The organism is Kamptonema sp. PCC 6506, assembly GCF_000180455.1.
Classification (GTDB): Bacteria; Cyanobacteriota; Cyanobacteriia; order Cyanobacteriales; family Microcoleaceae; genus Kamptonema; species Kamptonema formosum.
Genome location: NZ_CACA01000373.1, coordinates 1 through 57,671, shown reverse-complemented (window position 1 = coordinate 57,671; position 57,671 = coordinate 1). Strand labels below are relative to the sequence as shown.

The window sequence follows — 57,671 nt, the reverse complement described above, 5'->3', positions numbered from 1 at the left end:
CCGTCTCTGAGAAAGCGTTTGCAACCGTATTTTCCTTGGAGTTTGCTGATAATTTTGTTTTTTGTCCGCTCGATTAATTCCCGATCTTCAACGGCAAAGGCAGGAAAACTAATTACGCTCAACAAGGCTGCATCTACTTCTTTTGAACTTGATTCTCTGGGTAAAAGGGATTCCAATGTCACTCGCGTTCTGGCAATTTCATCTGGCAAAACGTGAATTACTGAGGCTTGAGAACCGTTAACTCCGAATAAATCTAAGCCGTTCATGGCTTCTAAAGCTGCTTTTGCCATACCTACGGAACTGGCGTTTAATTCTGCACTGCCATGATTGATTTTATTTCCTCGCTCCCAAATTCCGTAGTCGGGAGTGCGATAAGCTCTGCCAATATAATAGACTAAGTTTTGCACAAAGTTCACTTCATCAATTGTAAAAACAATGTGTAAGCCTGAAGCCGTCATTTGTGCTAATATTAATAGAAATAAGGAGGTAGCATCTAATTGTAAATGTCCCCAAGCGTCATCGCCGACGACAATATCTCCAGTCTGAGTATTATACTTAGCGTGTAGGGCATTTAGGGGCAATTGACTATTTTTAAAGTTTTCTACTTTATGAGCTTGTCGCATCATGGCGAAGAGTAATCCTCGCATTAGTTTGACGACACTATGTTCTAGCTCAAATGTTCTACCTTGGTCGTCATCAAGTTTGCGGTAAGCTAAAGCTAAACCCCAGACGGCGAGGATGCTGTAAACATTATCTCGCACCCAAGCATCGGTATAGTCGCCGTGAGCGTTAATTGCTGTGCTGGCTGGTAGTAAACCCGCGATCGGGTTTTGACGTTTGAGGATGACGGTTTTGATTTGGTGATAGTAGCTATCTAACCTTTCTCGCCGTTTTGCTATTGCGATCGTCATCTTGTGGTTCCTTTTTTTGATTCCTGCCTAGTTGTGGTCAATAGTTCTTAAATATAAAGACACTATTTTTTTCTCCATTCAAAACCTTGTTTAAGGGTTTAACATAAATGGAATCTTTTTTACAGTAACTTTGATAACATAAGGAGGGTGTTAAATGCAGAAGTGGAAATTATCTGATTTTGCCGTTTCCCCTCCTCCTACTTCCGCTAAACTGTACTCAGCCCCAACATGGCACGGAGGGTAAAAGTTACAAACATAAATGCGGCGATGATGAAACTAATGAGAGCGATCGCACTCACGGGGTTCTTCAGCAGCGGCCTCAGTTGCTCAAACAGGAAAAAGAAGATTCCCAGAGTGATTGTGATGAAGTAGCGGGGATAGCGAGAGATATTCTCAAAAAATTCTTGCATTGTTTTAGTTGGTTATATTTACAGTTTCATCTTTAATTGGTATCACTTTGAGGTCAAAATGTCAATTTCCACTCAATCTCAAGTTTTGCCGCGTCCGTTTCTCAAATGGGCGGGGGGTAAAAGTAGGCTGATTCCGCAATATTTACCTTATTTTCCTAAGAAGTTTACGAATTATTATGAGCCTTTTTTGGGTGGTGGTGCTGTGTTTTTTCATTTGCAACCTAAATCGGCAGTTTTAACGGATATCAATGCTAATTTGATTAATACTTATTGCTGCGTTCGAGATCGGGTTGAGGAGCTAATTACCTATTTAAAGAAACATGAATTAAGGCATAATAAAGAGCATTATTATGATGTGCGATCTTATCCGGGAGGAACTGAGATAGAAAGGGCAGCGCGGTTGATTTATCTTAACAAGACTTGCTTTAATGGCTTATATCGAGAAAACTCGAAAGGTGAGTTTAATGTGCCGATGGGTAAATATAATAATCCAACGATTTGTAATGCCGATTTACTTCGTTCAGTATCAGTTGTGTTAAAATCAGTGACTATTGAACAAAGGCATTTTGAGGATGTGTTGAAGTATGCTCATAGTGCGGAAGACTTTGTTTATTTCGATCCGCCCTATTTTCCGATTAATGATACTAGCTATTTTACCTCTTATAGTCGCGATTCTTTTACTGAGAACGATCAAGTTAGATTGAGAGATGTTTTTGCAGAACTTGCTAATCGAGGGGTAAAAGTGTTGTTATCTAATTCTGATTGTAAGTTGATTCGAGACCTGTACAAAGAGTTTAAAATTAAACCTATATTAGCAGCAAGGGCGATTAATTCTAAGGCTAAGCTTCGAGGGAAAGTTGCTGAAGTTTTAATTACTTCATATTAAATCTTAAAGTAGTTTTTTATGTAGTAGGCGATTACAGTACAAAATGGTGTGTATTTACCTTCTGCATCCGGTTGAACATAACTTTGAGCTAATATTTGTATCTCTTCAATTGTCAGACCGTCCATAGCTTGCAATATTCCATCTATTGCCTGACTTCGCATATTCTTTAGCTTATCAATGTTGAGTCCAAGTTGGTCAATAGTTGTTAAAGCAGAGTCTTGTTTTCCTGGTTCATTAGTTGGCAAAATCTCTCCCGAACCAGAATATCTAAAAAAATCAGCACAACTGGGATCTAAAGGCGAAACCATGAGATTTTCATCGTACCACTCATCTTTTTTAACTCCACAGTGTTGAGGTTCTTTAGGTTCTCTTTCTCTTTGACAGGAAGCTAACAGATTTTTGTAATTTAGTGCTTCTTCGGGATAGGTTTTACGAGGCTTTAAATGTTCAATATGGCTTTTTTGTTTGCTGATTTCCATTCCGCAGTAGCAACAAATAAAACCCTGTTCTTGCAGTAATGATTGATGCAAATTTGATTTTTGTGGTGCTTGAAAGTTATCCCAGTTAGGTTTCCAGTCATCGCTTTCTAGAGCTTTCCAATCTGTAAAATCTTTTGGTTCCTCACCCTTTTTAATATACTTCATCGGTTAAGAATTTCCTTCCGTCTCATCAATATATCTGCTCTGACAAACTCTGACTCATCCTCGCCAATTTCATCTTCTATCTGTTGGCGTAATTCCTTCGCAGCATCAAGATTTCCCGCGTCTATCAGTCTAAAAAGTTGGCGAAGACTATCCTTGATTTCTTGTGGCCTTTCTGGGACACCCATCACGTCTTCAAGGATACGATTGCTATCTCTACCAAAAGAACTTTCTGGCTGTTTAGCTACTATACCTTCAGGTGTTGCCTCTAAAATGTAGATACCATCAGGTTTAATCTGACTAATGACTTGAGGTGAATGAGTGGTAATAATAAATTGGCAATTAGGAAATGTTCTAGTTAAAGCGGGAATAATTTCCCGTTGCCATTTCGGGTGCAGATGTAATTCGATTTCATCAATCAAAACAACGGCACTGCCTTCCAGTGGATTTTCTAAACCTGGGTTAGCAATTGCTAAGCGTCTGGCTAAATCTCCTACCATTGCTAGCAAGCATTTCTCCCCGTCAGATAGTTGATTTACGATCAGTTCTTGACCTTGTTTTTTTACAGTCATTCTTAGGATCGATCGTCTAACACGCAAGTTTGAAAAATTTGGTATTAATGAATAAATGGATTGTCTTACGGTTTCTAGATTTCTGTTTCGATGTTCGTGGTTATCCCGTATTTGTTCATTCTCCAAATCTTCCAAATCTGCAAACCATTGAAAGAAACTATCGAAGCTAATTTGTATTTGCTCTAGCGCTTGATTGTAGGCATCTGTCTGCTTAAAGGAATATCCATTCTGACTCTCCAAATGACGCTCAATAACACCACGATTAGTCGGGTAGTAAACTGCTAGTGGTATGTTGGCTAAAGGACTACCTTTCCACTGATTATGTATATTTTGGGCAACTTCTTTTAATTTTTCCATGCCTTCTAGTTTTTCATTTCCGCTATCTTCTTTCGTTACAGACCAACTGATTTCTTGTGACTGAGAGAGTTCGATTATAATTTGATTTCTTATCTCTTTATATCCGTTTTTGATATCTAGTACACGAAAAAAAGACGGGTTTAAACTGTCATTTTTATTAGGGAATTGAATCAAATAAAGAAAACGGGACAAAAGAATGGCAATACAGTCCAAAATACTAGATTTTCCCACGCCATTGTTCCCAATAATTACTATTGGCTCATCAGGGTTAAATTCCAGATTTAGATTATCTATTCCCCTAAACGCATTGATTTTCAATCGTTTAACTTTCATAACTTTTACCTAAACTGATTTCAACATAACCACACCCCGGTCAAACACCCGATCATCCGTCCCAATTCCACTCACAAATATTCTATCATCATAAACATCAAAGGCTGCAAAACTAAGCCGCGAAGCCGAATATGCCGTCCAGGGAGAACGCCCCACCTCACGAGTACCACCGCCACCGCCGCATATTAAATAAGTCGTTCCATTAATCGAACGAGTCCTTTCATAATGGTGATCGTGCCCGTTAATATAAACTTGCACTCCATACTTTTGAAAAAGCGGCGTTAAATTCTCAACAAATGGTTTATTTACACCATAAATTCCCGATGAATAAATCTGGTGATGACCAAATACTATTTTCCAAGGTGCATCGCTTTGACTCAATTCTTTATCCAGCCAAATTAGCTGATTTTTCCAATCTGCATTACTATTAGTATCTAAGGCAAAAAACTGTACTTTACCGCGCCGAAAAGTATAGTAACGTCCTTGCATATTAAAGCCGACATATTTAACTTGAGGGTCGCCATTAGCCGTGCGAATGTCATGATTTCCTAGACAAGCGTAAAACTTAACGTTCTGCTGCAATAAATCTTGATATGGCTTCTCAAATACGGCGTTAATTTTCTCAATTTCGCCGTTATTATAAATATTATCGCCAGCGAGAATTGCCAAATTAAAAGGATTTTGTTGATGATAGCGCGTCATCGCCCTGGCTACCCGATACTGACCTTCAGCACCAGTACCCGTGTCTGCGACGGAGATAAAACGCAAAATCGGCGGGGTGGTGGGTAACTGCGCGATCGCACCTTCTCCCTCCAAACTAGCAGCAGGACTAGCACCCTCAACAATTTGAGCCTTAAGTATTTTCCACATTCCCGTCAGACTTAATGCGCTCAGGCCACTTAAAATTAAAAATTGACGGCGTTTGATACTCATTTTGATTCAGTTAGAAGTAATGAAATGATAAATTAAGGCTGAGAGATATAGCTCACGTAAAAATCTATCGCATTTAAGCATATTTATACCGCCAGGAGGTTAAGAAAATGTCAGAAGACCAACCACAACAGCCACAGCCGGAACAGCCTCAGCCAGAGGTAAAGCCGATCGCCACTTCTCAAAACGCGGCTAAAACTCCCCAGGATTCCGCAAAACTCGATCGCAGCCTGTTGGAAAAACTCACTTCCGCTTGGCTGACTGTAGTCCAGTTGGTGCGATCGCTTCTACCCGCCTCAATCAATCAAAAGCTGTCCGATACAGTTTTAAGCAGCGCGATCGCAGCAACTCTGATCGTCGCGATCGGTACAACACTAACCCTGCTACCTGGAAAATCACCTGAAATAATAGTTATCCCCTCTTCAGAATCCCCCCAAATAGTAGTTATCCCCTCGCCAGAATCCTCGGAAATAGTAGTTATCCCCTCTTCAGAATCCACAGAAATAGTAGTTCTCTCATCTCCAGAAACAACAGCAACAAATTTACCCGACCTGGTAGCCCCTGAAGAAACAAAACCCGTAGAAATTGCTCCCCCATCGCCTCCAAAACTAACACCAGAACAGAATCTTATTGCCACAATTCAAAATCAAGTAGATGAACTAACCAATCAATTTAATAACAGCTTAATAGAATCCATTCAGGTTAATTTATTCAGCAATATTTTAGCTGTTAAAATCGGCGATGATTGGTATAATCTCCCTGAAAGCGAACAAAATCAGTTAGCCAATCAAATGTTTCAACAAGCCCAAAAACTTGAATTTAGAAAACTGGAAATAGCCAACTCCCAAGGCAAACTCATAGCTCGCAGCCCCGTAATTGGCTCTGAAATGATTATTTTAGAACGGAAGAAAGCAGAAAATATCGGTAATGGTTAGTTGTTAGTTGTTAGTGGTTAGTGGTTGTCATTGCATAGCCTGCGCGTAGTGCTTACGAAGCGAAGTATCAGCCCTTCAGTTAATCTTCGCCAACGCAATGACAACTAACAACTAACAACTAACTATTAACAACCAACAACTAACAAAATTACTTCTTAGGTTTAAAACCTTTCTTCTGGAAATAGGTTCTAAATACCTCTTGGGCAATAGGAGCGGCCGATACAGCACCATATCCCCCCCCTTCGACAACAACCGCGATCGCCACTTCCGGCTTATCAGCAGGCGCAAAACCCACATACATAGAATTATCCGGGTGCCCTGGAATTTCCACCGTCCCAGTCTTACCCCCACTCAGAGGAATAGAACCGTCATTCATAGCGCGACCAGTACCTTTAAGCACCACATCAATCAACCCCTGGCGAACCACATTCAAAGTTTCCGGCGCGATCGCAGTCTTAATCGGTTTAGCCCCATTAGCTTGAGAAGTCAACAAATGCGGCTGCACTCGCCAACCCCCATTCGCAACAGTTGACACCATCACCGCCAACTCTAAAGGCGTTACTAACACCAAACCCTGACCAATTGCCATCGTCACCGTATCGCCCACATACCAATCCTCCCCGTACATTTTCACTTTCTCTTTCGGCGTTGGAATTTGACCATGATTTGCCCCATCTAACCCCAATAACTTCAAATTAATTGTTCCGCCAATCCCCAATTCATGACCCCATTTAGACATTTGCTCCGGCCCTGCGGCCATCCCTACTTGATAAAAAAACGTATTACTACTGTAGGCCAAAGCATCGCGAAAACCAATAGTGCCATAACCAGCACCATGTTCGTTAAAAGATATACCACCAATAGTAATAGAAGCAGAACTAAACAAAGTTGAATCAGGAGAAAATTTCCCCGACTGCATCCCCGCCGTAGCCGTAACAATTTTAAAAGTGCTGCCAGCAGGATAGCCTTGCAGAGCGCGATTTAGAAAAGGTTTATCCTCACCTTGAAGGCGAGTCCACTCTTTTTTACTCACCTTGCTAGTAAAAATATTCGGGTTAAAATCCGGCCAACTAGCCATCGCTAAAACCGCCCCCGTTTTCACATCTAAAGCAACAACTGCTCCCAAGCGATCGCCTAGAGATTTTTCAGCAGTTTTCTGCATATCCAAGTCCAAAGTCAACCGCACCGACTTACCAGCAATAGGAGCATTAACTCCCAACTCCTGTATTTCCTGACCCTTTGCATTCACCTCAATCAAACGATTTCCCCAAACCCCCTCAAGCGAAGAATTAGCAATCCGTTCAACTCCCAGTTGACCGACGATCATCCCCATCGGATACTTTGGATTAGCTTTAAGCTGATCTAAACTAGCCTCGCCAATATATCCCAAAACGTGCGCTGCTAAATCTCCATAAGGATAGTCCCGACTCGATTCAGGACGAATTTCAATCCCCTGCAAATTACCTGCTTGCTCAGACAAAGAAATAAACGTAGCACGGCTAATATCCTGCCGAATTCGGATCGGCAAAGCAGATTTATAACCAACTTTCTCTAATTTCTTAAGAATTTCCTCTTTAGGTATCTTCAATATGGAACTCAGCAGAGAAGCTGTAGCAGGCCATTCCTTTGCCGCCTGTTCCTTTGGCCATAAATATACCGAACGCGAAACTCGATTTGCTGCCAATATTTTGCCATTACGGTCTAAAAGTTGACCTCTGTTAGAAGCAACAGGAAATAACCGAATGCGGTTGTGCTCTGCCCGCTGTCGATTGTATTCACCTTGAACCAGTTGCAGTTGAGCTAGACGAAAAATCGGCAGACCCATCAAACCAGTAATGCACAGCATTAATAATATCGCTCGGTGTAATCTACTGCGGCGAAGTACCGCATTTTCGAGAGCCGCTTTGTCAAAAAAGCCCGTTCCAGATTTAAAAATATAATTGCTAGCCATTTTCATACCCAAACCGCATTTCTTCTCTTTCCCTATCAAAGGTATTGCCATCCGGAAAAAATCCTAAACATAAATTATGCCGATTGGTAGAGGAAGCAAAGATATTTTTTGGTTAATGTATAGTTAAATATCAATTTTTCAAAGCTTCAGCTTTTAAGGAAGGAGTTTGTACTATGCAGCCACTTGACATTTTGATTGCTTGGTTAGTTACAGGTAGCAGCTTGCTACTGATTTCTCAATTGCCTATTGGCGTTCAAATTGACAGTACGCCAAAAGCAATAGTTTCAGCAGCAGTTTTGGGGATTTTGAATGTTTTAATCATGCCAATTTTCAGAGCGGTATTTTTTATACCCAATGTTTTAACTCTCGGCTTGCTGTCAGGGCTTTTTGCTTTTGTTATTAATGTGATTATTTTTGCCTTAGCAGCTAAAGTTGTTGAGGGTTTTAGTTTGCAGAAGGGTATGTGGAGTGCTGTATTAGGAGCCTTAGCTCTGGCTTTGGTTAGCAGTTTCATTAATGGCGTTCTGATCTAATATCAGTTCCCCAAAATCATGCAACAGTAAGTAAGGGCACATAAAGATAAATGTAGGGTGGCGCGAGCCGCAACAAGCCTATAAATCAAAGCAGAAGATCGTTGTAGGCTCGCGCCCACCTTACAATTTATAGCGTTTATTTATGTCCTACTAATTACCCCAAATAAGAATTGTAGCAATACTTTTCAGTAAGTATTTGATTACCTATTACCAATTACCTATTACCAATTACCTATTACCAATTACCTATTACCTATTACCAATTACCGAATTATAAGCTTTTACCTTAAGGTCAATCCCAGTAATATCAGCACCCACAACAACAGCAAAAGCTCCCAAATCTAAGGCCTGTTTTGCCATCTGTGGCCCAGCAATACCACCTTCGCAAATAATTGGAATATCTAATTTTTCTACCATTTTGGCAAGTAGTTCAAAACCGGGAGGAGATAGATGTTTCGTTTCAGCAGTGTAGCCATAAAGAGTAGTTCCCACCGCATCAGCTCCCGCTTCTGCTGCTTTAATTGCTGTTTCCAAAGTGTCTGCATCAGCCATTACGGGTTTGCCTAATTCATCGTGAATTCTAGCAATTAAACTCTTAACTGTTTCTCCATTTGGGCGGTTTCTGAGAGTAGCATCAATGGCAATGATATCTGCACCTGCGGCTGAGATCGCCGCCGCATCTTCAAATCTGGGAGTAATGTAAACTTCAAATCCTGGCAATACTTGTTTCCAAATCCCAATAATTGGCGAGGAAATGCGCGATCGCACTGCTGTAATATGAGCTGGAGTATCAATTCTAACACCTGCTGCTCCTTGATTGACAGCCGCTTCTGCCATTGCTGCAATAACGCTCGGCTCATGCAAAGGCGAGTCACTTGGTGCTTGACAAGATACTATTAGTTTACTGGGAAATTTGTACTGAATCATTGGTAATGGGTAATGGGTAATGGGTAATTGGTAATGAGTAATGGGTAATGGGTAATGGGTAATTGGTGATTGGTGATTGTGTTAGTATAGCAAACGACAAGGTTTTAGGAGATTCTAACTTTCTAAACCCCTTGATTATAAGCTATTCTTCCCATCACCTAGCTTTTATTCATGATTTTCTGGAAACCAAATTTGCTTTTAACATCCCTTTAAAACGCCTCCAGTTAGCACGGATAACCTTCCACTGTGCCATGATATGTAACACAATAAACGCCAGAAATGTATAAGCCAACCAAAAGTGCAAACTTCTACCTAAGTCCACTAAAGCAGAATTTTGGGGGAATATGTCGGGGAGAGTAAAACCCAGAAAATGGACATTGTTGTTTTTATATGAATTTGAAAAAAAGAAACCGCTCACTGGAAGTGCAAACATAAATAAATACAGCGCAGAATGTAATAAAAACTTCTGCATCCACTCCCGACTAAGCTTTGGCAAACTGCGAGTATATTTACGCCGCCATACCTGAAGTAAAATCAAGATTCTCCAGGTCAAAAGACCCATAACTAAGACACCCATTGCCTTATGAAAATCATACAATTCTCCCCGGAGTGGAGTCTCGCGGGACACATTCGCCATAAATGTACCTGTTGTAAACAGCAACAGGTAGCAACACCCCATTACCCAGTGTATAGACATTAATTGCTTAAAAGCCGAATTAAGTCTAGGTTTAATTGCCTCTTTGCTGAAAATCATCTTTTCTCTTATCTAGATTATTAAGGATAAATTACCGCAGACAACCTTTATCTGTCAAGTTATAGCAGCCCTCAAAAATCATGCAATATTCCCAGTAATCTTAGCCATTAGTTATTAGCAAATTCGCGATCTTATGTAATAATTCCTCTGGCTGCACAGGTTTATTCAAATAATCATCTGCACCTGCATTCATGGCTGCCTTTTGATCGGATAGCATTGTCTTATTTGTTAAAGCTAGAATTTTGAGACCTTGAGCATAATTGGCGCTGAGGTTTCTCAACTGATGGATAATTTCATAACCATCTATTCCAGGCAAGCGCATATCAACAATTACAACTATAGGCTGAAACAATTTAATTTGTTCTACCGCAGTAGAACCTTCAATCATCCACACTACTTGCAGTCCTGCTGCTGTCATAATATCGCAAATAAGCGCGGCAATTTCCTCGTTTTCTTCAATTACAACCAGACAACCTTGCAAAGCAGAAGATTGAGAGATAAATAATGAATCTGTCTGTTCCTCTTTCCTATTTGCAACTCGCTCAATTTTTTTGACATTTTGAACTGGAATAAATGCTGTAAAAATAGAGCCAACGCCGACAGTAGATTTAACTTCGATCGCGCCGCCATGTAATTCTACTAGGTGTTTAGTTAAGGCTAAACCTAAACCAATACCGCTATATTCGCGGCGGTAAGGTGAATCTAACTGCTTAAATTTCTGAAAGAGTAAAGATTGCTGCTCTTTAGCAATGCCAATGCCAGTATCTTCTACTTGGAAAACAGCAATATTTCCACCCGATTTAATGCTATTTTGACGCAATTCGGCTATAGATTTTTCACCTTTTACGGAAACCCGGAGGGTTACTCGCCCCCCTTTTGGGGTAAACTTAATGGCATTTGTCAATAGATTGAAGAGGATTTGTTTAATTCTACGCTGGTCGCCTACAAAGCGCTCGTGACCGGGTTCAATTTGCTGTTCAATCGCGATTGCTATGTGTTTAGCTGCTGCTTGTTCCTTGAGATCGGCTACAGTTAAATAAGCTACTTGAGATAGGGAAAATTCACTGATTTTTAATGCCGTATTCCCAGCTTCTACTTGGGATAAATCTAGAATATCTTCGATTAAATCCAACAACTTTTTGCCGCTATCATGAATAGTTTGTAAGTAATTTTTCTGCTTGGAAGGAGGAATCTTGGTATTAGCTTCATTGCCACAACACCAACGTAGGAGAGTAGCGGAAATACCAATTACGCAGGTGAGAGGAGTCCGTAATTCATGACTCATAGTTGCTAAGAATTCACTTTTGGCAAGACTCGCTGATTGGGCCGCAGCTAGTGCATCTTGGAGTTCCTGGGTGCGCTCAATTACCCGCTGTTCTAGGGTATGTTTTTGCTGCTGCAACTCTGCATAGAGTTCAGCTTGGCAAATTGCGATCGCCAAGTGTTCTGCAATTTGTCTCAGAAATGTTTTTTTACTTTCTTCCCACTCGCGTACCTCAAAACACTGGTGGGCAATCAGTAGCCCCCAAAGTTCTTCTTGAACTATAATCGGTACTACTAACTTAGCTCGTACCTGACACGAGCGCATAAACTCTAAAAAACAGGGGCGATCGCTGTAGGTAGTTTCGATATCTGCGACACCGATAGTAATTCCTTTGCGATATTTCTCTTGATAGTTGGGTACATCGGGAAAACAAGCCGATCCTTCAGATAAGTAAAGTACAGAAGCGATTTTTTCATTCGCCAAAGCTTCATAATTAACACGACCAAAGAGTGGCTGTGAAGCCTGTTTGACGGAGTTTTTAGTAGGAGGATTATTTTCAATATTTTCGGTAGTTTTTTGTCGGTGTTCAAATTGATAAATTAATAGACGATCGACTTGCAAAAATTGTCGCAACTGCTGGACTGCCGTTGACAAAATCACTGGCAATTCTAAACTATCCCGAATCTGAGTTGTTACCTGATTTAAAAGTCGTTCTTGTTCGAGTTGCGGGTGACAGGAATCTTCTATAGATTTGCACCCGGAAGGAGAGAGGGGAGAATTTACACAGCAATTTAAGGAAATAATTTCTAGCAATTGCAAGGTAAATTCACTCTGGACATTAGCATCATTAGATTTTATATTTTTTAGCGCCATTCTCATGGCATAAATGTCAATATTTCTTAGCAGTTTTGCCCCTGCTGCTATGTGAAGATCGCATAGTTTATAACCAAAAGCAGCGATTACTTCTGGAGCGAAAGTCAACCCGACATTTAACAAGGTATTGGAGACTATTGGATTTTTGATTTTTGATTTTTGATTGGGGAGATCGCAGACATCTCTCCCACTCTGCACCTCTTCCTTCACCCACAATAGGGCGCTAAATTTTTCCGAAATAAATATTGCAAAGTGTTGGGGGAACTCAGCGGTAAATTCAGTTGCGGCGATTGCATTTTCCCTAAGCAGTAATGTACCTGGAATTTGAGCCATTTGCTGTAATAGTTGGCAAATAGCATCAAAGGTTTCTACAGGTAAAGTCCGAGTTAATGTTGGATGTGTAAGAATAGACATTTATAGCAACCGCCAAGGCGGTTAGGGGCTAGGGGGCTAGGGGCTAGGGGCTAGGGTAAGAAGGGAATAGAATCAGCGAGTTTGGTGGAACTCAGACAGCATGATGAGTTTATTTAACCTTAAACCAGTATAATGCCAAGATATATGGTTTGTTGACTTTTACCTACGGTACTAGGGTGCATGAGCGACCTAACTCAGCTAACGCTGGATTCCACGCTAGGCCAATTGCCCTCCCATGACTTCCAAGTGAGTTCTACAACTCTCGGACAGGTTATCGCCCAAAAATTTGGGCAGCAACCCGATCTGCCTGGAGTAATTATTACTCAAGACTCACAAATGTTGGGCATGATTTCTCGTGTCAAATTTCGAGAACAAATGAGTCTCCCCGATCGAGTTGAGCTTTATTGGCAACGGCCGATTCGTTTGCTTTTAGATTTTATTAGAATTCCCCCTTTGGTGCTTTCTGAAAATTGGAAAATAGATGAAGCCGTGCAAACAGCTCTTAATCGACCTAAAGACCTGGTTTATGAACCAATTATTATCGTTTTAGAAGATCGAGGTCTCCACCTGCTCGATATCCAAACTCTAATTTTAGCTCAGTCTCAAATGTTAGCTCAAGCTAATAAGGCGATTCACCAGCAAAAGTTAGAAGCGCAGCAGTATATTGAAAAAATTCAGCAAGGACAGACAAAAGTTAAGGAATATAGCCAACTTCTACAAGCTACTCTGAAGAGAAAACAAAAGCCCAGCCAAAATTATAGTTCTGAACAAACAGAACTCTTGAAACAAGCCCAAGAAATTGCCCAGCTAAATCAACGATTTATTCGTATTGCTCAATTAATTTGCGTAGAAGGCAAGCAAGCTTTCCAAGCGACTTTTCAGGGTTCTAATTTTATTTGCAACAATACAGATAAAATTTTAGATCTTGGTAAGGTAATAGGCAAAGATTTAGAAGGAGTTAACAGTGCTTCTAAATTAATTGGAGAGATTATCCAACAAATTCGACACTTAGCAGTACAAGCTACAATTGTCTCCAACCAGCAGGGTAATCAATCTAATGGGCTGAGCCAAGTAAGTTTAGAAATTAGCCGACTGGTAAGCCAAGCTTTTGAGGTAGGCAATCAAATCGATCAAATCACTAGCCGTTTTAAAATTCGTATCCAAGAACTCACTGAGACTGCTAAAGCCAACGCTAACGCTGCTAGGAGTGTCAGTCAAAAGATAGAACGGGGAGAGATGGCATTGTTAGAATTAGAGGAATTTGCCAGGAATCAAAATCCCAATTTAATTCCAATTCTACAAGAGCATTTGAGAAACGTAGATACTACCAGTGTAGATTCTTTGGTTCAACAAATCGAGAGGTCTGAAGCGGCAGTCTCGCAGTTAGAAAAGTTGGTACAACAGGGAGATTCGCGATATCTAATTGAAAAAATTGAACAGGCACTTAGATATAGAAAACAGAATTGATGGTAATTGGGAATTGGTAATTGGTAATTGGTAATTGGTAATGGCTAATCGCTAATTTAGGACTTACTGTGGAGTTCCAGAAACCGGGTTTTTTACAGAATCTGTGGGTTCGGGCGAAGTATTTTTGTCAAAAAACCCGGTTTCTTTGGTTGGGTGCGTAAGTCATGTGTTAGTTGTCCACGAGATGAAAATATCCTCGGCGTAGAGCATAGAACAGCCGTTGTATTGCTATTTTCTCTTCTTTGTCTAGTGAACCATTGGACAAAGCAGATTCTAATGTTAATTTATCTGTACGAGTTAGTTGGCCCGTGCAAGAAACCTGAGCATATAACTCAAGGATTTGGTTGGAAAAAAAACTTGGGTTGTTTATCATTGCTGTACATCCATTAAATTCATATATAGCAGAAGGCTAAGGCAGAAGGCAGAAAAGAGCGATGCCGAAAAAGTTAGTTATCTACAAAGGCAGAAGTGAAAGGCAATCTTCAGCAAGAGTTTCAGAAATTAATAAGATTCTAACGAGCATGGCGACTACTATCTAAATAAACTGTTATCTAAATAAATAGTATTTGATTTAATATTTGAGCTGTATCTTCCCAATGGATGATTTTTATTGCTAGTACCAGTCACTAGAAAACTAATCCCTAACACAATTATTCTTTAGGGGATTGCGACGATCCCCGTCACTTCACCTTGTGATCTTTCTCACCTCTCACTAGAACCTATTTATCAGCAGACTGAAGGGAAAACACTTAGGTCACTAGCTTTTAGGGAATCGATATTTTCAGGCTAATTATGTTCCTTTACTTAACTCCAGTATTGGTTCCTCTTCGCGATCGAGCAAGCTGTTGGCTGCCTCTAACATATTCTCTGCTATCTCTTTGAGGTCTTCCCGACTGTCTAGATAAGTTTTCAGTGCTTCCAAGGGGTCGATGCTGTTGCTGGAATCCAGCTCTGGCAAGCGAGGTCTAGCAAGTTGACTGAGCAATTCTGGTTGAATGGTGTAGCTGTGAGCTTCCTTCAAAGCGCTGTGCAGTTCTGCATTTTCGATAGTGTTTAATTGATCCGATCGCAACTGGTAAATTAACCGCACTACCGCGTCTTTAATCTCCTTTTTCTCAATTGCTTTGAGTATTTCTACTTGAGGATTTTGTGCTTGGGATACATCAACTTTAATGGTGCAAAAATCCCGTACTGGCAAAGGGCAAAATTCCCAAGTGGCCCTTCCACGCTCTAGTTCAACTAAGACAAAACCTTTGTCTTCTTTTTCTTCGCTAAAATCAACTCGTTCTATGCTACCGGGATAGATTACGGGAGGGTCGTTAGATTTGTTAAGATTCTGATGTTTGTGGACGTGACCGAGGGCTACATAGTCGAAACAGGGACGAGTCAGCATTGACAGGGGGATGTTAAAGCCTTTTCCAACGGCTAAAAAACGTTCAGCGCCGAGATTGGCTCGATCTGCCATCAAGTGAGCGAGTAATATGGTTGGTACTTCTGAGTCGAGGCGGCGGATTTCACCTTCGATCGCAACTCTAAGGCGATCGGCTAGTAATTTGTTAACATCGTCGAGGGAAAAACCTTCGGTTTCCGATCGCGCCATTAAGGTAGAACGGGTAAGCCAGGGAAGGGTTATAACTTGTACTGGGCCGTTGCGGGTTTGGATGCGATGGAGTTCTAGGCGATCGCCTACAATAAATCCTGGCACTCCCAAAGTGCGGTAAATTCCTAAACTCGCGCCTCCCTGTCCTTGGGAATGTTGGTCGTGATTTCCTACTAGCAATACTGTCGGAATTTGAGCCTCGACTAAGCGGCTAAATTGGCGGGCAAAAGCTTCTTTTACAAATGGCGGCGGCGTAGCGTCAGGGAAAGCATCTCCGCCAAATATAACCAAATCAACTGGCTCAGAAATTGCCCTATCCATACAGCGCCCTAGAGTGCTAGTAAAATCTTCCAGCCGCGTATTTAAACCCGTTTCTGGATTAGTTTTTCCATGAGATAACCCGCTTCCCATGTGGATGTCTGAGACGTGAAGAATTTTAATCATTATTTCGTTCTCCTGTAATTGTTAAGTAGAAGGAAGAAGGATTTAGTTATCTAGGAGAGAAGGAAGAAGGATTTACTTAGTAGTGTAGAACTTCCCCAAAAGTGTAACGCCGCCAACAGGCGCGGTGAGTTAACCGCTAAGATGGCGGCGTTACGTAAAATAATTTTATTCATTATCTATTCCCGGAATTTTGCGATAAATTTCGCTCATCGGGCAGCTAAAATTTACACTAGCTAAGTGTAACTCATCTCCCTGTTCATAAGTCTGAGAAACCCAAAGTCCCTCAGCATTGAGACGAAAACACTCGATCCTAACCTGAGATTGATTGACTAGCACATATTCCTGTAAGCTGGATAAATTTTGATAGTCTGCAAATTTCTCATTTCTGTCAAAAATTGCCGTTGATGGAGACAGCACTTCAATAATTAGAGAAGGATAGAGAATAAAATCTTCCGTAGAATCTGTATCTCTTTCATCGCAAGTCACCGCTACATCAGGATAGTAATAGCAATCAGCTTCTTCAATTCTGACTTTTGTATCTGCCATGAAAACCTGACAATTAGTATCTAGTAGATGAATCCTTAGCAGACTTGCTAAGCTCAGAGAAAGGAGTACATGAGGATTCTTAGCACCAGTCATCGCATAGACGTGCCCGCACCGATACTCATGTTTAATCGGACTTTGCCGCTCACCTTCTAGATAGTCTTTGGGGGAAATGTAGAATTTTTTTTGATTAGCAAACATTTGGCTAAAGCTCCATAATTATAATTTGTGTCGCTGCCTTTACTAGCAAGTTTAGTCGGGAATTACACCCGGAATTTTGCGATAAATTTCGCTCATCGGGCAGCTAAAATTTACACTAGCTAAGTGTAACTCATCTCCCTGTTCATAAGTCTGAGAAACCCAAATTCCCTCAGCATTGAGACGAAAACACTCGATCCTAACCTGAGATTGATTGACTAGCACATATTCCTGCAAGCTTGATAAATTTTGATAGTCTGCAAATTTCTCATTTCTGTCAAAAATTGCCGTTGATGGAGACAGCACCTCAATAATTAGGGAAGGATAGAGAATAAAATCTTCCGTAGAATTTGTATCCCTTTCATCGCAAGTCACCGCTACATCAGGATAGTAATAGCAATCAGCTTCTTCAATTCTGACTTTCGTATCTGCCATGAAAACAAGGCAGTTCGTATCATCAAGATGATTTTCTAACAAACTTACTAATTTAACAGAGAGGCGTACATGGGGGTTCTTAGCGCCCGTCATCGCATAGACGTGGCCGCGTCGATACTCATGTTTAATCGGACTTTGCCGTTCACCTTCTAGATAGTCTTCGGGGGAAATGTAGAATTTTTTTTGATTAGCAAACATTTAAATTTTCTCCGCTAATTTTACATTGACTACCGCCAGGATGACGGCGTTATGGATATTGTCACAAGCACATTTATGGACTAAACTCAAGAAATCGAGCGTGCCAAAGTAGTCCACTTTCTGTCAAGCCTTGCGATCGCACTTTTATTTTAACACCGTGAGGATTGGCAGCATAGCGTCGGGAAATTTCCTCCATTTCTTCCATGCTAAAACCAGTCCCAACCGTTCCCACAGGGACTAATTTACCCTCAATTTCTCGTGCAACTTCAATTGCACTAAATGGTCGCCCTGCAACTTTTGTATTAGTCAGCCCTACGATTAATAAATCGAGTTCAAGACAGTATTTAGTTCTCACCATTGGGAAGGTGCGGACATCTTTTCCTCCCACATAGCGGCAGTTATGCAAAATCCAGATTTCTCCTTCTCTGTTCTCTGTTTCCTGCTGGCGTGCCAGTAAAGCTTTCTCTTCTAAGGTGCGAAATGTCGGTACAATTTCAAATTCTTGGGAATTAGCAGCAAGCAATTCACCAATGACAACACCTGCTGCAATTCTGTCTGACTCTGTAACCTGAGTTAGGTCATTTCCCTTAAAGAAAAGAGATTTGAAAATGCCATAAACTACGTGCGGATGAATAGTAGGAAAACCACTTTCAATATTAACAGTTGCAGCCTGAGAACCTGTTCGATGTTCGCTGCCAGTAACGCTTTTATAATATAATTCCCCATCTAAAACAAACGATCCTAGTTTAGTTGCTGCTTCAAGCAATCTAATCTCAATTTCAATTGATGGCTGTTGTCGCAATCGAGTCGAACGGGATTGATAGTAAATTTTATCTTTGGTGGCAATTACAACTACTCGATTGCCATCGCGTTTTGGCTGACCCCAATAGTCAGAATTTTCTATATAATAAGAGCGTTCGCTGGGTGCATCTACTGCCTGCATTGTGACGATTCTTCCTGGTTGTAAATGTGGCGGTAATTCGGGTATAATATCAATATTATTGACAAATTTTGGTTGCGTGCTAGATTTAGGTTTTTTAGTAATTTCGGAAGCAGAACTATTTTCCCAATTAGAAACAAGCGCCTTTTGTCCTGTCTCCAACTCAAATGCTTTCTGCCAAAATCCAGCCGCTATCTCTGGGTATCCTTCTGATTCCGCACATAGTGCAAAACTAACAACTTTCGCAGTACCTATTCCGCGTCCATAATCAGCTAAATACTGCAAAGCACCTTGTTCTCCTAATAGGTGTAATCCTCTAGTAACGATGCGGTTGTTCCACCTTTCTCGAATATCAGCACTGATTTTCTTTGCGGCTTTTCGCTTTGATTCGATATATTCGATGTATTCCATAGTTTAATAAATTGAGCTTAAGCTTACTAGATGTGATGCGAACTTAACTCACTATATCCATACTTGATTCATTAGTCAAGTTAAATTCTATAGCAACCGCCAAGGCGTTTAATAAATTGTAAGGTGGGCGATCGCCTAGACTATCTTCTGCTATGAGTTATAGGCTTTTTGCGGCGATCGCCCACCCTACGTTTAATTATATCTGACTACTTATATCAAACTTTTTACAATAATGATGTTGGGTTTCACTTCATTCTACCCAACATCATTATTGTTGCGGAAAGTCCTTTGCGATTCGACGCGATCGCAAAGGACTTTTGACCAAAGATTAATCAAAGGTTAAATGTGAATACCGCATTCAGTTTTGCCAGTACCACGCCAGCGGCCAGCGCGTTCATCTTCGCCTTCTGCTACAGGCGTTGTAATCGGTTCATCGCCAATGCTGAGATAGCCTTGGTCGTGCAAAGGATTATAAATTACCCCATGTTCCATCACATAAGCCCAAGTTTCCTTGCGCGTCCAAGAGGCTATAGGATTAACTTTGAGGCGATTTAGGGAGTCAACTTCAAACACAGGCATATCCGCACGAGTAACAGCCTGATCCCGCCTGCGGCCGGTAATCCAGGCGACAGTATTCAATTCATTGAGACCCCGTTGCAGAGGTTCAATTTTAGTGAGATGGTGGAATTGTGCAATATCGCTGTCCCAAAGAGCTTCGCCATATTTAGCAGCAAAAGCTTCGCGGGAGTCCACATCTAGATTCTGGTAAATTTGGAGATTCAGGTTGTAGAGTGCTTTGGCCTTTGCGACTAACTCCAAAGTTTGGGGAAAGTGATGCAAAGTCTCTAAAAACATGACCGGTACTGGAACTTGTGGCTTAAGTTCGCGGTAGAGAATATCCGTGATTACCATGTCATCGACATTGAAGGCGCTAGTTTGCACTAATCCTGTGGGGATATTCTCAACACACCAAGCCAGAATTTCTCTGGGATGGGCTAAGTTAAACTTTTGGTTCAGTTCGTCTAGGTCAATGTTGGCAACTGAGATTGGAGATGCTGTAGATTGAGTCATTATGTTGAAATTTAATCAGTCTGTATTTCTACAATATCGGAACTGCGACCCGTTGGTTTAGTAGTAAGTGCGGTTAAAAGGCGAATAAAAAGATGAAAGTAAAAATTCTAGCCGTTAATTCGCGATCGCGCAGCAGCCGAGAGCAGGAAATATCCCCATGCGATCGGGGCACAGCCTTCGGGGAGATAATTTATGGTTGCTACCCAAGGACTTTCTGTCCGCAGGCTTCGCCTCTACGAGTATATTTGCTCAAACCACTACTGATAACAATTGCTCTGCTTGCTCCTCTGACACTCCCAGTTCCAGCTAATGCTGATAGTAAATTAGCGATCGCACCTCTGTTACCAAATCGTCAACTCGCGGGAGAATTTCAGCAAGCCGCACGCAAAGATATAGAATTGCTAGATGTTAATGACTACCGAAGACAGGCAGTTGAGAAGTTATCTAACGAAGACTTTCAAGGTGCCCTTAAGGATTTAAACGAAGTAATTAGGCTCGACCCAACTGATGCCTATGCTTATTTCTTGCGGGGTACAATCCGCTACATACTCAAAGATTATCAAGGAACGATTGAGGATTACAATCAGGTGCTCAAACTCGATCCCAATAATATCCTAGTCTATGGATTTCGGGGGGATCTCTACTCTCAATTGGGAGAATATCAGGCAGCAATTGAGGATTATAGTCAGGTAATTAAGCTCGATCCGAACAATTCTAGCGTTTACTTGAACCGAGGCCTGATTCGCGACACCATCAAAGATTATCAGGGAGCAATTGAGGATTACAACCAGTTGCTTAAGCTCGATCCGAACAATTCTATGGCTTACAACAATCGATGCTACACTCGGGCTCGTGGACTGGGAGATTACCAAGGAGCGATCGCAGATTGCAACGAGTCAATTCGTCTCGATCCTGAAAATGCTTATGCCTACGCCAGTCGGTGCTATACTCGCGCTGGGCTGGGAGACACAAAAGCCATTGAGGATTGCGATCGCGCCCTAGAACTCAATTCTGAGTATGCTGGGGGCTATGAAGACAGAGCCCTTGCTCGTTCTATTCTAGAAGACAAATCGGGAGCGATCGCTGATTTGAAACAAGCCGCAAAACTCTACAAGGAACAAGAGAAAATGTTTGATTACAAACGAGTCCAAGAAATACTTAAACAGCTTCAACGTTAGTTTGATATCCCATCGATCGTTTGGCGATTGAAATCGCTACTACAAAAACGAAGTCCGCCTACGCGGACTAAACAATAAAGGGGTATTTAAGCTTGATTTGGTATAACTCAATCCTTTCTCCTTCCTTCTTATGCGATTAATTTTGTACAACAAACCTGGTTGCCATTTATGCGAAGGGTTGCAAGAAAAACTAGAACAGATTAAAAATCTGAAATTTGAACTAGAAATTCGGGATATCACTACGCGCGAAGATTGGTTTCAAGCTTACCAGTACGAAGTCCCACTCCTGTTTAAAGTTCAGCCTTCGCATACACATTCCACAGGCGACGCTGCATCTAGCCCAGAACAACTGTTACCCCGGCTTTCCCCCCGTTGCAGTGTCGCGCAATTGGAACAAATGTTACAGAAATATTTACAGATTCCCGATGCAGAATAAACGCAACATCCAGATGTGAGGAGTTTTTGACTTATGAAACTTAAAGAATTATTAGCAACAATTCCAAATATTTCCCTTTCTATCTCTCACCCCGCCCTCGACTCCCAGGTAAAGGGTTTGGCGACTAATTCCCATGCTTGTCAACCGGGAGATTTATTTTTAGGAATGCCAGGGACGCGGGTAGACGGAGGAGATTTTTGGCAAGGTGCGATCGCTTCTGGTGCGATCGCCGCCCTAGTTTCCACTCAAGCAGCAGAGAAAGCTCTTGAGCAGGGGAGCGGGGGAGCAGGGGAGCGGGGGAGCGGGGGAGCAGGGGAGCGGGGGAGCGAGGGGGAGGTTCCTTGTATTATCCCCGTCGTTGATATGACACAAGCTTGCGCCCACATCGCTACTGCTTTTTATGGCTACCCTGGAAATCAGCTCAAACTTGTTGGCGTTACGGGTACTAACGGCAAAACTACGACTACTCATTTAATCGAATTTTTGCTTAGCAAAGCTGAGTTACCGACTGCACTTTTCGGCACGCTTTACACCCGTTGGCCGGGATTTCAAGAAACAGCAATTCACACGACTCCCTTTGCAGTTGAACTGCAAAAACAGCTAGCAGCAGCAGTAGAAGCTGGCTCTAAGTTTGGGATTATGGAAGTTAGTTCTCACGCTTTAGCACAAAGTCGAGTGCTTGGTTGTCCCTTCGAGGTTGCGGTGTTTACGAATTTAACTCAAGATCACCTTGATTATCACCGCGACATGGAGGATTACTTTAATGCTAAAGCGCTTTTGTTTAGTTCCAATTATCTCAAAGGTCGCGCTATTGTCAACGCTGATGATGCCTACGGGCGGCGGATTATTGACAGCTTAAATTCTGAGCAAGTTTGGAGTTACAGCACTAACGATAGTAAAGCAGATTTATGGGCTTCTGACTTAAAATATGAGCCTAATGGTGTGAAAGGAATACTGCATACTCCCAAAGGTGAAGCTGATTTTTACTTGCCATTGGTAGGTCAGTATAACTTATCAAATTTGCTGGCTGCTGTTGGCGCGGGATTGCATTTAGGTTTAGAATTGAGCGCAATTGTACTCAATTTACCAGAATTTCCCGGAGTACCGGGGCGGGTAGAAAAGGTGCAAATTAGCCCCGTTCAAGATATTAGCGTGATTGTGGATTATGCCCATACTCCCGACAGCTTAGAAAACTTGCTAAAAGCGTCGCGGCCGTTTATTCCGGGGCGGATGATTTGCGTGTTTGGATGCGGTGGCGATCGCGATCGTACCAAGCGCCCGAAAATGGGTAAAATCGTGGCAGAATTGGCAGATGTAACTGTTGTCACCTCTGACAATCCCCGCACTGAAGACCCAGAGCGAATTTTGCAAGACGTTTTAACAGGAATAGCCCCTGAAGTTAAGCCGCTAGTTATTGGCGATCGCGCTCAAGCAATTCGCACAGCTATTCTCGAAGCCAAACCTGGAGATGGCGTATTAATTGCAGGAAAAGGTCACGAAGATTATCAAATTCTGGGCACTGAAAAAATCCACTTCGACGACAGAGAACAGGCGAGATTAGCCCTAAATGAAAGAATGAAATAATATTTTGACTCAAAGGCAAAGATTATATCATAATCTTTGCCTTTGAGTCAATTAATTATTAACCATTTTTTCTGCGGAAGTAATCGTGCAAAATCGGCAAACAGAACCCAAGAATTCTACTAATTTGTAATTAGCTACAAACATATAGCGATCGCGCCGCCAAATAGGAGAAGCCGGTTCTTGCGACCAACGATATCCGCGATAATTATATTGCCAAAGTTGCCTATCCCTTTCTAGACGAAGCATCAGCTCATTGAGTATATCATCATCCCAAAGTGCTGTAATTTCCTTACCTACAACCTCTCCAGCAGAACGGTTATTAGACAGCAAAGCCGCGCGATTTGCAAACAAAACCTTTTGGTCAGACATCTGGGTAATGTAAATCGGATTCTGGTGTCGATAGAGATCGTTCAAATCCAAATCTAGCTCGGAAGTTGCAATATTTGACATAGGCTGATTGTGACTACTTGTCATAAAACAATCCTTCACTAACTTTTCAGCATTAAGTTTGGGTATGAACTGCTGTCCAGCACATACAATTTCCAACTTGGGGATAAATCCCAGTTTCATAGTTTCCTTGAGCCCATAGATAGCTAAAGAAATCACTTTAGACATTTTGAAAATACGGGCGGCTACAATTGCCGAAGGACAATCAAAGCGCAAAGTTCTAGTATTAGTTATCAATTCGATATTCACCCCTTCTAAGACCTGATGGCTGGCAGTAGGAAGAAATTTACAGAGCAGAGAACCTACTAAATAATTAGAAGTTGCCTGAAATTCTCTTTCTAGTTGCAGTTCCTCACTGTTGTCACTTTGATATTCCCGCATAGAACACCCTGATATTTAATCTAACTTCAATCCAAACGCTTTCCATTTACCTCGCAATCGATCTCACCATGTCCTAAATGGTGAGTATGGTTCTCAGGAGAAATATGAGGTTCGATTTCCTCTGAGGAAGCTGATGACGAAATCCCATCCCGCAGTGCAATCAGTTCTTCGTGTTCGTAAAGACTTCCATCTGGTTTTTTGATGAAAATCCCCATCCACAAAAGTTCTCGATCGTCGGGTAATAATTTGCCCCTGACAATAGGAGAAATTCGGCTCGGATATAAGCCAGCTTCTCTTCCTTCCCTTAGCAGCCGCTCCTCAAATTGTTCATAGCTTAAACCCTGCTCAATTCTATATTGTTCCATTAAAAGGTAAAAAGGATTGTTTTGATATTTTTTCATTTCAAGTAAACCTAGCTCCTGAAGTTTGAAAAATATCAGGTCACGGAGCCGATTATCCACCTGCACCAATTTTTCCAACGGCAAATTTTCGGCAAGTTCAAAAATAATTTTGGCTACAGTTTCCCGATCGATCGGGTTTACTTGAAACCTTTGCAAATCCTTGGCACTACCCCCCCTAAGATTGAGCTGATTAACGTCAAAAGGCATCAGTGTTGTTTCTTGTTGCTTCCTACCAGATATTCCTCCCCTATTTTGCTCAGGCAAGTTTGCAGACAGTCCGCTTTTGGGCAGCCGCGACACCAAATCCCCTGCTTGTTCACCAGTATCTTTCAAAACCTGAATTAGTTCAGTTAAGGTAAGCTCCTGCAACCAGGCTCGGAATTTGGGGAACGTAATTACAGCTCTGGATCTCGGCAATAAACCCTCTAGGGCAGTTCCTTCAATTAAATCTGTTAGTTCATAATCTCCACGCAAATAGCGCTCTATTAATTCAGGAGTGAAACCAGACAACTCCGACAATTTAGGGAGAAGAAATTCCCACATTTCATCGCTGGGAAAAGCTCTAGCTGTTTCCCAAGCACTGTAAGTTGGCAATTTGATCTCTAAGCGAACCGCGAACTTCTTAACACCGTCGTTACCGCGAATGTACTTCAGGAGTTCGGAAAATCTTTGCTTTTTTTCTTGTGATATCACTTTGCCGACACTCCTAAATGAGTATGGTTTAAGTCTGCACGCCGGAGTTGGAGTACAGAGTCTCATCACCATTATCCTAATTTGCGGCGATGTACTGCGCGAGTTATAGCCGAAGGAGAAGGATTTAGTTATCTAGGAGAGAAGGAAGAAGGATTTTAGCGATCTAGGAGAGAAGGAAGAAGGATTTTAGTTATAGCAACCGCTAGCATTAGTGGACTTTTTTAATTGCTATAACTTTTACTTTTCTTCTATTTTCTTCTCTTTCCCTAGCAAGAAAGCCCTAGTCTCTAGCCCCTAACTGACAAAAGCGGTTGCTATCAGTAGCCATAGGCGATCGCACTTTAGATGAGGGGTATTTCCCCCCAGGTAACTCACCCGCTTTTCTCGACCTGTTTTAACAAAATGGTTCACCTCTGTTATTGACACAGCAGAAAAATGGTTGTACGTTATTTAAACATACAAATAACATATTATGCTATTTGTATGTCTCAAAGTAGGGCAACACCCCACACACAAAATCAATTTGGAGGTTGATTCATAAAAACGCGCGATCGCAGTGCCGCCCTCGACACTCGAACCCGGACAACCTTGATGCCATAAGTGTTGAATGTAGTTTAGTTCAGTAGAACTGCCGTGCAAAGCGATCGCACTTCGATCTGTCTGCATTTAAACACCCAAACTATTAGCAAGAGTAAAAACTACTCTTCACAAATTTGAGATTTTGGATGCAATTCAAAATCACGGATTTTTGCATCCAAAATCGGATTAACTTATTTTCCCGACTTCAGCGAGACGGCTAAATTTTTTATGCCAGAAATAAAACGATGTTCCGATCTCGAAGAAATTCGCTGGGGCGGTAAACCGCAATGTCCCTACTGCGGTTCCACCAATTCTACCCCCATTAAAAAAGAACTTCGATACCACTGTAATTCTTGCTTTACTTCCTACAGCGTTACCGTTGGCACCCTATTTCATAAAACTCACATCGATCTCCAAAAGTGGTATCAAGCTATTCAACTTGTCTTGACAACAGGAAATATCAGCGTTCGCAAATTAGCCCAGGAGATAGAAGTCAACAAAAATACAGCTTCCTATATGCTAGTACGGATTCGCAAAGCCATGATCGAAGAACAAGACCTCCTGTATTCTCTCGTAGGAATTAATAAAACTTAAGCATCTAAATATAGGAGTTTACTGTTCCAATACTTAAATCCTCCAACAAAAAGCAAGCAGATTTTTTTACTGTCCTAGTTAGCGGTAGTGACGTAACCATCTAACAATGAGTAGCATAAAAACTGCAATAGAAATATCTATCAGGAGGAATATAGGCAAAGCAAGATAGATAAAATTTTCCAAGTAGCTCTTGCCCCGGAAAATTAACACCAATTCAAGGCACAGGATCGCTTTCCCAGACTAAGCTTCCTCAGCCTCGATTTGTAGCATCAAACTAGCAGAAAACAGAAATCAATCCATTCAATAGGGATCGAATCAAATGTCTATTTCATTAATCAATGTTGCTAAATACTATAAAGGTAAACCTCACCAAACTAAAGCACTAGAGCGACTGCAAGAGCAAATTCTAGCCGTCCGGCCAGACTTGCTACAAGAGAACTCAGACTTCATCAAAGCCTGGAGGACACCTCTACCGGGCCAAGAACAAAAAGCGATCGCAGCCACCACCACCAAAAGCGGCGGTACAGTTAAACTGAACGTTCCTTACCTCAGCCAACTTGACAACGAAAACAATCCCTACGGGTCTTGTAACGTCACTTGTGTAGCAATGTGCATGGCCTACTTCGGTCATCCTTTAATGAATCCGAAAACAGGGGAACAGTTAGAAGACGAATTATACCGCTACTGTATCGACAACGGTCTCTCCCGGCATTCCCCCCAGGACTTAGACAAACTCATGACCATCTACGGCTATGAAGACGACTTTCAAGAAGCGGCAAAGTGGGGAGATGTCAAAAAGTGGTTAGAGTCTGGGAAACCTTGCATAGTACATGGATGGTTTACCCGTTCTGGACACATCATCCAAATTCGGGGTTACAACGAGAAAGGCTGGATCGTCAACGATCCTTATGGACAATGGTATAGCAGTGGTTACGACACCAGCGTTAGCGGTGCTGGCTTAACCTACTCTTATGAAATGATGAAGGATGTCTGCGGCACAGACGGCGATTTGTGGATTCACTATGTTTCTGGCAAAATCGGGCAAAACACCAGCAAACCAGGTCAACCAGCCACGCCCAAATCGGGAATGACGCTACAAGACATTTTGAAGAGTGGTCAGCCAGTTGCTATAGAAGAAGCAGCTAAAGAAGCAGCTTTAATTAAACAAATTCAAATCCGACTGCGATCGCTAAAAATACCAGTAGGCCAAGCCGATGGCAAATGTGGAGAAGCAACAAAAGCCGCGATCGCCCGCTTTAACAAAGCCTTCAAAGCTCCCGAAGATCAAATCACCCCCGCCGCTGCCAAACAACTGATTCAAGCGCCAACAGTACCAGGCTTTGACCCCTTACTGGAGATGATTTCCCCAGCACTCACTTCCGTTATTCTCAATTGCCCACTTAAAGATGCTCAAACCTATCTACCGGGAGTAATGAAAGGACTCCACGCCAAAGGCATCCTTACCAAAGCTACGTTAATTGCTGCCCTCGCTACCATCGGCGTAGAAACCGCAGGTTTCCAGCCGATTAACGAATGGGGTGACGACGATTATTTCACTGATATGTATGAAGGTCGCGATGATTTGGGTAATACCCAATCTGGTGATGGAGTGCGTTATCACGGGCGTGGTTTCATCCAAATTACCGGTCGGGCGAATTATAAATCCTACGGCAAAAAATTGGGTGTGAAATTAGAAGAAAACCCAGAATTAGCTTTAGATCCTGACATTGCCGCCAAAATTCTGATCGAATATTTTTGGGATCGCGAGGTAGATAAAGCAGCCCAAGAAGCTGACTGGAAAGGAGTCCGGCAGTTAGTAAATGGTGGTCTCAATGGTTGGGATCATTTTTGGCCAGTAGTCCAACATCTACAAGCCAGTCTTTGTTAATTACAAATTATCCAAATTCTCGCCAACAGTTAACCGCTAACAGTTAACAGTTAACCTTCACCACTCAAAAATTATCAATCAGAGGTGCATTCAGATGACTATTTCTTTAGTTAACATCGCTAAATACTACAAAGGCGAACCAAATCAAGAGAAAGCTCTCAAGATTCTCCAAGCAGAATTAGACAGAACTCACCCCCATCTTTTGAGAGAAGATGCCGAATTTGTAAAAATCTGGAAAAGCCCTGAAGAACAGCAAGCAACTGGGGCAATTGTAACAACAACCACCGCAGTAATGACCACAACAGGCGGTGAAATAAGCGTAGCAACGGGAACCGCCGTAGCTAACGGCGGTGCGCTTGCAGTCACAGCAACAGCAACAGTTGTAAAAACAACCGGAAACCCCTCTAGCGTTCAATTACCCATTCCCTACTTTAGTCAACTCAACAACGAACAAAACCCTCACGGATCTTGTAACGTCACTAGCGTTGCCATGTGCCTAGTGTATTTTGGGCATCAAGGTTTAAGTCCCAGTGGCGAACAGTTGGAAGATGAATTATACCGCTATTGCAGTGACAATGGACTATCGCGACATTCCCCCACTGACTTAGCTAAATTGATTGAAATTTACGGTTATAAAGATGACTTTCAACCTGATGCTAAATGGGGAGATGTTAAAAAGTGGTTGGCAGCAGGAAATCCTTGTATTGCTCATGGTTGGTTCACTCGTTCTGGACACATTATCACAATTGTTGGATACAACGACAAAGGGTGGATTGTCAACGATCCCTATGGCGAATGGTATGAGTGGGGATACGAAACAAGTGTTAGTGGTAAAGGATTAACTTACACCTACGGAATGATGAAACAGGTCTGTGGTTCTGATGGAGATTTATGGATTCACTATGTTTCTAAGTAAGAGTTAACAGTTAACAGTTAACAGTTAACTGTTAACTGTTAACTATTAGTTTTTAGTAGTTTCAGGGTTTTGTTTAATGAAAGAAGCATTTATTTCCTACTCCCGTAAGGATCTGGAGTTTGTCCAAAAACTTTTCGACAGTTTTTGCCAAGAACAAAGAGAGGTCTGGTTTGACCAGAAAAATATTCCGCTAACAGCAGATTGGCGAAAGGAAATGTATATAGGCATTGAAGAATCGCAGAATTTTGTTTTTATTATCAGTCCCGATTCTGTAACCTCTAAACCTTGTTTAGAAGAGATAGAACACGCTGTACTGCATAATAAACGGTTGCTGCCGATAATGTATCGAAAGACTCCTTCTTCAACTGTACATCCAGCCATACGTTCCCTCAATTTTATTCCCTTTCCTGAAGACTGCGATTTTGATGCCCATTTTAAAACTCTAATAGCAGCAATCGATACCGATCTTACCCATGTCAAAGCTCATACTAGACTGCAACTCAGAGCAATTGAGTGGGACAAGAAAAACCGAGATGTAAGTTTCTTATTGCGAGGAAGCGATTTAAGAGAAGCTGAAAGCTGGATTGAAGAAAGCACGAATAAAGAACCCAAACCAACACCCCTACATACCCAGTATTTAATCGCTAGCGGTCAAGGCGAAATCAAGCGCCAAAGGGCAACAATTGGAGCAGTAGGTGTTGGCTTAGTTGCCTGTGTCGTATTAGCAGCAGTAGCACTAGGACAGCGTGAAGAAGCTATTCACCAGCGAAACTTTGCCAGAGAACAGGAAATTCAAGCTCTTACTTCCTTATCTCAAGCCAAGCTACTGACAGAGGATCAGCTAGATGCGATGACTGCAAGTATCAAAGCAGCTAAACAATTACAAAAGACCAAAAATGCCTCAGAAAAGCTTCAGAATTTGACTAGAGATGGTCTACGTCAAGCGGTTTTTAAAGTACAAGAAAAAAACCGCTTTGAGGGACACACTGCCGAAGTTAACAGCCTAAGTTTTTCCCCCGATGGCAATCTGATTGCATCGGCAAGTCACGACAGAAGTATAAAAATCTGGAAGCGTGACGGCACTTTAGTTGCTACACTTCCCCACGCACAAGCCGTGCGGAGCGTGAATTTCTCGCACGATGGTCAATTAATAGCCTCTGCCAGTTTTGACAAGACTGTTAAACTATGGAAAATAGACGGTACTTTAGTTGCTACTCTTCAGCACAAAGAACCTGTTCGCGGTGTTGCCTTCAGTCCCGGTGACAAAATAATTGTGAGTGGTACTACCAATGGATACCTATTAATGTGGAGTTTAAAGGGCGAATTACTTAAAACTATAGCCGCCCACACTCGTGATATCAATAGCGTAACTTTCAGTCCCGATGGTCAATTAATTGCTACAGCTAGCAGCGATAAAACTGTTAAACTTTGGACATTGGAAGGTGAACTTATACAAACTCTTTCTGGTCATAGAGATAGAGTTTGGGAAGTGAATTTTTCCCCAGATAGCCAGACAATAGCTACTGCTGCTGCTGACAATAATATCAAGCTTTGGAAAAACGAAAATCCGATTCAAATTAGGCAGGAAGAAATTAAAGAATCTTATTTAATAGGAGATGCTTCCTCCACAGTTCCCCATTATTTACCGTACATAACTCTCCAGGCTCATACAAACTGGGTGCGGAGCGTAAGTTTTTCTCCAGACGGTCAAACTATAGCTTCATCTAGTTACGATAAAACTATTAAACTATGGAACATTAGCGGCGTTTTAATCAGAACTTTCCAGGGCAGTAATGGCGGTATTAAAAGCATTAGATTCTCGCCCGATGGCAGCACAATTGCTTCTGGTAGCACCGACGGTATTATTAAACTTCGGAGTATCCAAGGTACGTTAGTCGAAGTTCTTCAAGGGCATCGATCTGGGATCAAAGGTGTGAGATTCAGCCCCAATGGTAAACTGATAGCTTCAGTTGGCGTAGATGATACTATAAAATTTTGGAGTTCTACGGGTTCTTTGCTCAGAAATCTTAACTATGGGGCGGGACTTACCAATGTAAACTTTAGCCCGGACGGTAAAACGATCGCTACGCCGAGCTATGATAATACGGTGCAGCTTTGGAATCTGAATGAGGCCTTAAAAAATCCTCTGGCTGTCCCTTTCATGCAATTTGTAGGACACACTTCTACTGTTAACAATATCAGTATTTCTCCTGATGGGAAACTTATGGCATCAGCGAGCGCAGATGGTACTGTGAAATTGTGGAGCCTGAAAGATGGAACTATGTTAAAAAGCATGGATGACCATCTTCCTGAAGCTACAGACGTGACTTTCACAAAGGACAGTAAAAAATTAGTGACTGTGGGCAGTGATGGTAACGTTAACCTTTGGGATATAGAAGGTAATTTATTGCAAAAATTCCGGGCTCATAGCGAGTGGATCAATGCTCTCATGTTCAATTCAAAGCGCAATATGTTGGCTACCTCTGCTGGCGATAAACTTGTAAAATTGTGGCAATTGAATGCTAAAGGATTGTTTGAAACTACGCCTTACAAAACTCTTGAAGGAAGTAAGGATTGGGTTTTTGATGTGGCTTTTGGGGACTCTGACCAACTTATTGCCGCAGGCAGTAAAGATGGTACTGTTAGAATTTGGAACTTAGATGGTAAGCTGGTGACAACTCTTGATGAGCATCGGGATTGGGTGCTAGCAGTAGCTTTTAGCCCGGATGGTCAAAAACTAGCATCGGCTTCTGCTGATAAAACGGTGATTCTCTGGACTTTGGAAAGTCTTCGACAACTGGAAGTTGCGGAGCGTTCAACTGATATTAATAGTCTACTGGTGCGCGGCTGCGATTCGCTACGCGACTATCTCAAGACTAATCCCAAAATTGAGGAACACGATCGCACTCTGTGTGATGGTATTAAAAAGACAAAAGAGCAAGAGGCTTTAGGATTAGTCCCCAAAAATTAACCTTTGTGCTTAAGTGCTAAGCTAAAAAGTTGTGGATTTTTTTCGATAAAATCTAACAGGATACGCTGGTGAGGCTTCCCAAGCGATCGCACCATCCCAGCGTTTTCTGAATAACGGCTACCTACCCTAATTTCGTCAGGCGTTAACAATGCCATATCCCACCCTTCTTTTAACACCAAATCCTTGACATCTACACTAAGTTGTGCATAGAAAACATGGCGGATAACAGTTACATCTGTGTAGCAGCCAAACTTGTAAACAGAAAGGACATCATAACCTATTTCCTCTTGTAATTCCCGTTTTAGAGCAATTTCCGGGGTTTCTCCTGGTTCAATATGTCCGCCAAATAGAGCCCAGCATCCAGGGTAAGCAATTCCGGGAATATCATCTCGTAACTGCGACAGAAGTTTGCCATCCCTGTACAAAATCGCGATCGCAACTTCAACTTGATTCTTTGTCATTAGTTACTTCTTAATTAGTTCTTAATTTAAGCCACATTTGCTATAGCATTCCCCCAGCATTAAAAAATGTAACAGATAACATATTTTTGACAATACTATAGTTAACTATGGTTGAGCCCAAAAACAGCAACGACGACCCGATAGAAGGTTACGTGCAGATTTATGCAACCCTTTAAACTGCCGGATTTTTATATGCCTTGGCCGGCGCGGCTGAACCCAAACTTAGAAGCGGCGCGAGTACATTCTAAGGCCTGGGCCTACGAGATGGGGATACTTGCTTCAGAAGAAGAATCTCAAGACGAACCTATTTGGGACGAACGTACATTCGATGCCCACGACTATGCCTTGCTTTGCTCCTACACCCATCCAGATGCACCGGGCGCAGAACTTGACTTAGTAACCGATTGGTATGTTTGGGTATTCTTCTTCGACGATCACTTCCTTGAAATTTATAAACGTACCCAAGACATGACTGGGGCAAAGGAGTATCTCCACCGACTGCCCGCATTTATGCCGATACACCCCACCGATACCCCTTCCTTACCCACCAATCCAGTAGAGCGCGGCTTAGCTGACCTGTGGTCTCGCACCGCCTTTACTAAGTCTGTGGACTGGCGGCTGCGGTTCTTCGAGAGTACCAAAAACCTTCTGGAAGAGTCTCTGTGGGAACTCGCCAATATCAACCAAAATCGGGTCGCCAATCCCATTGAGTACATCGAGATGCGGCGCAAAGTTGGCGGCGCACCTTGGTCAGCGGATCTCGTCGAACACGCCGCCTTTGTAGAGGTTCCGGCCCAAATTGCTGCAACTCGCCCCATGCGGGTACTCAAAGACACATTTGCCGATGGAGTTCACCTTCGCAACGATATTTTTTCCTACCAGAGAGAAGTCGAAGATGAAGGCGAGAACGCCAACTGTATTTTGGTTTTAGAGCGCTTCTTGAATGTGAGCACCCAAGAAGCAGCTAACCTCACCAACGAACTGCTCACCTCGCGGCTATACCAGTTCGATAACACTGCGGTTACTGAATTGCCTCCCCTGTTTGAGGAGCACGGACTAGACCCAGCGGCTCGTGTGAGCGTTCTCCTTTACATCAAAGGACTTCAAGACTGGCAATCGGGCGGTCACGAGTGGCACATGAGGTCTAGCCGCTACATGAACAAAGAAGCGGACAATTCTCAGAAACCGCCGCTATTTCCGGGCGGGCCCACTGGGCTAGGCACATCGGCTGCGCGGATTGAATCGTTATACACCACCTTGGGTTTGGGAAGGTTCAAGAGCTTTACTCACGTTCCATACCAGGCTGTAGGGCCAGTGAAACTGCCCAAGTTTTATATGCCGTTCTCTACCAGCTTGAATCCCAATCTGGATGCTGCGCGGAAGCATTCTAAGGAATGGGCGCGGCAAATGGGGATGCTAGAATCCCTACCGGGCATTCCTGATGCCTTTATCTGGAATGACCACAAGTTCGATGTTGCCGATGTTGCCCTATGCGGTGCATTGATCCATCCTCATGGGTCTGAACATGAGCTAAATCTAAGTGCGTGCTGGCTGGTATGGGGAACCTATGCCGATGATTACTTCCCAGCACTCTACGGGAATAACCGCGACATGGTTGGTGCGAAAGTGTTTAACGCCCGACTGTCAGCGTTTATGCCTCTCGATGACTCCACACCCCCGGCTGTACCGACTAATCCCGTCGAACGGGGCTTGGCAGATATTTGGTCTCGCACTGCTGGCCCGATGTCCTCTAACGCCCGGACTCAGTTCCGCCGCGCGATTCAGGACATGACTGATAGTTGGGTGTGGGAACTGGCCAACCAAATTCAAAATCGGATTCCTGACCCGATAGATTATATCGAAATGCGTCGGAAGACCTTTGGCTCGGATTTGACAATGAGCCTGTCTCGACTATCTCAGGGTAGCGAGATTCCGATGGAGATTTACTACAGTAGGTCAATGCGATCGCTAGAAAATTCTGCCGCCGATTTTGCCTGTTTTACTAACGATATCTTCTCCTACCAGAAAGAAATCGAATTCGAGGGCGAAATCCATAACATCGTACTGGTGGTGCAGAATTTCCTCAACTGCGATCTACCCCAAGCTGTCGAGATTGTTAACAATTTGATGACGGCGAGGGCACAACAGTATCAACACATTGTTGATACTGAATTGCCTGCCCTATTAGACGATTTCAATCTGGATGAAAGTACCCGCGAGAAATTGCTGGGATACGTTAAGAAACTAGAAAATTGGATGTGCGGCGTACTCAAATGGCATATAACGGTAGACCGTTATAAAGAATTTGAATTGCGTAATAGTGCTTCTCCAATTGTGCGGCTGCTCAACGGCCCCACAGGATTTGGCACCTCGGCTGCACGGCTTACATCCTTAGTTGGTGCCAGCAGTTTTTCTGGTAAGATGCCATTGAATAATTCCGATCGTTTTGTAGGAAAATAAGTTTTTATGTTGTGGGTTCTTTTGTCTGCAATCGGTTAAGTAAAACCGATTTAATTTTGTTAGTAACTAGAAAATAGAGGATTAATTTGTGACATATTCTAACGATCCTGGTGCAAATGTTGAAGGTCAACAACCCCAATTAAGTTTGGGGACAGCCGCCGCCAGAAATTTGGCAACAACAACCAAATCTGCACCGCAGATGCAGGAAATTACATCCCGGTGGTTGTTGAAATTATTGCCTTGGGTGCAGACTAAGGGTGGTGTATATCGCGTTAACCGTCGGTTGAGTTATACCGTCGGTGATGGAAAATTGACTTTTACCAACACTGGCGCAACGGTGCGAGTGATTCCCCACGAACTTACTGAGTTGCCCTTACTGAGAGGGTTTGACAACCTTGATGTGTTGACTGTCTTGGCAAACCAGTTTTTACAGGAAGAGTACGCCGCTGGCGACACGATCGTTGAGCTGGGTCAATCTGCCGATCGCGTGATCCTCATTGCTCATGGCAAGGTAAATAAAATTGGTACTGGTAAGTATGGCGAGGAAATCGTATTAGATGTGTTCGCCGACGGCGACCATTTCGGCGATGAAACTGTGGTGGAGTCGGAGGATACCTGGCAATACACGCTCAAGGCTATTACCAACACCATCGTGTTGTCACTACCCCAGCAGGCATTTGAGCAGTCGCTCGCTCAGTCTGAGCCATTGAGAACTCATGTTGAGAAGTTCCGCGATCGCCTCAGACAGCCACAGACTGCCCAAGGTGAGGCCTCCATTGAGGTAGCGACGGGTCATCGTGAAGAGACTCCCTTGGCAGGAACCTTCGTTGATTACGACCTTTCCCCTCGCGAATATGAGTTGAGCATCGCTCAAACGGTGTTGCGAGTAAGCACCCGCGTAGCGGATCTCTACAACGAACCGATGAATCAGACCGAGCAACAATTGCGGCTGACAGTCGAAGCATTACGGGAACGTCAAGAACACGAGTTGATCAACAACCGGGAATTTGGGTTACTGCACAACGCCGACCTCACACAACGCATCTACAGCCGTAGCGGTACACCTACCCCCGACGACCTAGACGAATTGCTAGCAACGGTATGGAAAGAGCCAGCATTCTTCCTAGCTCACCCCCGCACGATCGCAGCCTTCGGTCGCGAGTGTAACCGTTTGGGTGTCTATCCCACCAGCATAGATATGAACGGCGCTCAAGTGACGGCTTGGCGCGGTGTACCGATATTCCCCTGCAATAAAATTCCCATCAGCAATACCCGCACCAGTTCCATTCTCTTACTCCGCACTGGTTTGGAAAAACAAGGGGTGATTGGTTTACATCAAACTGGTATTCCCGATGAATACCAACCTAGCTTGTCTGTCCGCTTTATGGGCATCAGCGAAAAGGCGATCATCTCCTACTTGATTACTGCTTACTACTCCGCAGCCGTGCTAGTCCCAGACGCACTCGGTATTCTCGAAGATGTCGAAATCGGGCGCTAAACATTCCTGAGAGAGGTTAAGGTAAACGACTTTTGTCAATAAGTAATTACGCTCGATTTTAAGCGTAATTAACTTATCGATCGAAGTGTTATTGCCTTAACCTCTTAACTCTTTGAGTAGGCACTTTTGTTAGTAAAGGATGAGGTAATGACGTATTCTAACGATCGCGGTTTAGATGTTGAAGGTCAGCAACCCCAACTGAGTTTGGGAACAGCCGCCGCCAGAAATTTGGCAACAACAACCAAATCTGCACCGCAAATGCAGGAAATTACGCCTCGGTGGTTGTTGAAGATGTTGCCTTGGGTGCAGACAAAGGGTGGCACTTATCGGTTGAACCGTCGGTTAAATTATACGGTGGCTGATGGCAGGCTAACTTTCGCCAACACCGGAACGGTAGTTGAAGTAATTCCCCAAGAACTTTGTCAGTTGCCATTGCTGCGAGGGTTTAACGACACTGAGGTATTGAGCGCCTTAGCGAGTAGGTTTGTGCAACAGGAGTTTGCACCTGGTGACATCATCGTAGAGTCAGGTCAGAGAGCCGATCGCTTGTTCTCGATCGCTCATGGCAAAGTTAATAAAACTGTTGCTGGCAAGTATGGCGAGGAAGCTCTGCTGGATAGGCTAGCAGATGGCGACCATTTCGGCGATCGGGCGTTGTTGGAACCGGAAAGCACTTGGAAGTTCACCATCAAGGCTGTCACCCGATGCACGGTATTGGCGCTACCGCAACAGGCATTTCTGGAAGTGCTCAACCAGTCAGAGGCGTTGCAGACTCACGTTGAACAGGTGAGAATTAGTGCCCAACAACCACAGAATAAGTACGGGGAAGCTGCGATCGCCTTGTCTGCGAGTCATGTTGGGGAAACCCAGTTACCAGGGACTTTTGTAGATTACGAACTCTCCCCCCGCGAATATCCGTTAAGCATTGCTCAAACTGTATTGCGAATCAATACTCGCGTTTCCGATCTGTATAACGAACCGATGAATCAGACGGAACAACAACTGCGGCTGACGATTGAAGCATTGCGGGAACGGCAAGAACACGACTTGATCAATAATCGTGAATTTGGGTTGCTACACAATGCTGACCTGAAACAGCGGATCTACACCCGCAGCGGCCCCCCTACCCCTGACGATCTAGATGAATTGATTACCCGTCGTCGGAAATCGAAGTTTTTCCTAGCTCATCCTAAAACCATTGCGGCTTTTAGTCGGGAGTGCAACCGTCTGGGTATCTCAACGGAAAGCATCGATCTGAATGGGAGTAAGGTAATTACTTGGCGCAATGTACCCATTCTTCCCTGTAATAAGATTCCAATTACTAAGAACCAGACCAGTTCTATTCTGATATTGCGGACTGGAGAAGAAGATCAGGGTGTAATCGGACTACACCAAACGGGTATCCCGGATGAATACCAACCGAGTTTGTCGGTGAGATTTATGGGTATTAGCGAACAGGCGATCGCTTCTTACCTAATTACTGCCTACTACTCCGCAGCCGTCTTAGTACCTGACGCACTTGGCATTCTCGAAGACGTTGAAATCGGGCGCTAAGCGAGTCCTCTTCCTTCTTCCTTCTTCCCTCTTCCTTATCTCCTAGATAACTAAATTTTTCTTCCTTCTTCCTTCTTCCTTTTTCCTTTTCCTTGCGTTATCAAATATGGTTATAAAAGTTACTGCTAAACATTTGCAAGCTATCCAGACTCATGCAGAAAACACTTATCCTGATGAGTGTTGCGGTTTCTTGATGGGAGAAATCGCTGGGGATGTGAAAATCTTGGTAGAAGTTTGGCCAACTGAAAATGCTTGGAACCCAGAGGTGGCGGAAGCTTTGCCAGAGATGGAATCCGGGGATAAGCTAGAGCGTAGCAGGCGCGATCGCTTCGTCATTGCGCCGTCTGCGATGTTAAAGGCGATGAAACAGGGGCGCGATCGCCATCTTACCATCATCGGCATTTACCACTCCCACCCCGAACATCCAGCAATTCCCTCCGAGTGCGATCGCGCCTTAGCTTGGCCCCAATACTCCTACATCATAGCCTCAGTTTACCAAGGCAAAGTCCAAGACCTCCGCAATTGGAGCCTTGACGGAGAGGGTAACTTTCAGTCAGAGGAAATCATTACCCTCCAATCAGCTCAGGTTAAGAAATAATTAGGAAAATTTAAAATAGCCAAAGTAATGCGAAACATTTAGATATAATCTTAGATTGAGCTGCGCTACATAAACTGTCATGCTAAATCCAAATCTGGGTGAAATTCAACTAAAACAAGAAGAATACGAACGCTATTCGCGCCATTTAATCCTGCCAGAAGTTGGGCTAGATGGGCAAAAACGCCTCAAAGCTGCCAGCGTATTGTGCATTGGCACTGGTGGGCTTGGTTCGCCCCTGTTGCTATACCTAGCTGCTGCTGGCATTGGGCGCATTGGCATCGTAGATTTTGATATAGTAGACAGTTCCAACTTGCAACGGCAGGTAATTCACGGAACGTCTTGGGTAGGAAAGCCAAAGATTGAGTCTGCTAAAAATAGGATTCTAGAAATCAATCCCTTTTGTCAAGTTGACCTCTACGAAACTCGCTTGAGTTCTGAAAATGCCCTCGACATCCTCGCGCCTTATGATGTCATCGTGGATGGTACTGATAACTTCCCGACGCGCTATTTGGTGAATGATGCTTGCGTATTGCTGAACAAGCCAAATGTATACGGTTCTATCTTCAGATTTGAAGGGCAAGCTACTGTTTTTAATTACCAAGATGGCCCTAATTATCGCGATTTGTACCCCGAACCACCTCCTCCTGGGATGGTTCCTTCCTGTGCGGAAGGCGGTGTTTTAGGAATTTTACCCGGAGTCGTTGGCTGCATTCAAGCAACAGAAACTATCAAAATTATCTTAGGCCAAGGTAAGACTTTAAGCGGCAGATTGTTACTTTATAATGCCTTGGATATGACGTTCCGCGAGTTAAAATTGCGGCCAAATCCAGTGCGACCAGAGATTGAGAAGTTGATTGACTACGAACAGTTCTGCGGAATTCCTCAAGCAAAAGCACAGGAGGATCTACAACAAATGGAAATTCCAGAGATGACTGTCAAGGAACTTAAGGAGTTAATCGACAGCGGCGCGAGTGATTTTCTGCTGTTAGATGTTCGCAATCCTAACGAGTATGAGATTGCTAAGATTCCCGGTTCGGTATTAGTACCTTTGCCAGATCTCGAAACTGGTGGCGGTGTTCAGAAGGTTAAGGAATTGTTGAACGGCCATCGGTTGATCGCACATTGCAAAATGGGTGGCAGATCCGCGAAGGCGTTAGGCATCCTTAAAGAAGCTGGAATTGACGGCATTAATGTAAAGGGTGGAATTACTGCTTGGAGTAAGGAAGTTGACCCTTCTGTGCCTCAATACTAAATTTTGTTAACGGTTAACGGTTAACTGTTAACCGTTAACTGTAAGTTGGGGGAAGCACTAGCCAAACCCAACTCTTTTTTAATTAAAAATATCACTGACATATTCCTCAAATTCATAAATCCACTCATAAATTTCTGTCAGAGTCATCTTAGCATCTCTTTTGGGTTGCCATCCAGTAGCAGTAATCACTTTGCGGGAGTCTGTAATAAAAATAGGAACATCGCCGATGCGGTTTTCTACAATAGGATCGATCGGAACTTTATGCCCCGTAATCTCCTGGCAAAGCTGAGTTGTTTCATAAAGCGAAAGCGTGTTATTTATTCCACCACCAACATTGAAAATCTCTCCTTTTAATGCTTCTAAATTGTAAATTTGTAAATCTATCAAGTCTAGTAAATCTGCTATGTGTAAAAAGTCTCTGACTTGTTTACCTGTGCCTCCATAACCGATGTATTTTAAGGGTTTTTGGAAGTAGTGAAATGCCATCCACAAGGCAAAAATACCTTGATCGACTTTGCCCATTTGCCAGGGGCCAGTGAGGACTCCACAGCGATTAATTACAGTTCTCAATCCGTAAGCATCAGCATATTCAGTAATCAGTAATTCTGAGGCTAGTTTGGTCGCTCCATAGAGAGAGCGAGCTTTATCTAAAGGAAATTCTTCAGAAATACCGTGACTGGATGCACCTGATAAAGACTGTTTTTCTGTGAGGTGAAAGCGCGTTTCTGCTTCTGTAAATTCCATAGCATTGAGGTAAGCAATGGGATAAACCCGACTTGTAGACAGAAAAATAAAATCTGCCTGAGTTTGACGAGCTAATTCTAAACAGTTAATGGTTCCTACTAAGTTAGTTTGTAAGACATAACCAGGAGCAGCATATCCTGCTAAAACTGATGGCTCGGCAGAGCATTCTAAAATTAAATCTGGTTGTAGTACCGCTGGGTCTAAATCTTCTGTATTTCGGATATCACCATGAACAAACTTAATACCTGCTTGCTTTAGTCGGGGTAAATTTAATTCAGAACCCCGTCGCTTTAGGTTATCTAAGGCCGTAATTTGCCAGTCAGGATAACGTTGAGCTAGTCCCAGACCAAGGGAACTGCCTACAAATCCAGAACCACCAGTTATCAAAACTCGTTTATTCATATTTTTTACCTCACTGATTGCTAGTTTCAAACTCTCTAGGTTGAAAATATATATAAGTTTTCAACCACTTTGGTAAACTTAAGATGAACGCATAAGTAAAGAATAGAAACAATAACCAATTGAGCAGTTCATCTAAGTAGTAAATCTTGGGACTTTGGTTACTCAACCAAGTGGTTAAAATGATTGCCATTAATGCTAGACTAGAGATGGAAGTAAGCTGACTTCCAGTCTTTAACCAAGCCAAGATTTGGGGAATAGTAAATAATAAAAATATAAGTCTATAGTCCCAATTATTACCTATTAAGAAAGTTCCCATATATATACTAGCTCCTATCCTAAAGGCTTCAATTTGATTGATATTGAGTGTATTATTTTGAGATAAAGCATCTGTACGCTTAGCTAATAAATAAGACATGAAAAAGAATAACAATATGGTGAAGACAAATAGTAATAATTTGATTTTCTCAAAAAGTTGGGGAATTTGAGCATTATAAAAATTATCAAAATATATCTCTAAATTATTAAAAATAATATCGAATATTACCTTGCCCCCATAAGATAACTTTGTAGCTCTAGGTGTCGTCTTACTAACAAGATTAAAACTCTCCAAATCTGTAATTATATAAATTCCAAAAGCGATCCAAATAGATATAAAAATAAAAGTAAAATTTCGCTTTTTTTCTTTAAGACAAGTTATTAAAGCAAAAATGGGGTAAATTTTTAAAATTGCAGCAAATAGTATTATTATATAAGAGAAATAACGCCAGATAAAGGCATTATTTTTCATTATTAGTAACGATAAAGCTAAAATACTAAAAATAATTAGATCGTTGTTACCCCTTTCTATAGCCAACATTACTGAAGGAGAACACAAAATTAGTGCATAGAACAAAGCTTCAATATAGTTCAATCGTTTGATAGTAACAAAGGTTAAGATAAAAAATAGCAATCCGAAAAGGATGGCAAGAATAACTGTATGACTTTGATCTAGTCCCCAAGATGCAGGGATTGACCAAATTCGTGGATAGTTCATCGGACGCTTCCAAGGATCGCAGGGATTCTCAACGAGAACGTCATAGCCTAATCGAATACATTCAGCACCAGCCGCGATTACCCGCATATCGGCAAAGGGAGGTAGCATCTTGTGAACTAATGGATAGATGAAACGAAGTTTAATCAATGAATTAGGGTAATTAGAGAAAAAACTTGTAGCAACAACTATCGGCAGGAAATATACAATTAAAACTGCAAGTAATAGGATACGTCCATCGAGTTTCGGGGTTTTAGATAACTGATGAGTAATAGAGCTTTCAAATCTTTGTAAAAGTCTAGGCATTGTCATTTTCCACAAAACTAGATAATCAGATTGAACCTATTTGGTATTGCGTACATCACTATACTATATAGCATAATTCATTTTTTTAACTACCAATTTTTTGATTAAATAATGATTGATGAAGATCGATCATCTCATTTTTTTGAGGCTGTTTAATTCAGGTTGCTTGCGAACATAATCTCCTCTAGAAAGATGTTTTTCTAGCCAAATATAAAGTACCACAAATAGATAGCGGCTTCCCATTTCTTTGATTTTTAGCTTAGATACACCTGTTTTACGATTTTGCCATCTGATCGGGATAATTGTGTAGGAATATCCCCGAACAATGGACTTAAGAGGCATTTCAACTGTCAAGTTAAAATGATGAGATAGGAGAGGATAAATACCTTCGATTACTTCTCTGCGGTAGGACTTAAAGGCATTAGTTGTGTCATTCAGCTTCAATCCAAATAGAATTTTAATAAATAAATTAGCTAAACGGTTGATGAGCAACTTGTGAGTGGGATAATCAATAACTTTACCGCCTTTGATGAATCGAGAACCAAACACACAATCATAACCTTCTTGCAGTTTATAATAGTAATCAATAATATTTTCCGGGGCATCAGAATTATCTGCCATGACAATGGCGACAGCATCTCCTTGAAAATTCTCTAATCCGCAGCGAACAGCGAAACCAAAGCCGTTAGGCAAATAGTTATTTATATAACGTACTTTACTATTTTGAGAATTTAGCTGCTGCGATAATTCTTCGGTGCGATCGCGGCTGTTATCGTTAACTATTATAATTTCGTAATCAATCCCTTTTTCTTCTAGTAATTGGGTGATGGATTGAACAGTTTCGACTATACAACCTTCTTCATTATGAGCAGGAATGACAATTGAGAAAACTTTGATTTTTGTTAATTTTTGGAATTGATATTGTCTTGGTTGAGAAGAGCTATTTTCCAATGCAGGAGCTAAACCTTCGGGACAATATATTTCTGAAGAAAAATCGGGTAGGCTCTTAGAAGATTGAACGGGAGATTTAAAGACTAATCGATCGCTGATTAAATAATTGATAGACGCACTCAAAAATACACCTATCAAGGTATTAACTGCATAATTGATTTTCAACCAATCTAATAAAGGAAATACAAGGAAGATGCGAGCAATGACAGAAGTGCCAGCCGAGAGATGGTACAAGGGAATTTGTCGCCACAATACTTCTCGAATAGTCCACGCACCTCCTGGCCAAACCCAAATCCGATAGATGAAAAAACTAGCTAACAGCGAAAATTCAATTGATATTACATTCGCGATATTGCGTAAAACAGGCGTATTAAATCCTAGCTTTTCAATCATCCAAAAGATCAGAAGCAAATTTATTGTTGCTGCTACGCCACCACCGATCAGAAACTTAAAAATTTTTTGCCGAAATAGCTTTTTTAACATGGCGAAAACACCCAAAAACTACAAAGACTTCAAGAAAGTAGTTATTATTTTGTACGATATCGTATCATAACGATACTCATAATGATGTCGCTCGTAGAATTTATGACTTTTTGTAACCTTATATTACTAAATGTAAAAAAAATACCATGTTTGATGAAAAATTCAGTGAAAAACATCAATTATTGAGGGCTGAAGGCTAAAAATTGGCGACGGGGAACTCGATCGGGGCTTTTGTCTTCGGGATCTGTAGGTGCGATCGCACCCTGGGAAGATGATACCCAAAAAATCAGCGCCAAATGCGATCGCCACTACAGACTAGGGGCCGATCGAGATTCAAAGATCCAAATATCCTTTGCTCGCTCTCCCAGTTTTTTGCACGCTGAGTTAATCTAGTTAAACATTGAACGTTTTCTGAAAAATCACATGACGGCAACAGTTGTCCAGTTAAAGCACGAAGTCAAAGACTTGTCCCTTGCCCCCTTGGGAAAACAACGCATCGAATGGGCCGGCCGGGAAATGCCCGTTTTGGGGCAAATTAGAGACCGTTTTGCCAAAGAAAAGCCCTTTACTGGCATCCGCTTGGCGGCTTGTTGTCACGTAACTACTGAGACGGCCCACTTAGCGATCGCCCTCAAAGCCGGAGGCGCTGACGCTGTACTGATCGCCAGCAACCCGCTGAGTACCCAAGATGACGTAGCAGCTAGCCTTGTAGCCGATTATGGTATACCAGTATTTGCCCTCAAAGGCGAAGACGCAGCCACCTACGAACGCCACGTCAATATTGCCCTGGATCACCGCCCCAACATCATTATCGACGATGGCAGCGACGTAGTTGCTAGTTTAATCCAACATCGTCAAAACCAAATTTCCGACCTGATCGGTACCACCGAAGAAACCACCACCGGGATCGTCCGCCTGCGGGCCATGTTCCGAGACGGCGTGCTCACCTTCCCCGCAATGAACGTTAACGACGCGGATACCAAGCACTTCTTTGACAACCGCTACGGCACCGGTCAATCTACTTTAGATGGCATTATCCGCGCTACCAACGTGCTGTTAGCCGGCAAAAATATTGTAGTTGCAGGCTATGGCTGGTGTGGCAAAGGTACTGCACTCCGGGCTCGCGGTATGGGCGGAAATGTGATCGTTACCGAAATCGATCCGATCCGCGCGATCGAAGCCGTCATGGACGGTTTCCGCGTCATGCCAATGGATGAAGCCGCACCAGTGGGAGATTTATTTATCACAGTTACCGGCAATAAACACATCATTCGTAGCGAACATTTCGACGTAATGAAAGACGGCGCAATGGTTTGTAATTCCGGTCACTTTGACATTGAAATTGACCTCAAAGTTTTAGGTGAAAAAGCTACTGAAGTGCGGACTGTGCGACCTTTCACTCAAGAGTATCGCCTTAAGAATGGCAAGTCAGTAATCGTACTCGGTGAAGGACGTTTAATTAACTTGGCTGCTGCGGAAGGACACCCCAGCGCAGTGATGGATATGAGCTTTGCTAACCAAGCTTTGGCTTGTGAATATCTGGTCAAGAATAAAGGCAAATTGGAAGCCGGTATTCACTCTATCCCCGCTGATGTTGACAAAGAAATTGCACGGTTAAAGTTGCAAGCAATGGGGATTAATATTGATACCCTGACTCCTGCACAAATTGAGTACATGAACTCTTGGACTTCTGGCACATAATTGTTAGCGGTTAACTGTTAACGGTTAACTGTTAACTGTTAACTGTTAACGGTGTCATTGCGACAAAGCGAAGCGATCGCAGGGCCATTGAGATTGCTTCGGACTTATACCAATTTCAAAAAAGTATGCAACAGTCTTCTTGTCCCCCCCTTTGCAAGGGGGGCTAGGGGGGTCGAAGAGTCTTGCATGATTTTAGAGAAATAGTATTAGTTTTCTTCACTACGTTCGCAACACCTCAGATTGCATTAGCAACCAACGTAACAACCAACAACTAACCACTAACCACTAACAATTAACTAAAAAAAATGTCTGAGTGGATAATTAATACAATGCAATCCTTGGGTTATCTAGGAATTGGACTCTTGATGTTTCTAGAAAATCTTTTTCCGCCGATTCCATCGGAATTAATTATGCCATTCGCAGGATTTACGATCGCGAAAGGAGATATGCAGTTTGCACCCGCGATCGCGGCCGGAGTAATTGGTACTGTCTTAGGAGCATTTCCCTGGTACTATGCAGGTAAAATCTTAGGCGAAGAACGTCTGCGAAATCTGGCTGATAAATACGGTAAATGGATTACAGTATCCGGTCACGATATCGACAAAGCTGATAGGTGGTTTAAGCGTCACGGTACTAAAGCTGTATTTTTATGCCGTCTTGTACCAGGAGTTCGTACTTTAATATCCTTACCCGCTGGCATTAATAATATGCCCTTAGTGCCATTTTTAATCTACTCAACTCTGGGCACTACTTTATGGGTGAGTTTTCTCACTTTTCTGGGGTATAAATTAGCAGATCACTATGATTTAGTTGATGAATACTTGGGCCCTGTTTCTAAGATTGTAGTGCTTTCTCTGATTATTTGGTTTGCGCTTTGGGTAGTCAGGAAGAATATGCGGAAAGAGTAAAGAGGGGTGGAATTTAGTAATTTTACTTGATTAATTAGTTAGGCAAAAAAATGAGCATTAGGCTACATCCCCATGCTCAGTCAAGATTAATTGAGCGTGGTGCAACTGAGGCAGAAGTTATTGCTACGGTCGAAAGCGGTACTACATTTCCGGCTCAATTGGGTAGAATGGGGTTTAGGCGGAACTTTCCCTTTAATGCAGAGTGGCAAGGAAAGATATATGCTACAAAGAAGGTAGAAGCAATAGCTCAAAAGGTTGCAGAAGATTGGTTAGTTATTACTGTAATTATCAAATATTTTTAAATAGAGGTTCTTATGAAACTGACCTACGATCCGAGATACAATGTTGCTTATATTTACCTGAAAGAAAAACCAACAGAAGTAGAAACAGTTCAAGTTAGCGAAGAATTAAATATAGATATTGCTCCTGATGGAACTATTTACGGAATAGAACTGCTCAATGCTAATCAACAATTAGGAGGTAATAGTCAAGGTAAATTAATAGTAATTAATGAAGCTTTGGGAGAATCCTCAGAAATTCAACTGTCACTTTCCCCTTAACTAAAATACAAGATAATGATTTTTCTGCTGTCTATGCTACAAATTACAAATAAAATCTCAAATAAATTGTTGATATCTATTTCCCAAGTCGTGACACAATAGAAAACATTGCTATCCACACTTTCTAAGTATGTACGAAAAAATTACAGCCCCTACAACTGGTTCTAAAATTACATTCAAAGATGGGGAGCCCATCGTCCCCGACGACCCAATTATTCCCTTCATTCGCGGCGACGGGACGGGTGTTGACCTTTGGCCTGCTTCCCAGAAAGTTATGGACGCTGCGGTAGAAACAGCTTACGGTGGGAAGAAAAAAATCAATTGGTTTAAGATTTATGCCGGTGATGAAGCTTGCGAAGTTTACGGTACTTACCAATATTTGCCCGCCGATACTAGCAATGCAATTAAAGAATATGGTGTAGCAATTAAGGGGCCCTTGACGACTCCTATCGGTGGGGGTATTCGTTCCCTGAATGTAGCTTTGCGGCAAAATCACGATCTTTATTCCTGCATTCGCCCTTGTAAATATTATCCGGGAACGCCTTCGCCGCACAAAACTCCTGAGTTGCTGGATGTGATTATTTACCGGGAAAATACAGAGGATATTTACCTGGGGATTGAGTGGAAAGAAGGCAGCGAAATCGGCAATAAATTAATTGCTTTGCTGAATAATGAGTTAATTCCGGCTACGCCTGAACATGGGAAAAAACAAATTCCTCTGGATTCGGGAATTGGGATTAAACCGATTAGTAAAAAAGGTTCTCAGCGGTTAATTCGTCGGGCAATTAAGCACGCTTTAAGGTTGCCCAAGGCTAAGCAGCAGGTGACTTTAGTGCATAAGGGCAACATTATGAAATACACTGAAGGTGCTTTTCGTGACTGGGGTTACGAATTGGTAAAGAGTGAGTTTCGCAATGAGTGCGTGACTGAGATGGAGTCTTGGATTCTGAGTAATAAGGAACGGAATCCTGAGATTAGTTTAGAAGATAATGCCCGTCAGATTGAACCGGGATATGATGCTTTAACTCCTGAAAAGCAAGCCAAGATTTGCAAAGATGTTGAGGAAGTTCTCTCGGCTATTTGGGAAAGTCATGGCGATGGGAAGTGGAAGGAAAAGATCATGGTCAATGACCGGATTGCTGATAGTATTTTCCAACAGATTCAAACGCGGCCGGCGGAGTATTCGATTCTGGCGACGATGAATTTGAATGGTGATTATTTATCGGATGCGGCGGCCGCAATTGTCGGCGGTTTAGGTATGGGGCCGGGGGCGAATATTGGGGATGAATGTGCAATTTTTGAGGCAACTCATGGGACTGCACCTAAACACGCGGGTTTAGATAAGGTTAATCCTGGTTCGCTGATTTTGTCGGGGGTGATGATGTTAGAATATCTCGGTTGGCAGGAGGCGGCTGAGTTGATTAAGAAGGGTTTGGCGGCGGCGATTTCTAATGGTGAAGTGACTTATGATTTGGCGCGAATGATGGAACCGCCTGTCCCTGAGTTGAAGTGTTCGGAGTTTGCGGATGCGATTATTAAGCATTTTGGTTAACTGTTAACTGTTAACTGTTAACGGTTGAGACAGGAGTATATTTTGTCTAGTTTGCGGGAATCGGTAGGTGTAAATTTTGGGGTGTCAAATTTTTCGGCTGTAATGCAACTGCTGTAAGGGTTTGATGCCCCTTACCTAAAAAAACGATTCCCGCAATGGCTGCAACCTTTACAGGGTATGGATTTGAGAAAAAGATCGCAGGAGGGTATTGACAAGTCGATGGCTGGAATGATACTTTTAGATCAGATTCCCGAAACCGCACCTTGAAAACTAAATATAGTAAGGCTTTCAGAAACCGGCGCCGCAATTAAACTAAATCCCTATTAGGGATTGAAACCACCATCCCTATCATCAAGACTGTACCATTTGCTTTCCGCAATTAAACTAAATCCCTATTAGGGATTGAAACCGAAGCTTAAGAAACCTATCCCAAGATTTAGAGCCGCAATTAAACTAAATCCCTATTAGGGATTGAAACGTGATAATATTCAAGGTTCATTCTCAAGAGTATTACCCGCAATTAAACTAAATCCCTATTAGGGATTGAAACGTTCCCTTGCCTGATGTACCTAATTTAACTGGCATCAGCCGCAATTAAACTAAATCCCTATTAGGGATTGAAACTTCTAACCTATAAACACAATAACTAAATAAACTAGCCGCAATTAAACTAAATCCCTATTAGGGATTGAAACCGTGCTTTTCCTTGATAATAAAGAAATTTTCTACTTGCGCCGCAATTAAACTAAATCCCTATTAGGGATTGAAACCAACTGCTGCAATATTTAGAGATTTCTGCTGAGGGCCGCAATTAAACTAAATCCCTATTAGGGATTGAAACTGAATATTTCAGGCTTGAAAGAAGGTAATTATTATTGTTATTGCCGCAATTAAACTAAATCCCTATTAGGGATTGAAACTTGGTTGGACAAACTGGAGCTGTTACAGTTCAAGCCGCAATTAAACTAAATCCCTATTAGGGATTGAAACCTAAAATATGGCTATAACTGGAATTATTGGACATCAGGGTAAGCCGCAATTAAACTAAATCCCTATTAGGGATTGAAACAATAAGAAAGTTGAACCGTGCTTTCCGACTATAAGCCGCAATTAAACTAAATCCCTATTAGGGATTGAAACAACAACGGAATGGTATCAGTAACTGTAGTGACAACCTCCGCCGCAATTAAACTAAATCCCTATTAGGGATTGAAACTTTTCTGAAATCAATTGATAAACTATCAGAGAATCAGCCGCAATTAAACTAAATCCCTATTAGGGATTGAAACTCCACGTGGCTGTATTATCGATCACGGGAATTTTGCCGCAATTAAACTAAATCCCTATTAGGGATTGAAACCAAATAGAATACAAGTCCTTCCATAAAGCTAGACATTTGTTTTGCGCCGCAATTAAACTAAATCCCTATTAGGGATTGAAACAGGCACTACAGCAGGCATTTCAAAGACCAATGCAAAGCCGCAATTAAACTAAATCCCTATTAGGGATTGAAACACCATCATCAGAAGGCAGCTTGAGAATGGGACAGTTGCCGCAATTAAACTAAATCCCTATTAGGGATTGAAACTCTACAATTGCTTTAGCGTAACCAGCAATGTCCGCTTTAGAGCCGCAATTAAACTAAATCCCTATTAGGGATTGATTTTCAACTGCATAGGCAATCTCATTTTTTAGGGCTTACACAATTGTCACACTTGAATCTACTTGTAGGATGCGTCAGACACAGAAATCGATCGAAACCGTCAGGGTTGTAGTATCAGACGCACCCTACTAATTGTGCCAGTTGCCTAAGTTCTGTCATTATTTTGTTAATCAAACACCTAACAACAACCCCCACCACTATAATGCCAAGTTGAATCAGTAATTAACACTCGATCCTGGATTAACGCCCCTAACTTCCCAGCAGTTTTATCGCACACGGCCGCAGGAACTCCCCGCTGAAGTATATGACCTTCTCCATCATCAAAAAACTCTTCTAGCCCGTTATAAATTGCTGTTTTACCCGTAAAAACACAGGCCCCATCATCGGGAATTGATACCTTAAAAGATACAGAATCCAGACTTTCTAAAAGCAAATCTGCATCTAAATTATAACTCACCCGATCCAATAACCGATAAGACCGCCGCGCCCTAATTTCCACTTGACCAAAACCCACATTAATCAGGTGTTGTACGTATTCATCATAAGTCAAAGCACCCGATAAACACATCGCCCGCAATCGTTCATCGTCTCTCAAATGTTGGGGAATAGGACGAGTAGCAATCGGATCGCTCATTAACAATCTACCACCTGGTTTTAATACTCGATAAGCTTCTTTTAAAGCTTTAGTTAAATCCGCAGGTTCAAAGATATTAAATAGACAATTTTGAGCTACTACATCTACAGAAGCATCTGCTACTGGTAAAGCGAAAGCATCGCCTTCTCGAATTTCGACAAAACTAGGGTCAAACCAATCATTATCTTGAGCAGCAAGTTGCAAGTTACGATGAGCAGCTTCTCGCATGGCGGCTACAGGTTCGACAACAATAACTCCAGCTTTTCGCCGGGAAAAATAAGCAAACTGCAAGGCTTCTAAACCGCCGCCAACACCAACATATAAAACTACTGGTTTACCTACAAGTTCCGCCGCGTGGACGGTAGTACCACAGCCATAATTCATCTCTTGCATTGACTGAGGAATGATTAATCCTGGCAATTGCAAAGGACTACTTTGAACGCAACAAAGTCCAACTTGGGGAGTTTCTGCAACTTCACTGTAAAATTTTGCCGCAGTTTCAAGATAGGTCATAGTTAATTTTCCTCTAAATTATTTCTCTTGTATATCTTGGCTAGATGGTGCTTCTTTCACTCGTGTTTTGATGCGATTTTGAGTATAAGGACGGCGCAGTAAAGTAGCTTTCTCAAGTTTCTTAACTCCGCTGAGAACTCCTAATGCAAAAACTGTTCCAATTAAGCTTATTCGCCACAGACCGCAACCTGCGGCTGCTCCTAATCCAGCCGCTAGCCAAATTGTAGCAGCGGAAGTTAACCCCTTAACTTGTGTTCTACCAAATTTATTCTGATTTTGTTGGAGAATAATTCCGGCTCCTAGAAATCCTACTCCTGTAGCGACACCTTGGAGCGTTCTGCTAAGAGCATTGGTAGAGGAAGAGGTATTTTCATTGTCGATTTGCAAAGGAATCATGACAAATATGGCTGCACCTAAGCTTACAATCATAAAAGTTCTCAAGCCTGCCGGTCTACCTGGTTGCTGTCGGTTAATGCCGATCGCGCCGCCGACCAGTAGAGCTACACTGAGCCTGAAAGTTATACTTTGCCAATCGCTAGAATTGAAAAATATTGAATTCATTACTCAAAAAACTACGGTTAGTCACTTTGCTGACTAGGGATTAAGGTTAATTATAGATTAAATTTAGGTTAAATTCAACAAATCGCGATCGCTATTAGCCTCAGTTGAGGACTTACGCACGCAGTACAACAGCCCTCTGAGCGATCGCAATACCCCCCAGAGAGCTGCATTACATAGCTGGTATACTATCCGTAACGCCTAATTCCTGGCGGTTCTTTGACCTCCCAGAGGCCGGCGTTACCTAAGTAATGCCTAAGTCCTATATTATTTACCTACTTACTATTTATTCTCTCAAATAACTATCTTATGTCATCTACCATTAGTATTGCCGTTGTAGGCACTGGCTTCGGTCAAAAAGTACATTTACCCGCATTTCAAGCACATCCACGAACGGAAGTTGTAGCTGTTTATCATCGAGATTTAGATAAGGCGAAGGCGATCGCATCTGCTAACAATATACCTTATGCTGCTAATACGATAGAAGATATAGTGGCTTTGCCTGAAGTCAAGGCAGTGGCAATTTCAACGCCACCATTTTTGCATTCTGAAATGGCAAAAATAGTATTGCAATCTGGCAAGCATTTGTTACTCGAAAAGCCAACAACTTTGACAGCAATTGAAGCTAGAGAATTGTACCGAATGGCAAGAGCAAAAGCTTGTACGGCAACGATGGATTTTGAGTTTCGGTTCATCCCAGCTTGGCAAATGCTAGCAGAATTGTTAGCAGAGGAATATGTAGGAGAAAAGCGGTTAATTAAAATTGATTGGTTAGTATCGAGTCGCGCCGATGCTTCTCGCCCTTGGAATTGGTACGCGCAAAAAGATAAAGGCGGCGGTGTGTTAGGGGCGACGGGTTCCCATGCTTTTGATTATATTAGTTGGCTTTTTGGCCCGATTCGGCGATTATCGGGGCAATTAATTACAGGCATTACCTCGCGCCCAGATCCCAAAGATGGCGGTAAATTAAAAACTGTTGATGCTGATGATTCTTGTACTTTAATGTTGGAATTAGCAGACGGAACGCCTTGTCAAGTTTGTCTGAGTTCTGTTACTTATCAAGGGCGCGGGCATTGGGTAGAGGTTTATGGAAGTAATGGAACGTTAGTTTTAGGTAGCGATAATCAACAGGATTATGTACACGGTTTTCGTCTGTGGGGAAGTAAAGGAGGAGAATCTTTAGCGGAGATTAAAGTTCCTGAAAGGTTGGAGTTTCCGCAAGTTTATCCTGATGGTAGAATTGCAGCATTTATGCGGGTAGTCGATAAGTGGGTTGAGGCAATAGATGCTGGCAAATCATTAGTTCCTTCTTTGAAAGAGGGGGTTTATTCTCAATTGTTGATGGATTTGACCCACGAATCGAATGTAACTGGGACTTGGGTGGATGTGCCGGATTTAGATAAGTTTTTGGCTGGTGGGTAATATAGCAACCGCCAAGGCGGTTAAGAGGGGCTAGGGGCTAGGGGCTAGGGGCTAGGGAAAGAAGGAAAAGAAGGGAAAGAAGGGAAAGAGGGGAAGAGAGTCAAGTTCGATGCTCTGAGCGAGTGTCCTAACCGTTGTGGTGGTTGCTATAAGTGAAGTACACAGAAACCAGGTTTCTGGGGTCTTCCTGCAATATCGAGATGTTCCCAAGTTATTCCTCTTACCGCCGACAGCAGGCAGTCCATAACTGCGATAGAATGGAAAATACTGACTTTATTTAGGGATACCAGAACAGTTCATGGCTAAAAAGAGCATGATCGAGCGCGAAAAAAGACGGCAGAAGCTCGTAGATAAGTACGCCGCCCAGCGGGAAGACCTCAAGGAGCAATTCCGTGTCGCAGGCTCGCAGATGGAGAAAGTTGCTATCCATCGCCAAATTCAACAACTACCCCGGAACAGTTGTCCGACTCGCTTGCGGAATCGCTGCTGGGCTACGGGACGACCCAGAGGTTATTACCGGGACTTCGGCTTATCTCGGCACGTCATTCGCGAAATGGCTCACCAAGGTCTTCTTCCAGGTGTTGTCAAGTCAAGCTGGTAGTTTGGCTTGGGAAGAGGGGAAGGGAGAATTGCTGGCTTTTTAACTCAAAACTCAAAACTCCCCATCTTCCCTATTTTTCCCATTTTCTTTCATTGTCCGCAGCAGCGATCGATTCCCAGACTATCGAGGAGTAGGTCGCTGACAGCATTGGCGATCGCAAATTCGCCATAAAAACTCTTAGAAAAGTCAAAGGCCCGCATTTCCGTAACGATCGCAATTACCAGAGAACCCAAATCATTCTCACCCTCCATCCGCTGGCGGACATAGATTTGGGCAGCTCTTTGGGCAATTTGGTAATTAACGGGTTCTGGTAGAAACTCGGAATCAAGCCATATCTGCAAGGTTTCTTGCAACCATTCCCCTTCCTGCTGCGGATTTTTGGCAGGAGGTAAGGTAATCGCATTTATCGGTTCAGACATTGACTGCAACCATCGGGTTAGGAGTAACAAAGGAGTACAATTAACAGTTAACAGTTAACAGTTAACAATTAACAAACTATTGTGCAGCTAAAGTAACAATCGGCATTTTTTCATCTTTCCCTGTCATTTGAGCGTAAAAGAGAGTCATCTGCTCTTTAATCAACTCTGCCAACATTTTATTAACAGCAGTAATTGCTGGGTTGGAGTTGAGTTTGTAACAAACTTGATAATCTTTATGTCTTTGATAAGAACGAGTAGATTTATCAAAAAGTTTAGTAGATTTTGTTTCTACAAACACTGAAGGATCGGGATGACCGTACCAATAAAGGCGATACAAGTGAGCGGCCTCACTAGGAGTGAAGATCAGCATATCTTCGTTGCTGCCCGCAAGGTGTAAAATATAAACATTGTCTCTCTTTTTTATTTGGAAGTAACCCCAAGTTTTCTCAGTTTTATCGAGAAGTTTTCTTAAGGTACTCTCCAGCATCGGGCAAGCATCAAAACTTTTCATAACGCTTTTGCAAGCTACAGGACAACGTTAAACAGATAAGCTTACTGAAACGTATAATCAATTATACCAGTGAATGGCGATGCAGCTAGATATTGACTCAATCATCCACGGATATGCAGCCGGCTATTTCCTGATGGCAAATGAAGGTGAAGATAGTTTAAATTGGTATTCCAGCAGAGAGCGATCGCTAATTCCTTTAGATGAGCGCTTTACCTATCCGCGATCGCTCCGCCGTTCCCTCAATCAAAATCGCTTCACCACCGCCGTTAACCGCGACTTTAAGGCCGTAGTTGAAGGTTGCGCCAACCGCGAGGAAACCTGGATTTCCCCGCAACTCAAGGAAATTTACCACGCTCTCAACCAAGCAGGCTGGGCCTACAGCTTCGAGACTTGGCAAGGGGATGAACTCGCAGGCGGTATTCTGGGAATTGTCATCGGCGGCGCATTCATTGGTGAATCTATGTTCTACAGGATTCCCGAAGGCTCAAAAGTAGCGATGGTGAAATTAGTAGAACGGCTGCGCGATCGCTCTTTTGTCCTCTTTGACGCGCAGATGACCAACCCCCACCTAGAAAGATTTGGCTCTTACATCATCAATAACAAGCAATACCAATCTCTACTAAAAAAAGCCTTACAGCGTCGGTGTTCCTTAATTTGATGCGGTCATATTCAACTAATTGCTCTCCATTAGATTACTGCGGATTCTATCAGCAGCCAATGGCCGGCAAAGTTAAGTCTTCCGCAAACGGTGAGAGGTTTCTTGCTTTCGTAAGTTTGTAAGAAGCTATCAACTTCAGGGTCTAAAGTGACAAGTCTCCAAGTTTGACCAGCTAAAGCTGGAGGAGATGCGATCGCCAGTTCATAGTCCTGTTCGCTACGGCGATGGAAAATTCCTGAGAATTGGTAATTGGTAATTAGTAATTGGTAATTGTTAATTGGTAATTGGTAATTGGTAATTGGGGAAAAAGCCTCTTCCTCTCCCCCGCTCCCCCTCTCCCCCGCTCAAGAGCTCCCCCGCTCAAGAGCTCCCCCGCTCAAGAGCTCCCCCGCTCCCCCGCCCCCCCGCTCCCCCGCCCCCCCGCTCCCCTTACAAGGGCAATTTCCACTAGCTGGATACTCTGCGGGGCGATCGAGGTAGTAGCGTTGCCAATAGAGCCAATCTGGGTGATTAGGTGTCAAATTAAAGAGGGGAACGATCGCGGCGGGAGCGATCGGATCTTGTAATAGCGCCTCTTGTAGCACCCTCACGGGCAATTCTCTGGGCTCAATACCTCTTTCTATACATAGTGCGGCGGCCATCCCTGCGGCTTGTCCAATGCCCATAACTGCGGGTTGCAGGCGGGTTGCGCCGTTAGCTATGTGAGAAACAGATATATTTTTTTCGCACGTAAGCAAGCCGTCTGTTTCAGTCGGAATTAGGCAAGTATAAGGTATCGTAAAGGGCGTTCCCGTCCAACGACCGCCCCAACGGAGAGATTTAGGTTGTAGGGGGATATTGCCACTGGTGTAGTGGTGATCGTTGGCGTAATTGGCGATCGCGATCGCTAGGCATTCTCCGTTAGCATTAACTGGTAAAGAAGCGGCATTTCCAGAAGCGATCGGCAAAATATCCTGTTCCTTAATTGTATCTAATCCTTGCAAACGCCGACTTTCTCGATAGTAAGGATGCAGTGCAAAGGCAGAATTGGTAATTGGTGATTGGTAATTGGTAATTGGTGATTGGCGATCGGTAAAAATTTCCCCATCTTGCGATTTTACCATTTTGAAAGTGGGAAAAATATCCTCTGCTAAACCGTAGCGGCGACCTAATTGATTTTGAATAAAACGGGCAAAACTTTGGGTATGCCATAGACTTTCTTGGAGAAATTCGCGCCTCGATGATTCCGATTCTATTAAACGGTTAACTCCTTCTCCATAGTCATTCCCTCGTATTGGCCAATTAATCATAAATCGATTGCCAGGTAGTCGGCCATAATTGAGAAACTTCTCTGGGCCATAGTTATCCCAAGCATCTACAAATTGACTGGGATTATCTATCGGTGGCGCAGGAATTTCTGGCGCAATCGCATCTGCGCCGAAATCTTCCATAATCACAACCCAAGTAGGGGCTTGTACGGGATAGGTTTCTGTTAGAATATTAGGAGCAATTGGAGCACTAGGTTCTCCCCATTCAGCTTGAAATTCCCAACCCCATCGATAGGGAATTTCGCCTATTGCTAGTAAGTCTCCTAACTCGGTTGCATCGAGAGTGATTTGAGCGTGGACGGTAAAATCTTCAAAGCGAACGCCGACAATTTTATGGCCTTTTTTTAACACTTCTTGGGGTGTTTGTCCAGCAATCCAATATAAGTTTGGTAGTTGTTTCACCCAGTCTGCAAAAATTTCAGCACCAATGCGAGGATCGTAAGTAAAAAAGCTGACCCAGGCACGATCTAAGCCTCCAGGTTGTTGTTGAAGCTTTTTAAGAAATGCACCCCATAAACCAGTTTGAAAAGCTGCTAATTCGTTACCATCTGGTGCGGATACGCCTGCTGTCGTGAGCATTCCTCCTAACCAAGGAAATTCACTAATTAAGATAGTTTTTGCTCCTCGGCTGGCGGCTTGTACTGCTGCCGCAGTGCCACCTGTGCCACCGCCAACTACTAATATATCAGCGTTTAGTTCATTCATTGGTAATTGGTAATTGGTAATTGGTAATTGGTAATTGGCAGTTTTAAGGTGGCGCTCGCCGCCAACCATCTTTAGTTATAAGTTACAATATTTTTAGTCGGCGAGCGCCCACCCTACAAGTTATAGCGTTTATTTATGTCCCTCTAGTTACAAC

52 protein-coding genes and 1 CRISPR repeat array (1 of these 53 running past the window's edge) are annotated in these 57,671 nt (G+C 42.6%); of the genes, 25 read left to right on the top strand and 27 right to left on the bottom strand.

Annotated elements, in window-relative coordinates; all coding sequences use genetic code 11:
* Both OSCI_RS27335 and OSCI_RS27330 read right to left on the bottom strand, forming a co-directional pair.
* Positions 1-911, bottom strand: the beginning of a protein-coding gene (locus tag OSCI_RS27335; RefSeq protein WP_007358489.1) for a glycoside hydrolase family 15 protein. It extends 2,305 nt beyond the left edge of the window; 911 of the gene's 3,216 nt are visible here — the first part of the coding sequence; it begins with the start codon at positions 909-911; its stop codon lies beyond the left edge, outside the window.
* 206 nt (positions 912-1,117) lie between these two features.
* Positions 1,118-1,321, bottom strand: coding sequence for a DUF751 family protein (locus OSCI_RS27330; RefSeq protein WP_039963223.1), 204 nt, complete (start codon positions 1,319-1,321; stop codon positions 1,118-1,120).
* A gap of 58 nt (positions 1,322-1,379) precedes the next feature.
* Between OSCI_RS27330 and OSCI_RS27325 the strand changes: the two genes are divergently transcribed.
* Positions 1,380-2,207 (top strand): DNA adenine methylase, encoded by an 828-nt coding sequence (locus OSCI_RS27325; RefSeq protein WP_007358487.1) that lies wholly within the window; start codon positions 1,380-1,382, stop codon positions 2,205-2,207.
* Here the strand turns inward: OSCI_RS27325 and OSCI_RS27320 are convergent.
* The 3 genes from OSCI_RS27320 to OSCI_RS27310 are packed head-to-tail and all read right to left on the bottom strand — an operon-like array spanning position 2,204 to position 5,043.
* Positions 2,204-2,851 carry a retron system putative HNH endonuclease gene (locus OSCI_RS27320; RefSeq protein ID WP_007358486.1) on the bottom strand — a complete coding sequence of 216 codons (648 nt, stop codon included), beginning with the start codon at positions 2,849-2,851 and terminating at the stop codon, positions 2,204-2,206. The two genes, OSCI_RS27325 and OSCI_RS27320, sit on opposite strands and share 4 nt — an antisense overlap.
* Complete coding sequence (locus tag OSCI_RS27315; protein ID WP_007358485.1) at positions 2,848-4,110, bottom strand: AAA family ATPase; 1,263 nt, start codon at positions 4,108-4,110, stop codon at positions 2,848-2,850. The genes OSCI_RS27320 and OSCI_RS27315 overlap by 4 nt, the downstream gene beginning before the upstream one ends.
* A gap of 9 nt (positions 4,111-4,119) precedes the next feature.
* A complete protein-coding gene (locus OSCI_RS27310; protein WP_007358484.1) occupies positions 4,120-5,043 on the bottom strand; it encodes a metallophosphoesterase family protein in 924 nt (307 codons plus the stop codon).
* A gap of 107 nt (positions 5,044-5,150) precedes the next feature.
* Here OSCI_RS27310 and OSCI_RS27305 point away from each other — a divergent pair, with 107 nt between their 5' ends.
* Positions 5,151-5,975 carry a hypothetical protein gene (locus OSCI_RS27305; protein WP_007358483.1) on the top strand — a complete coding sequence of 275 codons (825 nt, stop codon included), beginning with the start codon at positions 5,151-5,153 and terminating at the stop codon, positions 5,973-5,975.
* A 148-nt stretch (positions 5,976-6,123) separates the two neighbouring features.
* Here the strand turns inward: OSCI_RS27305 and mrdA are convergent, their stop codons facing one another.
* Positions 6,124-7,977 (bottom strand): penicillin-binding protein 2, encoded by a 1,854-nt coding sequence (mrdA, locus tag OSCI_RS27300; RefSeq protein WP_007358482.1) that lies wholly within the window; start codon positions 7,975-7,977, stop codon positions 6,124-6,126.
* 122 nt (positions 7,978-8,099) lie between these two features.
* Here mrdA and OSCI_RS27295 point away from each other — a divergent pair, with 122 nt between their 5' ends.
* Entirely contained in the window at positions 8,100-8,459 is a 360-nt protein-coding gene (locus OSCI_RS27295) for a phage holin family protein (RefSeq protein WP_007358481.1), read from the top strand.
* A gap of 249 nt (positions 8,460-8,708) precedes the next feature.
* Here the strand turns inward: OSCI_RS27295 and OSCI_RS27290 are convergent, their stop codons facing one another.
* The 3 genes from OSCI_RS27290 to OSCI_RS27280 form a co-directional block, all read right to left on the bottom strand.
* Positions 8,709-9,386: an N-acetylmannosamine-6-phosphate 2-epimerase gene (locus OSCI_RS27290; protein ID WP_007358480.1), complete on the bottom strand. Its 678-nt coding sequence runs from the start codon at positions 9,384-9,386 to the stop codon at positions 8,709-8,711.
* 169 nt (positions 9,387-9,555) lie between these two features.
* Complete coding sequence (locus OSCI_RS27285) at positions 9,556-10,140, bottom strand: cytochrome b (protein WP_019486900.1); 585 nt, start codon at positions 10,138-10,140, stop codon at positions 9,556-9,558.
* A 100-nt stretch (positions 10,141-10,240) separates the two neighbouring features.
* On the bottom strand, positions 10,241-12,691 hold the full coding sequence (locus OSCI_RS27280; protein ID WP_007358478.1) for a GAF domain-containing hybrid sensor histidine kinase/response regulator: 2,451 nt from the start codon (positions 12,689-12,691) through the stop codon (positions 10,241-10,243).
* 180 nt (positions 12,692-12,871) lie between these two features.
* On the opposite strand from OSCI_RS27280, the gene OSCI_RS27275 reads away from it, so the two are divergent.
* Positions 12,872-14,158 (top strand): hypothetical protein, encoded by a 1,287-nt coding sequence (locus tag OSCI_RS27275; RefSeq protein ID WP_007358477.1) that lies wholly within the window; start codon positions 12,872-12,874, stop codon positions 14,156-14,158.
* A 169-nt stretch (positions 14,159-14,327) separates the two neighbouring features.
* On the opposite strand, the gene OSCI_RS30495 is transcribed toward OSCI_RS27275, so the two are convergent.
* The 6 genes from OSCI_RS30495 to cysH all read right to left on the bottom strand — a co-directional run bounded on the left by OSCI_RS30495 (position 14,328) and on the right by cysH (position 19,998).
* Entirely contained in the window at positions 14,328-14,531 is a 204-nt protein-coding gene (locus OSCI_RS30495; protein ID WP_007358476.1) for a hypothetical protein, read from the bottom strand.
* Positions 14,532-14,948: 417 nt separating this feature from the next.
* The gene (gene sbcD, locus OSCI_RS27270) at positions 14,949-16,202 is read right to left on the bottom strand and encodes an exonuclease subunit SbcD (protein ID WP_007358475.1); all 1,254 of its coding nucleotides are present in this window, start codon (positions 16,200-16,202) and stop codon (positions 14,949-14,951) included.
* 165 nt (positions 16,203-16,367) lie between these two features.
* Complete coding sequence (locus OSCI_RS27265) at positions 16,368-16,946, bottom strand: Uma2 family endonuclease (protein WP_007358474.1); 579 nt, start codon at positions 16,944-16,946, stop codon at positions 16,368-16,370.
* A 51-nt stretch (positions 16,947-16,997) separates the two neighbouring features.
* Positions 16,998-17,576 (bottom strand): Uma2 family endonuclease, encoded by a 579-nt coding sequence (locus tag OSCI_RS27260; protein ID WP_007358473.1) that lies wholly within the window; start codon positions 17,574-17,576, stop codon positions 16,998-17,000.
* A 73-nt stretch (positions 17,577-17,649) separates the two neighbouring features.
* Positions 17,650-18,927 (bottom strand): ATP-dependent DNA ligase, encoded by a 1,278-nt coding sequence (locus OSCI_RS27255; RefSeq protein WP_007358472.1) that lies wholly within the window; start codon positions 18,925-18,927, stop codon positions 17,650-17,652.
* A gap of 339 nt (positions 18,928-19,266) precedes the next feature.
* The gene (cysH, locus tag OSCI_RS27250) at positions 19,267-19,998 is read right to left on the bottom strand and encodes a phosphoadenosine phosphosulfate reductase (protein WP_007358470.1); all 732 of its coding nucleotides are present in this window, start codon (positions 19,996-19,998) and stop codon (positions 19,267-19,269) included.
* Positions 19,999-20,090: 92 nt separating this feature from the next.
* Between cysH and OSCI_RS27245 the strand changes: the two genes are divergently transcribed.
* The 3 genes from OSCI_RS27245 (at position 20,091) to OSCI_RS27235 (ending at position 23,196) form a co-directional block, all read left to right on the top strand.
* Entirely contained in the window at positions 20,091-21,176 is a 1,086-nt protein-coding gene (locus tag OSCI_RS27245; protein ID WP_007358469.1) for a tetratricopeptide repeat protein, read from the top strand.
* A 130-nt stretch (positions 21,177-21,306) separates the two neighbouring features.
* Positions 21,307-21,612 carry a glutaredoxin family protein gene (locus OSCI_RS27240; RefSeq protein WP_007358468.1) on the top strand — a complete coding sequence of 102 codons (306 nt, stop codon included), beginning with the start codon at positions 21,307-21,309 and terminating at the stop codon, positions 21,610-21,612.
* A gap of 33 nt (positions 21,613-21,645) precedes the next feature.
* On the top strand, positions 21,646-23,196 hold the full coding sequence (locus OSCI_RS27235) for a UDP-N-acetylmuramoyl-L-alanyl-D-glutamate--2,6-diaminopimelate ligase (protein WP_007358467.1): 1,551 nt from the start codon (positions 21,646-21,648) through the stop codon (positions 23,194-23,196).
* A gap of 51 nt (positions 23,197-23,247) precedes the next feature.
* Here OSCI_RS27235 and OSCI_RS27230 read toward each other — a convergent pair whose 3' ends face one another.
* The 3 genes from OSCI_RS27230 to OSCI_RS30490 all read right to left on the bottom strand — a co-directional run bounded on the left by OSCI_RS27230 (position 23,248) and on the right by OSCI_RS30490 (position 25,784).
* Positions 23,248-24,024 (bottom strand): hypothetical protein, encoded by a 777-nt coding sequence (locus OSCI_RS27230; RefSeq protein ID WP_007358466.1) that lies wholly within the window; start codon positions 24,022-24,024, stop codon positions 23,248-23,250.
* Between the two features lie 26 nt (positions 24,025-24,050).
* Positions 24,051-25,118 carry a hypothetical protein gene (locus OSCI_RS27225; RefSeq protein WP_007358465.1) on the bottom strand — a complete coding sequence of 356 codons (1,068 nt, stop codon included), beginning with the start codon at positions 25,116-25,118 and terminating at the stop codon, positions 24,051-24,053.
* 450 nt (positions 25,119-25,568) lie between these two features.
* On the bottom strand, positions 25,569-25,784 hold the full coding sequence (locus OSCI_RS30490) for a hypothetical protein (RefSeq protein WP_007358464.1): 216 nt from the start codon (positions 25,782-25,784) through the stop codon (positions 25,569-25,571).
* A gap of 141 nt (positions 25,785-25,925) precedes the next feature.
* On the opposite strand from OSCI_RS30490, the gene OSCI_RS27220 reads away from it, so the two are divergent.
* From OSCI_RS27220 to OSCI_RS27205, 4 genes are all read left to right on the top strand, one after another.
* Positions 25,926-26,291: a transposase gene (locus tag OSCI_RS27220; RefSeq protein ID WP_007358463.1), complete on the top strand. Its 366-nt coding sequence runs from the start codon at positions 25,926-25,928 to the stop codon at positions 26,289-26,291.
* Positions 26,292-26,610: 319 nt separating this feature from the next.
* Positions 26,611-28,179, top strand: coding sequence for a C39 family peptidase (locus OSCI_RS27215; protein ID WP_007358462.1), 1,569 nt, complete (start codon positions 26,611-26,613; stop codon positions 28,177-28,179).
* A gap of 94 nt (positions 28,180-28,273) precedes the next feature.
* On the top strand, positions 28,274-29,095 hold the full coding sequence (locus tag OSCI_RS27210) for a C39 family peptidase (RefSeq protein WP_007358461.1): 822 nt from the start codon (positions 28,274-28,276) through the stop codon (positions 29,093-29,095).
* Between the two features lie 76 nt (positions 29,096-29,171).
* Complete coding sequence (locus tag OSCI_RS27205; protein ID WP_007358460.1) at positions 29,172-32,066, top strand: TIR domain-containing protein; 2,895 nt, start codon at positions 29,172-29,174, stop codon at positions 32,064-32,066.
* Here the strand turns inward: OSCI_RS27205 and OSCI_RS27200 are convergent.
* The gene (locus OSCI_RS27200) at positions 32,063-32,527 is read right to left on the bottom strand and encodes an NUDIX hydrolase (RefSeq protein ID WP_007358459.1); all 465 of its coding nucleotides are present in this window, start codon (positions 32,525-32,527) and stop codon (positions 32,063-32,065) included. The genes OSCI_RS27205 and OSCI_RS27200 overlap by 4 nt on opposite strands.
* 162 nt (positions 32,528-32,689) lie before the next feature.
* On the opposite strand from OSCI_RS27200, the gene OSCI_RS27195 reads away from it, so the two are divergent.
* The 5 genes from OSCI_RS27195 (at position 32,690) to moeB (ending at position 39,889) form a co-directional block, all read left to right on the top strand.
* Positions 32,690-34,987: a family 2 encapsulin nanocompartment cargo protein terpene cyclase gene (locus OSCI_RS27195; protein ID WP_007358458.1), complete on the top strand. Its 2,298-nt coding sequence runs from the start codon at positions 32,690-32,692 to the stop codon at positions 34,985-34,987.
* Positions 34,988-35,075: 88 nt separating this feature from the next.
* Positions 35,076-36,485 carry a family 2B encapsulin nanocompartment shell protein gene (locus tag OSCI_RS27190; protein ID WP_007358457.1) on the top strand — a complete coding sequence of 470 codons (1,410 nt, stop codon included), beginning with the start codon at positions 35,076-35,078 and terminating at the stop codon, positions 36,483-36,485.
* A 147-nt stretch (positions 36,486-36,632) separates the two neighbouring features.
* Positions 36,633-38,039: a family 2B encapsulin nanocompartment shell protein gene (locus OSCI_RS27185; protein ID WP_007358456.1), complete on the top strand. Its 1,407-nt coding sequence runs from the start codon at positions 36,633-36,635 to the stop codon at positions 38,037-38,039.
* A 106-nt stretch (positions 38,040-38,145) separates the two neighbouring features.
* The gene (locus tag OSCI_RS27180; RefSeq protein WP_007358455.1) at positions 38,146-38,637 is read left to right on the top strand and encodes a Mov34/MPN/PAD-1 family protein; all 492 of its coding nucleotides are present in this window, start codon (positions 38,146-38,148) and stop codon (positions 38,635-38,637) included.
* 79 nt (positions 38,638-38,716) lie between these two features.
* Positions 38,717-39,889, top strand: coding sequence for a molybdopterin-synthase adenylyltransferase MoeB (moeB, locus tag OSCI_RS27175; protein WP_007358454.1), 1,173 nt, complete (start codon positions 38,717-38,719; stop codon positions 39,887-39,889).
* Between the two features lie 78 nt (positions 39,890-39,967).
* Here the strand turns inward: moeB and OSCI_RS27170 are convergent, their stop codons facing one another.
* The 3 genes from OSCI_RS27170 to OSCI_RS27160 all read right to left on the bottom strand — a co-directional run bounded on the left by OSCI_RS27170 (position 39,968) and on the right by OSCI_RS27160 (position 43,805).
* On the bottom strand, positions 39,968-41,035 hold the full coding sequence (locus OSCI_RS27170; RefSeq protein ID WP_007358453.1) for an NAD-dependent epimerase/dehydratase family protein: 1,068 nt from the start codon (positions 41,033-41,035) through the stop codon (positions 39,968-39,970).
* A gap of 10 nt (positions 41,036-41,045) precedes the next feature.
* On the bottom strand, positions 41,046-42,371 hold the full coding sequence (locus OSCI_RS27165; RefSeq protein ID WP_019487605.1) for a hypothetical protein: 1,326 nt from the start codon (positions 42,369-42,371) through the stop codon (positions 41,046-41,048).
* 129 nt (positions 42,372-42,500) lie between these two features.
* Positions 42,501-43,805, bottom strand: a complete 1,305-nt coding sequence (locus OSCI_RS27160; protein WP_007358451.1) for a glycosyltransferase — start codon at positions 43,803-43,805, stop codon at positions 42,501-42,503.
* A gap of 231 nt (positions 43,806-44,036) precedes the next feature.
* Between OSCI_RS27160 and OSCI_RS30485 the strand changes: the two genes are divergently transcribed.
* From OSCI_RS30485 to OSCI_RS27135, 6 genes are all read left to right on the top strand, one after another.
* On the top strand, positions 44,037-44,198 hold the full coding sequence (locus tag OSCI_RS30485) for a hypothetical protein (RefSeq protein WP_019487606.1): 162 nt from the start codon (positions 44,037-44,039) through the stop codon (positions 44,196-44,198).
* Positions 44,199-44,228: 30 nt separating this feature from the next.
* The gene (gene ahcY / locus OSCI_RS27155; protein ID WP_007358449.1) at positions 44,229-45,506 is read left to right on the top strand and encodes an adenosylhomocysteinase; all 1,278 of its coding nucleotides are present in this window, start codon (positions 44,229-44,231) and stop codon (positions 45,504-45,506) included.
* Between the two features lie 305 nt (positions 45,507-45,811).
* A complete protein-coding gene (locus OSCI_RS27150) occupies positions 45,812-46,414 on the top strand; it encodes a DedA family protein (protein WP_007358448.1) in 603 nt (200 codons plus the stop codon).
* A 50-nt stretch (positions 46,415-46,464) separates the two neighbouring features.
* Complete coding sequence (locus OSCI_RS27145; RefSeq protein ID WP_007358447.1) at positions 46,465-46,716, top strand: hypothetical protein; 252 nt, start codon at positions 46,465-46,467, stop codon at positions 46,714-46,716.
* Positions 46,717-46,728: 12 nt separating this feature from the next.
* Positions 46,729-46,974: a DUF2283 domain-containing protein gene (locus OSCI_RS27140; protein WP_007358446.1), complete on the top strand. Its 246-nt coding sequence runs from the start codon at positions 46,729-46,731 to the stop codon at positions 46,972-46,974.
* Positions 46,975-47,104: 130 nt separating this feature from the next.
* Entirely contained in the window at positions 47,105-48,526 is a 1,422-nt protein-coding gene (locus OSCI_RS27135; protein WP_007358445.1) for an NADP-dependent isocitrate dehydrogenase, read from the top strand.
* 300 nt (positions 48,527-48,826) lie between these two features.
* Positions 48,827-50,192: a CRISPR direct-repeat array (repeat unit 37 nt; unit sequence GCCGCAATTAAACTAAATCCCTATTAGGGATTGAAAC).
* Positions 50,193-50,367: 175 nt separating this feature from the next.
* Here OSCI_RS27135 and arsM read toward each other — a convergent pair.
* Both arsM and OSCI_RS27120 read right to left on the bottom strand, forming a co-directional pair.
* A complete protein-coding gene (gene arsM / locus OSCI_RS27125) occupies positions 50,368-51,336 on the bottom strand; it encodes an arsenosugar biosynthesis arsenite methyltransferase ArsM (protein WP_007358444.1) in 969 nt (322 codons plus the stop codon).
* A gap of 18 nt (positions 51,337-51,354) precedes the next feature.
* Entirely contained in the window at positions 51,355-51,897 is a 543-nt protein-coding gene (locus OSCI_RS27120) for an MgtC/SapB family protein (protein ID WP_007358443.1), read from the bottom strand.
* A gap of 306 nt (positions 51,898-52,203) precedes the next feature.
* Here OSCI_RS27120 and OSCI_RS27115 point away from each other — a divergent pair, with 306 nt between their 5' ends.
* Both OSCI_RS27115 and rpsN read left to right on the top strand, forming a co-directional pair.
* Positions 52,204-53,316 carry a Gfo/Idh/MocA family protein gene (locus OSCI_RS27115; RefSeq protein ID WP_007358442.1) on the top strand — a complete coding sequence of 371 codons (1,113 nt, stop codon included), beginning with the start codon at positions 52,204-52,206 and terminating at the stop codon, positions 53,314-53,316.
* A gap of 298 nt (positions 53,317-53,614) precedes the next feature.
* Positions 53,615-53,917: a 30S ribosomal protein S14 gene (gene rpsN, locus OSCI_RS27110; protein WP_007358441.1), complete on the top strand. Its 303-nt coding sequence runs from the start codon at positions 53,615-53,617 to the stop codon at positions 53,915-53,917.
* A gap of 89 nt (positions 53,918-54,006) precedes the next feature.
* Here the strand turns inward: rpsN and OSCI_RS27105 are convergent, their stop codons facing one another.
* Positions 54,007-54,336, bottom strand: coding sequence for a hypothetical protein (locus OSCI_RS27105; RefSeq protein WP_007358440.1), 330 nt, complete (start codon positions 54,334-54,336; stop codon positions 54,007-54,009).
* 76 nt (positions 54,337-54,412) lie between these two features.
* Entirely contained in the window at positions 54,413-54,847 is a 435-nt protein-coding gene (locus tag OSCI_RS27100) for a hypothetical protein (protein ID WP_007358439.1), read from the bottom strand.
* A 79-nt stretch (positions 54,848-54,926) separates the two neighbouring features.
* Here OSCI_RS27100 and aat point away from each other — a divergent pair, with 79 nt between their 5' ends.
* Positions 54,927-55,505: a leucyl/phenylalanyl-tRNA--protein transferase gene (gene aat, locus OSCI_RS27095; RefSeq protein WP_026103797.1), complete on the top strand. Its 579-nt coding sequence runs from the start codon at positions 54,927-54,929 to the stop codon at positions 55,503-55,505.
* Positions 55,506-55,849: 344 nt separating this feature from the next.
* On the opposite strand, the gene OSCI_RS27090 is transcribed toward aat, so the two are convergent.
* Positions 55,850-57,517, bottom strand: coding sequence for an FAD-dependent oxidoreductase (locus OSCI_RS27090; protein WP_234708839.1), 1,668 nt, complete (start codon positions 57,515-57,517; stop codon positions 55,850-55,852).
* Between the last annotated feature and the right edge of the window lie 154 nt (positions 57,518-57,671).

What these genes read in the sequence shown, in the direction of transcription:
- OSCI_RS27330 (WP_039963223.1), bottom strand. Translation starts at nt 1,321, where the DNA reads ATGCAAGAATTTTTTGAGAATATCTCTCGCTATCCCCGCTACTTCATC.
- OSCI_RS27325 (WP_007358487.1), top strand. Translation starts at nt 1,380, where the DNA reads ATGTCAATTTCCACTCAATCTCAAGTTTTGCCGCGTCCGTTTCTCAAA.
- OSCI_RS27320 (WP_007358486.1), bottom strand. Translation starts at nt 2,851, where the DNA reads ATGAAGTATATTAAAAAGGGTGAGGAACCAAAAGATTTTACAGATTGG.
- OSCI_RS27315 (WP_007358485.1), bottom strand. Translation starts at nt 4,110, where the DNA reads ATGAAAGTTAAACGATTGAAAATCAATGCGTTTAGGGGAATAGATAAT.
- OSCI_RS27310 (WP_007358484.1), bottom strand. Translation starts at nt 5,043, where the DNA reads ATGAGTATCAAACGCCGTCAATTTTTAATTTTAAGTGGCCTGAGCGCA.
- OSCI_RS27305 (WP_007358483.1), top strand. Translation starts at nt 5,151, where the DNA reads ATGTCAGAAGACCAACCACAACAGCCACAGCCGGAACAGCCTCAGCCA.
- mrdA (WP_007358482.1), bottom strand. Translation starts at nt 7,977, where the DNA reads ATGGCAATACCTTTGATAGGGAAAGAGAAGAAATGCGGTTTGGGTATG.
- OSCI_RS27295 (WP_007358481.1), top strand. Translation starts at nt 8,100, where the DNA reads ATGCAGCCACTTGACATTTTGATTGCTTGGTTAGTTACAGGTAGCAGC.
- OSCI_RS27290 (WP_007358480.1), bottom strand. Translation starts at nt 9,386, where the DNA reads ATGATTCAGTACAAATTTCCCAGTAAACTAATAGTATCTTGTCAAGCA.
- OSCI_RS27285 (WP_019486900.1), bottom strand. Translation starts at nt 10,140, where the DNA reads ATGATTTTCAGCAAAGAGGCAATTAAACCTAGACTTAATTCGGCTTTT.
- OSCI_RS27280 (WP_007358478.1), bottom strand. Translation starts at nt 12,691, where the DNA reads ATGTCTATTCTTACACATCCAACATTAACTCGGACTTTACCTGTAGAA.
- OSCI_RS27275 (WP_007358477.1), top strand. Translation starts at nt 12,872, where the DNA reads ATGAGCGACCTAACTCAGCTAACGCTGGATTCCACGCTAGGCCAATTG.
- OSCI_RS30495 (WP_007358476.1), bottom strand. Translation starts at nt 14,531, where the DNA reads ATGATAAACAACCCAAGTTTTTTTTCCAACCAAATCCTTGAGTTATAT.
- sbcD (WP_007358475.1), bottom strand. Translation starts at nt 16,202, where the DNA reads ATGATTAAAATTCTTCACGTCTCAGACATCCACATGGGAAGCGGGTTA.
- OSCI_RS27265 (WP_007358474.1), bottom strand. Translation starts at nt 16,946, where the DNA reads ATGTTTGCTAATCAAAAAAAATTCTACATTTCCCCCAAAGACTATCTA.
- OSCI_RS27260 (WP_007358473.1), bottom strand. Translation starts at nt 17,576, where the DNA reads ATGTTTGCTAATCAAAAAAAATTCTACATTTCCCCCGAAGACTATCTA.
- OSCI_RS27255 (WP_007358472.1), bottom strand. Translation starts at nt 18,927, where the DNA reads ATGGAATACATCGAATATATCGAATCAAAGCGAAAAGCCGCAAAGAAA.
- cysH (WP_007358470.1), bottom strand. Translation starts at nt 19,998, where the DNA reads ATGACTCAATCTACAGCATCTCCAATCTCAGTTGCCAACATTGACCTA.
- OSCI_RS27245 (WP_007358469.1), top strand. Translation starts at nt 20,091, where the DNA reads ATGAAAGTAAAAATTCTAGCCGTTAATTCGCGATCGCGCAGCAGCCGA.
- OSCI_RS27240 (WP_007358468.1), top strand. Translation starts at nt 21,307, where the DNA reads ATGCGATTAATTTTGTACAACAAACCTGGTTGCCATTTATGCGAAGGG.
- OSCI_RS27235 (WP_007358467.1), top strand. Translation starts at nt 21,646, where the DNA reads ATGAAACTTAAAGAATTATTAGCAACAATTCCAAATATTTCCCTTTCT.
- OSCI_RS27230 (WP_007358466.1), bottom strand. Translation starts at nt 24,024, where the DNA reads ATGCGGGAATATCAAAGTGACAACAGTGAGGAACTGCAACTAGAAAGA.
- OSCI_RS30490 (WP_007358464.1), bottom strand. Translation starts at nt 25,784, where the DNA reads ATGCAGACAGATCGAAGTGCGATCGCTTTGCACGGCAGTTCTACTGAA.
- OSCI_RS27220 (WP_007358463.1), top strand. Translation starts at nt 25,926, where the DNA reads ATGCCAGAAATAAAACGATGTTCCGATCTCGAAGAAATTCGCTGGGGC.
- OSCI_RS27215 (WP_007358462.1), top strand. Translation starts at nt 26,611, where the DNA reads ATGTCTATTTCATTAATCAATGTTGCTAAATACTATAAAGGTAAACCT.
- OSCI_RS27210 (WP_007358461.1), top strand. Translation starts at nt 28,274, where the DNA reads ATGACTATTTCTTTAGTTAACATCGCTAAATACTACAAAGGCGAACCA.
- OSCI_RS27205 (WP_007358460.1), top strand. Translation starts at nt 29,172, where the DNA reads ATGAAAGAAGCATTTATTTCCTACTCCCGTAAGGATCTGGAGTTTGTC.
- OSCI_RS27200 (WP_007358459.1), bottom strand. Translation starts at nt 32,527, where the DNA reads ATGACAAAGAATCAAGTTGAAGTTGCGATCGCGATTTTGTACAGGGAT.
- OSCI_RS27195 (WP_007358458.1), top strand. Translation starts at nt 32,690, where the DNA reads ATGCAACCCTTTAAACTGCCGGATTTTTATATGCCTTGGCCGGCGCGG.
- OSCI_RS27185 (WP_007358456.1), top strand. Translation starts at nt 36,633, where the DNA reads ATGACGTATTCTAACGATCGCGGTTTAGATGTTGAAGGTCAGCAACCC.
- OSCI_RS27180 (WP_007358455.1), top strand. Translation starts at nt 38,146, where the DNA reads ATGGTTATAAAAGTTACTGCTAAACATTTGCAAGCTATCCAGACTCAT.
- moeB (WP_007358454.1), top strand. Translation starts at nt 38,717, where the DNA reads ATGCTAAATCCAAATCTGGGTGAAATTCAACTAAAACAAGAAGAATAC.
- OSCI_RS27170 (WP_007358453.1), bottom strand. Translation starts at nt 41,035, where the DNA reads ATGAATAAACGAGTTTTGATAACTGGTGGTTCTGGATTTGTAGGCAGT.
- OSCI_RS27165 (WP_019487605.1), bottom strand. Translation starts at nt 42,371, where the DNA reads ATGCCTAGACTTTTACAAAGATTTGAAAGCTCTATTACTCATCAGTTA.
- OSCI_RS27160 (WP_007358451.1), bottom strand. Translation starts at nt 43,805, where the DNA reads ATGTTAAAAAAGCTATTTCGGCAAAAAATTTTTAAGTTTCTGATCGGT.
- ahcY (WP_007358449.1), top strand. Translation starts at nt 44,229, where the DNA reads ATGACGGCAACAGTTGTCCAGTTAAAGCACGAAGTCAAAGACTTGTCC.
- OSCI_RS27150 (WP_007358448.1), top strand. Translation starts at nt 45,812, where the DNA reads ATGTCTGAGTGGATAATTAATACAATGCAATCCTTGGGTTATCTAGGA.
- OSCI_RS27145 (WP_007358447.1), top strand. Translation starts at nt 46,465, where the DNA reads ATGAGCATTAGGCTACATCCCCATGCTCAGTCAAGATTAATTGAGCGT.
- OSCI_RS27140 (WP_007358446.1), top strand. Translation starts at nt 46,729, where the DNA reads ATGAAACTGACCTACGATCCGAGATACAATGTTGCTTATATTTACCTG.
- OSCI_RS27135 (WP_007358445.1), top strand. Translation starts at nt 47,105, where the DNA reads ATGTACGAAAAAATTACAGCCCCTACAACTGGTTCTAAAATTACATTC.
- arsM (WP_007358444.1), bottom strand. Translation starts at nt 51,336, where the DNA reads ATGACCTATCTTGAAACTGCGGCAAAATTTTACAGTGAAGTTGCAGAA.
- OSCI_RS27120 (WP_007358443.1), bottom strand. Translation starts at nt 51,897, where the DNA reads ATGAATTCAATATTTTTCAATTCTAGCGATTGGCAAAGTATAACTTTC.
- OSCI_RS27115 (WP_007358442.1), top strand. Translation starts at nt 52,204, where the DNA reads ATGTCATCTACCATTAGTATTGCCGTTGTAGGCACTGGCTTCGGTCAA.
- rpsN (WP_007358441.1), top strand. Translation starts at nt 53,615, where the DNA reads ATGGCTAAAAAGAGCATGATCGAGCGCGAAAAAAGACGGCAGAAGCTC.
- OSCI_RS27105 (WP_007358440.1), bottom strand. Translation starts at nt 54,336, where the DNA reads ATGTCTGAACCGATAAATGCGATTACCTTACCTCCTGCCAAAAATCCG.
- OSCI_RS27100 (WP_007358439.1), bottom strand. Translation starts at nt 54,847, where the DNA reads ATGAAAAGTTTTGATGCTTGCCCGATGCTGGAGAGTACCTTAAGAAAA.
- aat (WP_026103797.1), top strand. Translation starts at nt 54,927, where the DNA reads ATGCAGCTAGATATTGACTCAATCATCCACGGATATGCAGCCGGCTAT.
- OSCI_RS27090 (WP_234708839.1), bottom strand. Translation starts at nt 57,517, where the DNA reads ATGAATGAACTAAACGCTGATATATTAGTAGTTGGCGGTGGCACAGGT.